Consider the following 57,671-nt stretch of genomic DNA (forward strand, 5'->3'; position numbering starts at 1 on the left):
CAGGCGTCGATTTTGTAGTTCAGTGCGTTGCACCGGGGGCGCTTCGACCTGGACGCGCAGGTCGGCGTGCAGGGTCTCGGAGGTATCGCTCGCCCCTTCGCCCTGGGTGACAAGGTCGAAATCGACCGGGGTGCCGGGGTCGATTCGCAGGTCGTTGCCTTGTCCGGGGTAGACCTCCTCGATGCGCAGTCCGATCCCTCCTTCCAATTCGCTGAGGCCGGCCACTTCGCGGAATGTGTTGGTGCTGTCGGGTGTCGTCAGGATCAGCCATTTGCCTGCGCTGTTGAGGGTCTGGTCGCTGCGGAAAAGGCTGTGGGCCAGGTAGTTCCTGGCCATTTGCTCGGTGCGCGCGAGGAGAGGGTCGGGGTATTTGTAGTGGGCGGCGCAGTCCAGGGCCTGGACGCGAATGCCATTGCTCCTGGCGGTTTTGATCAGTTGCAGTTCGTTGAATTGCCCGGCAGGGTCGGTGCTCATTGCGCTCAGGCTTTCTTGCAGGTCTTCGGACATTATGCCGCTCTGGAAATAGTGATTCAGGTCGTCCTGGGCAAAGTCGTTGAGCAAGCGTTGCATGTACAGGGTTCTGACGCCTTTGCGCGCGAGCAGCGGCAGGTTTTCCATGATCAGGCGCGTGCTGGTGATGCGGTCCAGGGTTTCGCCGATGACCAGGCCCGGCAGATGTTCTGGCAGGCGTTCGATCAAATCGGCGAACGAGGCGGACGGTTCAAGCGCCGGAATACTCGGTCGCTGCGGCAAGCGTGACCAGGACAGGTCGCGGTAGAACGTTCTTGCCGCTTGCAGTAATTGGTCATGGGTGCGGCTGAAGTAGTGCGCAAAGCGGTCGACGCTCAGGAAGCGGGCGTCGACATGGGTTTCCAGGATGTCCAGCGCCCATTTCTTGAGCTCTCGGCGTAGCGAGGGCGGCGTATCGAACGGTGTAATCGCCCGGCCAATGGCGTTCGATGTCGAAGGCCTTGCGGCAGTGCCTGTCGGGCGGGCGTTGGCCGCTTTGCTCGAGTTGCCGCCTCCACCCTTGAGGCCTCGACTGCCAGGCAGCGGCTCCCATTCCAGTTGTTCGTTCAGGCGAACCGGCCGGCTGCCGGAAAAGCCGTTGGGGTTGGCCGGATCGACGATGGCCCAGTGGCTCGGACCGTTGAGGTCGTTTTCATAGCGAACGTAGTAGGTCTGGCCATTCATCATGATTGCGTGCTGAGGCAAGCCGTTCGAGGTTTTCAGGGTATAGACCTGAAAGCCCTTTCCGGGCGTGGTATTGAGAGTTTCACCCTCAAGGATCAGGTTGGCCTCGTAATGAGCTGGCACGTCGGGTGGCTGCACGGGCTCCAGTGCAATCTTGTCTGGCGTTATCTCAGACGGCTTTGGGACGTTGGCGTAAATGTCGGCGATATTGTCCGAGGCCTCGGCGACATCCGCCAATACCCCATCGGCTTTCAGCACGCTCAGGTTGAACAGGGTGTCGATGGCGCTGAAGATTGCTCCCTGCACGCCCGCGCGGCGTTCAGCCGGGGTTTTGCCGTTGATGGCCTGGTCGATATTGAGTCCCAGGCTGGCCGCGTTGGCGCCGATCACCACCAGGGCAACCGGCCCGCCCACCACGGCCATCGGGCCGAAGACTTTACTGAACGCGTTCAGGTAGCCGATCCACAATTTCTTGCGCAGATCGCCGTTGCTGTGCAGGCAGAAGTCGGCGTCATCCTGCATGCGCGACTGGCTGGACCGGGCCAGCCAGCTGAATGCATCGCCGTCGATGGACTGATCCGCCTGATTGATCAGGTGGTGATCCCACTGGCCCCAGGTCACGAACAACTGATCGATACAGGCATTGAGCCCCTTGTCCACCCAGTCCGGCGGCAGCGTGCCGGTCAGGGCCTGGGCGGTGCGGTAGATCAATATCGGCGTCACCAACATCTGTTTCCAGGTCACGGCGTCGGTATCGTCCTGTTGGATTTGCGCCGAGAGGGGAAAGTGGGTCATGAACCGTGCACGGTTTTGCGCGTGGTTGGTTTGGCACAAGAGCCAGAAATGCAGGTCGGCCGGTGTGTCGAAGCAGTGGAAGGCTTGGGCGTCGCCGGGCACATAGAGGATTTGCCGACCGTCGCGGTCAATGATGCGCAGGATATCGCTGGCGATATGTCCACCGATGTCCAGCGCCGCCAACCTCAGGCCTGAGCCGGCGGGTGCTTTGGCTTGCAGGTTGGACAAGGTCGGCGGCCAGGTCAGGTCGCTGGCGACGGCTTTGATGACCGTCTGGAACTGCGCGGCGGTCAACTGTTCGGCCTGCCGGGCTTGCAGGGCGTTGGCGAGGAAATTGACTTTGCACAGTGTGCGAAAGTCGTCCTGATGGGTGCTCCAGAAACTGTGCATGCGCGTGGTATAGCGGTCGCTGAAGTTGATGTCCCAGAAGTCGTTGAGCACCGCTCTGGCGGACAGGCGCACCTCGTTGCTCTGATCGAAAAGCCGGGCTTCGGGGCCTACGCTGTAGAAACCGCCGTCACCGTCGAGCAGGTCGGCGTTGTCCTGATCGTGCACGCTGAAGCGGTGAATCACCAACTGCGGCAGGGTCATGGATTCCAGCGGTTTATCGTTATGAATCCAGCCGGTAAACGCGCGGCCATCGCTGGCGCCCGCCTTGAACCGGTGCCAGTACACCTGTTCCGGGTCCAGGTCAGCCAGACCATGTTTGGCGAGAATCTCGCGGGCCGTGTCGGCCGCCATCGCCTGCATGTTCGGGCACGTGTCGAGTACAGCGGGCGCCAGGGCTTTGAGCTGGCGTTGGGCGGCGGCGGATGTATCGGTAAGCGGCATGGGAATCTCCTGGAACTGGGGAGAAAAAAGCATGCCGGGGAGGGGAGGCGGCGTGGCGTTAGATAGTTATCGTCGGACGTGAGCATGACCCTGTGGCGGGTGTGATTTCTGGCAGGAACCTTCAGTGGCGCAGGTGAGGCGCGGGCTTGCAGCGTTTACAGTTGCGGGTTTTCTTCCGGCGGCTTGGTCTTGTTCACGCCCGGCACATGCAGCTTGCCTTCCACCACTTGGTTGCCTTCCAGCTGTGGCTGGGTCACCCAGGTGAGGATGTCGTAGTAGCGTCGGATGTTCGCCACAAAGTGCACCGGCTCGTTGCCCCGGGCGTAGCCATAACGGGTCTTGCTGTACCACTGCTTCTGCGCCAGGCGCGGCAGCATTTTCTTCACGTCCAGCCACTTGTTCGGGTTCAGGCCGTCCTTTTTTGCCAGGAGGCGCGCGTCGTCCAGATGCCCTGTACCCACGTTGTAGGCAGCCAGGGCAAACCAGGTACGATCCGGCTCGGCGATGTCGTCGTCCAGCTCATCCTTGATCTTGGCCAGGTACTTGGCGCCGCCCATGATGCTTTGCTTGGCGTCCAGGCGGTTGGACACGCCCATGGCCTGGGCGGTGTTCTGGGTCAGCATCATCAGGCCGCGCACGCCGGTCTTGGAGGTGACCGCCGGTTGCCAGAGCGATTCCTGGTAGCCAATGGCGGCCAGCAGGCGCCAGTCGACTTTTTCTTCCTTGGCGTAGGTCTTGAAGTGTTTCTCGTACTTGGGCAAGCGCTGCTGCAAATGCTGGGCGAAGGTGTAGGCGCCCATGTAGCCGAGCACATCGACATGCCCGTAGTAGCGATCTTTCAGACGCTGCAAGGTGCCGTTCTTGCCGACCTTGTCCAGGTAGCTGTTGACCTCGTTGAGCAGGCTGTTGTCTTCGCCGGCGGCGACGGCCCAGCTCTGGTGGCTGGCATTGCCAAGGTCGAACGCTACGCGCACGTTAGGGAAATACACCTGGTTCATCGCGACTTCGTTGGAGTCAACCAGGGTCAGGTCGATCTGGCCTTCATCGACCATGCGCAACAGATCGACCACCTCGACGGCGTCGGACTCTTCGTATTCGATCGCGGGATTCTGCTTTTTCAACTCCGCCAATTGTTCGGCGTGGGTGCTGCCCTTGAGCACCATGATCTTCTTGCCGGCCAGGTCGGCGGCGTTGGTGGGGCGCGACTGGCCGTTGCGGTAGATGATCTGCGGGGTCACTTCGAGGTACGGGTGGGAAAAACGTACCTGCTTGAGACGCTGCTCGCTGCTGACCAGGCCGGCGGCAGCCAGGACCGGGCCGTTGGGTTTGCCCAACTGGTCGAACAGGTCATCGAGGTTGTCGGCGGTCTCGATTTCCAGCTTCACGCCCAGGTCGTCGGCAAAACGCTTGACCAGTTCGTATTCGAAACCGGTTTCACCGTTGCGGTCCTGGAAATACGTGGCCGGGCTGTTCCGGGTAATCACCCGCAATACGCCATCCTCCTTGATTCGCTCGAGCGTGCTGGGTTTATCAACACAGGCGCTGAGCATCAGGAAGAGTCCGGTTGCGATGAGCCATCTGGCACATCGCGGGCGCAAAGCAGTTGGTGAGAACATCTGCGCAGTATACGCAAACGGCCCACGGCGCCATATCTCGACAGCGGCGGACTTGTCTGCTAGCGCCGGCAAAACGGGGCTGCAGCCCGCAGAAACGTGGCTTGGCGAACGATTGTGACGGTTAAAATATCTGCGTCCAATGCCTGGGATAACGCGTCGATACGGCGCAAACCGTGCCAACTGACGTCCGGCAGCGGCCACCGGTGCCGTTTCGGGTGCCGTTGACGACGGTTTACGCTAGAATGCACGGCCTCAAAGCACACCCCTTCCCGAGGCTGTCCCGAAGATGTTGATCCTGCGCGGCGCTCCTGCCCTTTCTGCCTTTCGCCACAGCAAACTCCTTGAGCAACTGAGCCAGAAGGTTCCAGCTGTTACAGGCTTGTATGCTGAATTTGCTCATTTCGCCGACGTGACCGGCGTCTTGACCGCCGACGAACAGCAAGTGCTGGCACGCCTTCTGAAGTACGGCCCAAGCGTTCCCGTTCAAGAGCCGACCGGCCGCTTGTTCCTGGTTCTGCCACGGTTCGGCACCATTTCGCCCTGGTCGAGCAAGGCCAGCGATATCGCCCGTAACTGCGGCCTGGAAAAAATCCAGCGCCTGGAACGCGGCATCGCCTTCTATGTCGCCGGGCAGTTCAGCGAGGCTGAGGCCGAGCTGATCGCCAGCAGCCTGCACGACCGCATGACCCAGATCATCGTCGGCCAGCTGGAACAGGCCGCCGGCCTGTTCAGCCACGCCGCGCCCAAGCCGCTCACCGCGATCGATGTGCTCGGCGGTGGCCGTGCCGCCCTCGAGAAGGCCAACACCGAACTGGGCCTGGCCCTGGCCGAAGACGAGATCGACTACCTGGTCAACGCCTTCATCGGCTTGAAGCGCAACCCCCACGACATCGAACTGATGATGTTCGCCCAGGCCAACTCCGAGCACTGCCGTCACAAGATCTTCAACGCCAGTTGGGATATCGACGGCGAAAGCCAGGAAAAAAGCCTGTTCGGCATGATCAAGAACACCTACGTGATGCACAGCGAAGGCGTTCTGTCGGCTTATAAGGACAACGCCTCGGTGATCGTCGGCAGCGTCGCCGGCCGTTTCTTCCCGGACCCCGAGACCCGCCAGTACGGCGCGGTGCAGGAGCCGGTGCACATCCTGATGAAAGTCGAGACCCACAACCACCCGACCGCGATTGCCCCGTTCCCGGGCGCAGCCACCGGTTCGGGCGGCGAGATCCGCGACGAAGGTGCCACCGGCCGTGGCGCCAAGCCCAAGGCGGGCCTGACCGGTTTCACCGTGTCCAACTTGCAGATCCCCGGCTTCGAACAGCCGTGGGAAGTGCCGTATGGCAAGCCTGAGCGCATCGTCACCGCGCTGGACATCATGATCGAAGGCCCCCTGGGCGGCGCCGCGTTCAACAACGAATTCGGCCGTCCGGCACTGACCGGTTACTTCCGTACGTTCGAGCAATCCATCACCACCCCACGCGGCGACGAAGTGCGCGGCTACCACAAGCCGATCATGTTGGCCGGCGGCATGGGCAACATCCGTGAAGAACACGTCAAGAAAGGCGAGATCCTGGTCGGCTCCAAGCTGATCGTGCTCGGCGGCCCGGCGATGCTGATCGGCCTCGGCGGCGGCGCGGCCTCGTCCATGGCCACCGGCACCAGCTCGGCCGACCTCGACTTCGCTTCCGTACAGCGCGAAAACCCAGAGATGGAGCGTCGCTGCCAGGAAGTCATCGACCGTTGCTGGCAGTTGGGTGACAAGAACCCCATCAGCTTCATCCATGACGTCGGCGCCGGCGGTCTGTCCAACGCCTTCCCGGAACTGGTCAACGACGGTGACCGTGGTGGCCGTTTCGAACTGCGCAACATTCCAAACGACGAGCCGGGCATGGCCCCGCACGAAATCTGGAGCAACGAATCCCAGGAACGTTACGTGCTGGCCGTCGGCGCCGACGACTTCGCGCGCTTCCAGGCCATCTGCGAACGCGAGCGTTGCCCGTTTGCCGTGGTCGGCGAAGCCACTGCCGAACCGCAACTGACCGTTACCGACAGCCACTTCGGCAACAGCCCGGTGGACATGCCCCTCGAAGTGCTGCTGGGCAAAGCCCCGCGCATGCACCGCTCGGCGGTACGCGAAGCCGAACTGGGCGATGATTTTGACCCAAGCGCGCTGGACCTGGCCGACAGCATCGAACGCGTGCTGCACCACCCGGCCGTGGCGAGCAAAAGCTTCCTGATCACCATCGGCGACCGCACCATCACCGGCCTGGTGGCCCGTGACCAAATGGTCGGTCCATGGCAGGTGCCGGTAGCCGACGTGGCCGTCACCGCCACCAGCTTCGACGTCTACACCGGCGAAGCCATGGCCATGGGCGAGCGCACGCCGCTGGCCCTGCTGGACGCCCCGGCGTCGGGCCGCATGGCCATCGGTGAAACCCTGACCAACATCGCTGCGTCGCGAATCGCCAAGCTGTCCGACATCAAACTGTCGGCCAACTGGATGTCCGCCGCCGGTCACCCCGGCGAAGACGCGCGCTTGTACGACACCGTCAAGGCTGTCGGCATGGAGCTGTGCCCGGAGCTGGGCATCACCATTCCGGTGGGCAAGGACTCGATGTCCATGGCCACCCGTTGGAACGATGAAGGCACCGACAAGAGCGTCACCTCGCCGCTGTCGCTGATCGTCACCGGTTTCGCGCCGGTCACCGACATCCGCCAGACCCTGACCCCGCAGCTGCGCATGGACAAGGGCACCACCGATCTGATCCTGATCGACCTGGGCCGTGGCCAGAACCGCATGGGCGCGTCGATCCTTGCGCAAACCCATGGCAAGCTCGGCAAACACGCGCCGGACGTCGATGACGCCGAAGACCTCAAAGCTTTCTTCGCGGTGATCCAGGGCCTCAACGCCGACGGTCACCTGCTGGCCTATCACGACCGTTCCGACGGCGGCCTGCTGACCAGCGTGGTCGAAATGGCCTTCGCCGGTCACTGCGGCCTGAACCTGGTGCTCGACAGCGTTGCCGAGGATGCGTCCGAGATCAACGGCATCCTGTTCAATGAAGAACTGGGCGCGGTGATCCAGGTGCGCCAGGACGCGACGCCTAACGTCCTCGCACAATTCAGCGCCGCTGGCCTGGGTGACTGCGTGGCGGTGATCGGCCAGCCGATCAACAACGGCCAGATCGACATCGTCTTCAACGGCGACACCGTGTTCGAAGGCCAGCGCCGCCTGCTGCAACGCCAGTGGGCCGAGACCAGCTACCAGATCCAGCGCCTGCGCGACAACGCCGACTGCGCGGAGCAGGAATTCGACGCGATCCTGGAAGAAGACAACCCGGGCCTGAGCATCAAGCTCAGCTTCGACGTCAACCAGGACATCGCCGCGCCGTACATCAAGAAAGGCATCCGCCCACAGGTTGCCGTACTGCGTGAGCAGGGCGTCAATGGCCAGGTGGAAATGGCGGCAGCGTTCGACCGCGCCGGCTTCAATGCGATCGACGTGCACATGAGCGACATCCTCGCCGGTCGCGTCGACCTCAACGAGTTCAAAGGCCTGGTGGCCTGCGGCGGTTTCTCCTACGGCGACGTGCTGGGTGCCGGTGAAGGCTGGGCCAAGTCGGCCCTGTTCAACAGCCGTGCCCGCGATGCGTTCCAAGGGTTCTTCGAGCGCAACGACAGCTTCACCCTGGGTGTGTGCAACGGTTGCCAGATGATGTCCAACCTCCACGAGCTGATCCCTGGCAGCGAATTCTGGCCGCACTTCGTGCGTAACCGTTCCGAGCAGTTCGAAGCCCGTGTGGCCATGGTGCAGGTGCAGGAATCCAACTCGATCTTCCTGCAAGGCATGGCCGGTTCGCGCATGCCGATCGCCATCGCTCACGGTGAAGGCCATGCCGAGTTCGCCAGCGAAGAAGCCCTGCTCGAAGCCGACCTGTCCGGCTGCGTGGCCATGCGTTTCGTCGACAACCACGGCAAGGTCACCGAGAGCTACCCGGCCAACCCGAACGGCTCGCCGCGCGGGATCACCGGCCTCACCAGCCGCGACGGTCGCGTCACCATCATGATGCCGCACCCGGAGCGTGTATTCCGTGGCGTGCAGAACTCGTGGCGCCCGGAAGAGTGGAGCGAAGACGGCGCCTGGATGCGCATGTTCCGCAACGCCCGCGTGTGGGTGAACTAAGGCCGTGTACAAGCTCGCCTTCTTTGTGCCCGGCAGCCATGTGGAGGCGGTGAAAACCGCCGTCTTCGCAGCCGGCGGCGGGCGCATCGGCGACTACGACAGCTGCGCCTGGCAAGTGCTGGGCCAGGGCCAATTCCGCGCATTGGACGGCAGCCAGCCGTTTATCGGGCAAGTGGGCCAGGTTGAAGTGGTTGAAGAATGGAAGGTTGAGCTGGTGGTGGCCGATGAGCTGATCGTGGCCGTCGTGGCGGCGTTGAAGCTGAGCCATCCCTATGAGACGCCGGCGTATGAAGTGTGGCAGTTGGCGAATTTCTGATCTGTTGGCCGCATAAACAAGAAACCCGCTGGGCCTGTTTGGTCAGCGGGTTTTTTGCTGCTCGCAAGCAAACCGAATTGCAAATCCCCCTGTAGGAGCGGGCTCGCCCGCGAAAAACGTCAACGATAACGCAGCGCTTTCAGATGGCCCGTGTCGTCTGTGAGTTTTTCGCGAGCAAGCTCGCTCCTACGGTTGTCGGGTGTTCGGAGATTTCTGATATGTCTCTCAGGTTGTCCCTCGGAACTCGTGTTGTAGGAGCGGGCTCGCCCGCGAAAAACGTCAACGATAACGCAGCGCCTTCAGGTGGCCCGTGTCGTCTGTGAGCTTTTCGCGAGCAAGCTCGCTCCTACGGTTGTTGGGTGTTCGAAGCTTGTGTCATTCGCCTTTGTGGGTCGCTGGCCATTCGCTTACGGCGCAGGGGTCAGTTGCACTTGGGCGCGAATGGCATCGATCAAGGTGTTCTGGTAGACAAAGCGCTGCGGCGCCATGCCCCAGCGATCAATGAAAAACAGGCCCTGATCGTCCACTTGGATCGGGGTCGAGACGATTTCGCCAGTGCGGGATTTGTGCAGCAGATGAGTCTGTGCCATCGACGGGCGCTCGATCAGAAAGTGTCCGGGTTCCTTCAGTCGGGTCCGGTCCAGGGGGACGAACGCGGTGGGTTCGCGCCTGCCGGGTACGCCGAGTTCCAGGGTGAAGTCACTGCGCAGCGCTGCCCAGCGGGTTTCCAGGTTCGTCTCCCAGCGGCCGGGACGGATGTTGCTCGACAGCGAGGGGGCGGTATCGCGGATGTGCAGGCTGACCGCGCCTTGCAGTTCGGCCAGGCCGGGCACTTGCAGGTGGGTGTTGGTGTGAGCGCTGCCGATGAACGCCACCCATTTGTGCGGGCCATGTGCCGCCTGGTCGGCGTTGATCACCTGGGAGGCAAAGTAGCTGAACATCTGGTGACGGGCCTCGGGGTTGGCGCCTTTGACGTAGTAGCTGGCGGTGCAGTCGAGTGCGCGAATCCGCAGGCCGTGTTTGTTGGCTTGCTGGATCACTTCAAAATAACTGTTGGCACCGCTGTAGAGCGGCATGTGCCCGGCGTCCTGGCGTTTGAGGTAGTCCTTGAGAGTGGGCGAAAGGCGTTTTGACTGTCGGAATAGATCCAAGTCTGCCTGGTGCATGTCCGTGAGCACATGTTCGACGTACAGCGTTTCAAACTTCAGCGCCTTGAGGGTTTTCATGTGGTTGATGAGAAACGCTTTGCTCGATTGCGCGCTGTGGGCTTCGCCGATGACCAGCCCCGCCAGTTGGCTGTCGCTGACGGTTTGCATGAACGGCTCCGGCAGGGTTTGCCCGTTGAGCCGCGCCAGTTCGGGCCGGGCCGGCAGTGTCTGCGCGCTCAAATGCTGCTGGGCGTCCAGAGTGAGGCGGTCCCGCGTGCTTTTGAAGGCATAAAACGCTTTGCGGTGCGCGGCTGAGGGCAAATAGCGGGTATCCAGGCCACGGTACTGGTTTGATTGGATGAAGATGCTCTCGCGCAGCTCCGGGGCGATGTCGTAGTCGCTGTAATGGGAAACCGTCGGGGTGGGCGCCGCCGTGGACGAACCTGGCAGGTCGGCGGGTTTGTAGGATGTTTGCACTGCCAGCACGTAATCGGCGGTCGTGGTGTTGTCGATACGCACCCCCACGGTCTGGCCGGCGCCGAGACCCTCTACGCGCACCGCGATGGCCGGGTGTAGATCGGCCAGCCCCGGTGTTTGATCGACGCTGGTCATGCGCGCCGGGTCGACCAGGGCGATCCAGCGTTCGTCGGGCACGGCTTCGCTGTCGGCTTCCAGCACCTTGTGGGAATAGAAGTTGCGCAGCCCGGCGTCGCGTGCTGTGGTCGGCGGGGTATCGCCCAGGTTCAGGGCGTCGTCCAGGTGGTAGGAGGTCGAGGCGTCCAGCGCTTTGATCTTGAGGCCTTTGGCCGAGGCTTTACGCACCAGGGCCAGGTAGGAAGCGTCGGCGTTTTCGGCGATGCCCAGGGCTTTGTCGACGATCTTCAGATGGCGCTCGATATGCTTCCAGGATTTGCCGCTGTTGAGCTTCTCCAGTTTCGCGCGGAAGACATCGCCGGGCAGGTACTCCACGTACAGGCGCTTGAAGCCTTTTGCGATCAACCCATCGAGGTGTTCGATCACAGCCTGCAGACCGGCGACCGCGCCGGGGGCGGCACCGACGATCAGGTTCGGCGCTTGGGTGAAGGCCGGGTTGTCCATGAGCGCGGCGAGGGATGTATCCGCCGCGACCGCCGGTACTTCGGCGCGGGGACGCGCAGCCTGTTGGCTGAAAAAGTCCCGGGCATCCTTGCTCAGTTGATCGACCTGCTGTTGGTACACCTCGCGCAGCGGTTGCAGATCCCTGGCGGCGACTGCAAGGCTGAGGTGCGGATTGTCGTAGAGCCCTTCCCCTTGTCTGCTCAGCAGCGCCTTGAGTTCGGGGTTGAGCACGTGTTCCAACTTCTCGGCGTATTTGGCCGGCATCTCGTAGTTTTTCAGGGCGTCGGGCGAGTCCGGGACTTTTTCGTACTTCGGCGCGCCGCCGCTCACGCCGGTGCGTCTCCAGATGCCCTGGGCATCCGGCGCGGCCAGGCGGGTGGTCGAGACCAGCCTGCCGGTGGCCGGGTCGAGGCGATAGAGCAAATAGCGACCGATCGGGTCCGGGGTGTGATGGGCCCAGAGGAATTCGCCGTTGAACAGTACCGACTGCATGTCCAGAGGCGCGGGCGACGTCGGTTCGAGGGGGCTGATCAGCTTCAGCGCCGGGCTCTGCACGAGGCGTCGCGGGGCCTGGCGCGCGGCGGGCCGTACCAGGTGGTGCAAGGCGCCGAGGGCCGGCCGCAGATCGGTGAACAGCCCGCCGGCACTGTTGAGCAGGTAACCGATGAAATGCTCCAGGGCCTGGGCATTGTCGCCTTGGTGGTAGGCGTGCAGGGCGAGCATGGCGTCCTTGAACGCCAGCGCCAGGCCAACGCTCAGGCTCAGCAACGGGAAGGGCGCGGTGGCGACGGCGGCAACCCACTCCACGCAGGTCCAGAAGATGCCGCTGATCATCGTGGTGCGGTTGACGGTGGTGGCGTGCACGTCATCCAGGCGGCGTTGCAGCTTCAGGTCGTAGACCTCGCGCCGCAGGTCCTGTATCTGGGTTTGCGGGCGGATAGGGTCATGGCGTGGCGGGCTGGCGCTGGTTTTGTTCAGGTCTTCGGGCAGTTGGCGCCGGGCGTCTTCCAGATACGCGCGCACCCGCGCCTGGGATTGCACCGCGACGCGCTGCACCAGGTACCCGAGCATGCCGGGGAGTTTTTTCAGCAGGTAGTTGAACTGCCGGGCTTCGCGCAGGCTGATGCCGTCCGGGGCGTTGGGGGTGTAGAGCAGGGTCGGGTGATCGTCGTGGGTGAAGAGGTAGCAGCCGATCACCCATTCGCCGTCGAGGCTCAAGCGATGGATCGCATGGTCGCGCCGGATCACCGGCGAGGTCTCGCCCATGCGCGAAATGCTGCGCTCCAGCCACTGCCGGTCGACCGAGGCGATATGCCCCTGCAGTTGGCACTCAAGGGCGGCGCTGCGCAGTTGCCCTTGGGTCAGGGCCAGGGTGGTGTCGCGCCGCAGGTCGTAGTCCGGGCTGCCGACGTTGAGCAGCCGGCTTTTGACCTCATTGATGTAGCGTTGGCCGATCCAGACCCCAGTGACCGAGCGCGCTACTTTTTCCGCCGTGAGTGCGCTCAGGTCCACGCCGTCGGGGCCTTTGAAGCGTGCCGAGCGTGAGAATTTCTCGTCGAGAAAGCCGATGCCGTCGGCATATCCGTCGCGGTACAGCTGGGTGTAGCTGATGGGCGCGGGCGTCGAGGAACCGATCAGCGCGGGGGGCGAATAGGCCCATACCGTGTCGGGGTCGACATCGTTGTGCGGTCGCCCCAACAAGCCGTTCAGGCGTTTGCGCGCCTGCTCGTGCAGGTAGGTGGTGAAGCTCGGTACGCGGGCTTCGGACAAGGGGTATTCAGTGTAGGCGCGCAAACCGCCCTCGGTGTCGTCGGCCAGCTTCATCAGGGTGCGTCGCGTGGCCAGCGGGGCCGAGCGGTACCAGCCGGGCGTGCTGAACTCATCGTCATCCAGGCGCGTGGCCAGCACATGGGTGGCCATGGCCTTGAGGCATTCGGCGTGGCTGACGGCCTGGCCGAAGCTGATTTCCCGATGTTCCAGGGCGTGAAACCTATAGCTCAGGCCGCTGAGCACTTGTTTCATCTTGTCGCGAAAGCGCAGGGCCACGCGGGTGATCAGGTAATCGGTCAGGGTACCGGGTGGCGAGGTGCGGCCGTCGTCCAGCGTCCAGCCGAGGATGTGGTTCTGGCAGGCGATTTCACTGTCGAACGCCTGGAACTGCTGCGCGCGTGGCGCCTCGGGCGTGCACAGCAACACGCGCTTGACCACTCCGTTGGCGTCGCGCTGGCGCAGCACCCAGAGGTCTTGCAACTGGGCTTCGTGCAGCGCCAGGGTCGAGGCGCTCAGGCGTGTATCGCTGCCTTGGCGCAGGCGCTGGATCAGCTCGAGATCCTGTTCGCTGAGATGCCCTTGCAGCATGGCGGCATAGGCCAGGGCGTTGATCCTGTGATCGAGCATCGCTTCAATCGCCTGGCAGGCCTCGGGTTTGGCTTGCAGTTGTTTTTGCAGAGCGTTGAAGTCCAGGCGCGGCTGCAAGGTCGCCAATTGCTGGACGAGCCAGGCGGGCGTCAGGGCTTGATAGACGTCGGGCAGGGGCGCGTCATCGTAGGTGAGGGTGGTCTTTTTCAGGAAGTCCGAGTCGGCGCGTTCATCGTCCGGGTGCAGGCCGCGCAGGGCCAGTTCGACCAGGCTGCGCTGGTGGGCATAGTCACCGATGGGGCTGACGAAGCGGCGGGTGGTGACCTGCAGTCGGTCCGGGTCCAGGTCGTGAATGTCCAGCTCATCGCTCAGGCGTTCCAGCCATTGGTGCCGGGCCAGGGCGTGCGGCGTGGTCAGGGGCACGAACACTTGCTCCAGGTTGTGCCGGGCCTGGTTGTAGTGATGCAGGTACTCGGCCAGCCGGGCGCGCCGAGTGGCGTTGGCGCTGCGGTACCAGTCGGGCGCGCTGTGTCGCAGCCAGCGGTCCAGCAGGGCCTGGGCGCGCCATTGCAGGCGTGGGCCGAGGTCGGGCACGGCGCTGGCGATGGCCTGGTCCAGTGCGCCGATCAGTGGTTGCGGGTCGTGGCCGGGATTGTCCACCAGGCTCAGGGCGCGGGCGATGTCTTCGCTGCGTTTGGCGATCAGCGCATTGTCGAGGTGTTTGAACAGCGGGTGGTCGCTGATCGGGGCCAACGCCAGCGGCCAGATCGCGTGCGGCGTCAGTGCGTGATAAGCGCTGGCGAGCAGGTTCATGAAGTGCTGGCGTTCGCTCGGCGCGCTGAGGCGCTGGAACAACTGGGTGTCGAGGTCGGCCAGTGCGTCGAAAAACTCGATCCCGCGTGACGGGGTGAACAGCGCCACACGGCCCACCGCCGGGGTCGATCGAAGGTCGGTCACCACCGGGCTGGCATGTTGGGTGAGCACAAACGCCCCGGCCAGTTCGACGGTTTGCCCCTGGTACTGGAAAGTCAGTGCATACAACCCGGGGCGTTGGGTGAGCCCCAGTGGGACGCGCTCGAGGATCGCCCGCTCCTCGGGATGCAACAGGCGATCCGCCGCGCCAAGTGCGGCCTCGTTGGCCAGGGCGGTGTAGCCGGCTTCAAAGGTCATGAAGGAGGCGCGCGCTTTGCCGTCGATCTGCTCGCGTCGATCCATTTCCAGCAATTGGTTGTTCAGGCTGCTCCTGAGCGCGGTCAGCAAGGTCTGGCCTTCGGCGCTATGCAGATCGTTTTGGGCCAGGTCCTGGTAGAGCGCACGGCTCTTGGCCAGGAAGTGTTGGCGGTACTGGCGCAGATGGGTGTCCAGGCGTTCCAGGTAGGCCAGTTCGGCGGACGCTGTGTGGCTGGGCAGCAGCGGCGTCTCGACGTTGAGCAGGTGCTGGCCGATCAGGTTGAGTGAGCCTTTGATCTCGTCAAAGGCCAGGGCTGGGGGGGAAGTGCTCACGGGCACGGGCTCCATGCTGAGGGAAAGAGCCTTCAGCATGGAGAGGGTCGCCGTGGTCCGGGCGGTAGATAGGTAGGGGGGATCAGGCGTCGGCGCGGATCGGGTTGCGAGGGGCCAAGGCTTTGAGTGCATCGCTCAAGCCTTGGGCCTGATCGCCCACCAGCAGGTGCCACACGCCATCTTCAAGTCGGCTGACCCCTTGGCAACCGAGAGCCGCGAGGTGTCGCTGCGACAGGGCTTTTTCGTCGGCCAGTTGCAGGCGAATGCGGGTCATGGCGACGCAGTCCAGTTGCACGATATTGTCCCGGCCACCCAGGGCCTCCAGCCATTGTTGCGCCTTGGTGCTGGCTTGAGGTGCGGCGGCAGCGGTGGCTGATGGCGCCTGGCTGGAGCCCTGCATCGCCAAGCGAATCTCATCGGCAATGCTGTCGGCCATCGGCCCCACTACCACCTGCAAGCTCCCACCATTGCCCGGCCGCACCACAGCCATGGCGCCGAGGGCCTTGAGGTCGGCGTCCACGGCCTTGTTGCGATCAACCATGTCCAGGCGCAGTCGAGTGGTGCAGGCGCCGACGCTCAGCAGGTTCTGCGCACCGCCCAAGGCGCGGATGTAGGCCGTGGCGCGCTGGTTGTCGCTCAGCGCTTCGGCCGGCGTCACCGGAATCTCTTCGCGGCCCGGGGTCTTGAGGTTGAAGTGGCGGATGCAGTAGCTGAACACGGTGTAGTAGATCGCCGCGTACGCCAGCCCCACCGGCACCACCAGCCAGCCGTTGGTGGACTTGCCCCAGCCCAGCACCATGTCGATGAAGCCACCGGAGAAGGTAAAGCCCAGGTGGATATTCAGCAGGTTGGTCACGGCCATCGACAGGCCGGTGAGCAGCGCGTGGATCAGGTACAGGAATGGCGCGAGGAACATGAAGGCGAATTCGATGGGTTCGGTCACCCCGGTGAGGAACGAGGTCAGCGCCATCGACAGGAAGATCCCGCCCATCACCTTGCGCCGCTCCGGCAGGGCATTGCGGTACATCGCCAGGCACGCGGCGGGCAGGCCGAACAGCATCACCGGGAACATGCCGGTCATGAATTGGCCGCCCTTCGGGTCGCCGGCAAAATAGCGGGTCAGGTCGCCGGTCACTACGGCGCCGGTGGTCGGGTCGGTGAAGGTGCCGAACACGAACCAGGCCATGTTGTTGAGGATGTGGTGCAGGCCGGTGACGATCAGCAGGCGGTTGAACACGCCGAACACGAAGGCACCCAGGCTGCCGCTTTCCATCAGCAGCACGCCGAAGCTGTTGATGCCATGCTGGATCGGCGGCCAGACCAGGCCAAAGATCACGCCCAGGCCCACCGCGCTGAACCCGGTGACAATCGGCACGAAGCGCCGCCCGCCGAAGAACGCCAGGTACTCCGGCAGCTTGATGTCCTTGAAACGGTTGTACAGCGCGCCGGCCATCAAGCCGCTGGCGATCCCGGCGAGCATGCCCATGTTGATGCTGGTATCCATCACCTTGAGGGTGGAGATCATCACCAGGTAGCCAATCGCGCCGGCCAGCCCGGCCGTGCCGTTGTTGTCGCGGGCAAAGCCCACGGCGATGCCGATGGCGAAGATCAGCGCCAGGTTGGCGAAGATCGCCTGGCCGGCGTCGTGCATCACCGCGATGTCGAGCAGGTCGGTGTCGCCCAGGCGCAATAGCAGGCCGGCGATCGGCAGGATGGCGATGGGCAGCATCAGCGCGCGGCCCAGGCGTTGCAGCCCTTCGATGAAGAGTGGGTACATGGCGGGACTCCTTTTTCTTGTTGTTGTCAGCTCAGCGGCCAGTGGTGGTGGCAGGCTTGGCGAACGGCCTTGGCGCTGCTCAGGTCGAGCAGGGCCTGGCTCAGTTGCTGGCATTGCGCCGCGTCGAGGTGACGGACGCGGTCCTTGATTTCACCGATCTGCGGCGGGCTGACGGACAGCTCGCTGACCCCCAGGCCGATCAGCACCGGCGTGGCCAGCGGGTCGGACGCCAGGGCGCCGCACACGCCGACCCAACGCCCGTGTTTGGCCGCGCCCGAGCAGGTCTGGGCGATCAGCCGCAACAGCGCCGGGTGCAGCGCATCGACCCGTGCGGCGAGGCCGGCGTGGTCGCGGTCCATGGCCAGGGTGTACTGGGACAGGTCATTGGTGCCGATGGACAGGAAGTCCGCATGTTGGGCCAGTTGTTCGGCCATCAGCGCGGCGGCGGGCACTTCGATCATTACCCCCAGTTCCGGGCGTTGGCTCAGCTGGAGTTCGGCGCACAACCCATCCAGGCGCCGGCGGATCTGCAGCAGTTCGTCCACTTCGCTGACCATCGGCAGCAGGATGCGGCAGCGATGCAGCGGGCTCACTTGCAGCAGCGCGCGCAGTTGCTGGTCGAGCAGATCGGGGCGCACTTGGGCCAGGCGAATGCCGCGCAGGCCCAGCACCGGGTTGGCTTCGACCGGCAGCGGCAGGTAGTCGAGCTGTTTGTCGCCGCCCACGTCGATGGTGCGGATGATCACCGACTTGTCGCCCATCGCATCCAGCACGGCCTGGTAGGCCTGGCGCTGTTCCTGTTCGTCCGGCGCGGTGTGGCGGTCGACGAAGAGGAATTCGGTGCGCAACAGGCCGACGCCATCGGCGCCATTGTCGAACGCCAGTTGGGCTTCGGCGCTGGAGGCGACATTGGCCGCCACTTCAATGCGTACCCCATCGGCGGTGATCGCCGGCCCTTGAGCCTGGGCGTGCTGTTGCTGGCGGTGCAGGGTTAGCGCGTCGCGAATCCGGTGCACTTCGGCGTGGCGCGCGTCGCTGGGCGCCAGTTCCAGGCGAGCGTGGGTGGCGTCCAGCACCACCCGTTGGCCTTGGGGCACAGCGAGTACGTCAGCACCCAGGGCGACCACGCAGGGCAGGCCTTTGCCCCGCGCCAGGATCGCCACATGGGAAGTGGCGCCGCCTTCGGCCATGCAGATCCCGGCGACCTGTTGCGCGCTCAGTTGCAGCAGATCCGAAGGGGTCAGTTCGTGGGCGCTGACGATCGCCCCGGCGGGCAACTCGACATGCCAGGCTTCACCGAGCAGCGCGCGCAGTACCCGTTGTTGCAGATCGCGCAGGTCGTTGGCGCGCTCGGCGAACAACGGCTTGCCCAGGGCCTGCAACACCGCGCATTGGGCCTGGATCGCATCGCGCCAGGCGTGGGTGGCGGCGCTGCCGTGTTCGATGGCGGTGGTGGCGGCGTCCAGCAGGGCCGGGTCTTCGAGCAGGGCGAGGTGGGCGGCGAAGATCTCTTCTTCTTCGACTTGCTGGCGTTGGCGGGCGTGTTCGAGGGTGGTGCGGATTTCGCCGCGCACTTGCTCCAGGGCGGCATCCAGGCGTTGCTGTTGTTCGTCGGCGCGGTGATTGCCGGGGTCGGCCGGCAGCTCGATGGCAGCCAGGCGCAACAGCGGCCCGCAGACCAGGCCTGGGGCGGCACACACGCCTTGCAGCACATCGGCTTCGGTGTTCGCCCGGCGTGGTGCGACGGCGACCGGTGCGGGGTGCGCCGCGTTGCCGGCGACCGAGAGCACGGCGACCAACGCGTGCAGCGCCGCTTCGGCGTCCTTGCCGCGACAGCTCACGCGCACCTCGTCGCCTTCGCCGATTCCCAGCCCCATCAGGCCGATCAGGCTGTCGCAGGCGGCCGACTTATCACCCAGGTGCACCTGCGACTCGCTGCTGAAACCCAGGGCCGTCTTGCGCACCAACGCCGCCGGCCGGGCGTGCAGGCCGCCGCGATGGTTGACGCGCACGCTGGTGCTGGCGTGCACCAGCGAGTTATCCACAGCCGTTTGCAGAGGCGCGACCGAACGCGGGGCAATCTGCAGCAACGGCTCGCCGACCTTGACCGTCTTCAGGTCCAGGACGCGCAGCTCGAAGTGTTCGCCATTGGTCAGGATGATCGGGCTGACCAGGCTCTTGCACTGGCGCGCAATGCAGTCCAGATCAAACTGCACCAGCACCTGGCCCTGGCTGACGCGCTCACCTTGCTTGACCCGCAGCGCGAACCCTTCGCCGTTGAGCGCTACGGTGTCGATGCCGATGTGCATCAGTAACTCGGCACCGTTCTCGGCGCGAATCGTCAGTGCATGCCCGGTGCGGGCGACATGGATGATCACTCCGTCGCAGGGCGCGTGCAGGCAATCGTTCAGCGGGTCGATGGCCACGCCGTCGCCCATGGCGCCGCTGGCGAACACTTCATCCGGGACGCTATCCAGGGTCAGCACCGGCCCGCTGAGGGGGGCGCCGAGGGTCAATTCATTATTGTTGTTGGACATGGGCACGGTACTCATCAGGGAATCGCGGCAATCGACTCAGTGGGTGCGGGTCACTTTGCTCAGGTGGCGGGGTTGGTCCGGGTCCATACCACGGGCAACCGCCAGGCCGGCGGCCATCACATAGAAACTCTGGATCGCCAGGATCGGGTCCAGGCTCGGGTGTTCGGCGCGGCTCAGGGTCAGGTCGCGCTCGGCGATATCGTCCGGCGCGGCCAGCAGCACGCGGGCGCCGCGCTGGCGCATGTCGGCGGCCAGGCTCAGCAGGCCGGCCTGCTCGGCACCACGTGGGGCGAAGACCAGCAGCGGGTAGTCAGCGCCGATCAAGGCCATCGGCCCGTGGCGCACTTCGGCGCTGCTGAAGGCTTCGGCCTGGATCGCCGAGGTTTCCTTGAGCTTGAGCGCGGCTTCCTGGGCAATGGCAAACCCGGCGCCACGGCCGATCACCATCAATTGCTGGCAGTCGCGCAGGGCGTCGATGGCGTTGCTCCAGTCCTGCCGGGCGGCTTCGCGCAGGCCATCGGGCAGGGCGCGGCACGCTTGCAGCAAGTCGGCCTCCTGGTTCCAGTGGCCGATCAGCAGCGCGCTGGCACTGAGGGTGGCGATGAAGCTTTTGGTCGCGGCCACGCTGAGTTCCGGCCCGGCGCACAGCGGCACGTGGTATTCGCAGGCCGCTTGCAGGGGCGAGTCTTCGGCATTGACCAGCGAAATGCCCAAGGCACCGCGTGTGCGCAGCAGGCGCAGGCTGTCGACCAGATCCGGGCTCTGCCCCGACTGCGAGAACCCGAACGCCACCTGGCCGCTGACTTTCAACGGGGCTTGCAGCAACGTCACCACGGACATCGGCAATGACGCCACCGGAATGCCCACGTGCTGCATGGCCAGGTAGGCGAAGTAACTGGCGGCGTGGTCCGAACTGCCGCGTGCGATGGTCATCGCCACGTGCGGTGGCTGGCGGCGCAGGCGCTCGGCGATGTGTTCGAGCGTCGGGCCCAGGCGTTGCAGTTGGGCCGCGACGGCGTCACGGGAGGCCAATGCCTCTTCAAGCATTTGGGAAGACAATGGTTTCTCCTTCGACCATGACGTCGGTGAGGTGCAGGGAGCGGTCCAGGCGCACGCAGTCGGCAAAGCTGCCAGGTTGCAGGCGGCCGCGTTCTTCCAGGCCGAGGTAGTCCGCCGCAAATTGCGACAGGCGTTGTGAGGCTTCGCTGATGGACAGGCCGATCTTCACCAGGTTGCGCAGTGCCTGATCCATGGTCAGGGTGCTGCCGGCCAAAGTGCCATCGGCCAGGCGCACGCCGCCCAGGCATTTGGTCACGGTGTGGCTGCCCAGCTTGTATTCGCCGTCGGGCATGCCGGCGGCGGCGGTGGAATCGGTGACGCAATACAGGCATGGGATCGCGCGCAAGGCCACGCGCATGGCGCCGGGGTGTACGTGGAGCAAATCCGGGATCAATTCCGCGTACTTGGCGTGGGCCAGCGCGGCGCCGACGATGCCCGGTTCGCGGTGATGCAGCGGGCTCATGGCGTTGTACAAATGGGTAAAGCTGCTGGCCCCGGCGGCGAGGGCGGCGACGCCTTCTTCGTAGCTGCCCAGTGTGTGGCCGATCTGCATGCGCACGCCGCGCTCGCTGAGGGCGCGGATCAGCGCATCGTGGCCAGCGATTTCCGGGGCGATGGTGATCACCCGGATCGGTGCCAGGCGCAGGTAGGCCTCCACTTCTTCCATTAATGCGGTGTGGGCGAAGTTGGGTTGTGCGCCGAGTTTTCCTGGATTGATGTAGGGGCCTTCCAAGTGCACGCCGAGCACCCGGGCGCTGCCGGCGGGACGCTGTGCGCAAAAGGTGCCGAGCTGGCCGAGCACACTGGAGATCTCGTCTACCGGCGCGGTCATGGTGGTGGCCAGCAGCGAAGTAGTGCCAAAGCGCACGTGGGTGCGGGTGATGGTCTCGAAAGCGCTGGCGCCTTCCATGATGTCCTTGCCGCCGCCGCCATGCACATGCAGGTCGATGAAGCCCGGCAGCAAATACGGCAGGTCATTGTCGGCCGGATCGCAGGGCGCGCCGTCGATGGCCGTCACCTTGCCATGGGCGTGCACCAGGCGGCCGCGCATCCAGCCGCGGGGCGTGAGGATATTGTCTTCGGACATGGGCAGTTCTCTAAAGCCGCGGTTGGGCGGCACGGTCTCAGCGGCGCAGTTCTGCGACGAAGTCGTAGTAGTCGTTGCGGCAGTAGGTGTCGGTGATTTCGATCGGCGTGTTGTCGGCGGTGTAGCCGACCCGGGTCATCAGCAACATGGCGGTGCCGGGGGCGATGCCCACCAGGGTGGCGAACTCGTCCGAGGCGTTGATCGCCTGGATATGCTGCAGGGCGCGCACGACGGGCTTGCCGATGCGTTCCAGGTATTCGTACAGCGAATGGCCGATGGCCTGCGGCTGTGGCAGCACCGAAGCGGGCAGGGTGGTCATCTCGATGGCCATCACCGTGTCGTCGGCTTTGCGCAGGCGCTTGAGGCGCGCCACCTTGTCGGTCGGCGACAGGCACAGGCGGATCAGCTCCTCGTGGGTCGGCGGGGTGATGTCGCGCTCCAGCCACTGGGAGCTGGGCACGAACCCCTTGAGGCGCAACATCTCGCTGAACCCCGACAAGCGCGACAGCGGCTGTTCCAGGCGGGGGGTGATAAAGGTGCCGGAGCCCTGACTGCGGCGGATCAGGCCTTGGGTAAGCAGGACTTCCAGGGCTTTACGGGCGGTGACCCGCGAGATGCTCAACTGCTCGCTGAGGGCGCGCTCGGAGGGCAGGGCCTGTTCGGATTTCCACTGGCCGGCGTGAATTGCCGCTTCCAGATTGCGTGCCAGTTGCAGGTACAGCGGCGTGGACTGTTTGTCGTCGGGACGCAGCGTCAGGATGGGGTTCATCTGTCAGGTTTCCGATGCGGTTATTGGTGTGTTGTCGCTCGGTAGTGATCGGAAACTAATACCACTTGAATACCATGTCAATGCAGCAAAAACCCTCGATCTCCTGGTTTATGGGCGCATTTATGCAGCCTGGCGGTAAGTGGTATTAGAGAGGTCTTGATGGGGCGCAGAAATGCGCCGCCCTGCCGGTGAACTGGTATTCACCGGCAGGGGCAGCCGTTGGCGGGCATGTTTTTTGATTTATTTTACGAACGGTCCGGGGTTACGGCCGAATCTCGATCAGGGTGCCGTCTTTGACCAGGTTCCAGACTTCGCGCATGTCGACGTTGCGCATGCCGATGCAGCCGTCGGTCCAGTCCAGGGTGTGGAACCACTGCTCCGGGTATTCGTCGGAGTCGGGTGTGCCGTGGATCATGATCATGCTGCCCGGGTTCACGCCTTCGCGGCGGGCGCGGGCCGAGTCGCTGATATTGGGGTAGGAGATGTGCATGGCCAGGTTGTAGTGCTCGCTGGTCTTGCGCCAGTCGATCCAGTAGAGGCCTTCGGGTGTGCGGCGGTCGCCTTCGATCAACTTTTGACCCTTGGGGTTTTTGCCCAGGGAAATGCGGTAGGTCTTGAACGGCTTGCCGTCGTTGATCAACTGCAATTGATGGGCGGATTTGAGGACCAGGACTTTCTCGACCGTTTTACCGTGCAGGGTGTGCAGGGTGGAGGCTGACGACAGCGTGGCGAACGACAGACAGAACAGAGCAAGCAACCAACGCATTAAAACGATTTCCCTTGGGCGACGATTTGCCGGGTGATTATTGGGCGGGTTTGGACAGCGGCGGGACGGCTTCGCTGCGCACCGGGAACGTCTGCTGGCGACGGTCGGCGAAGAAGTATTCTAGGGTACGCCCGACCGTGCGGAAAGCCAGCTCGGACCAGGGGATGTCGGCTTCGCCGAACAGCTTCACTTCGAGGCTTTCGGGGCCGGCGGCAAAGTTGAGGTCGACCAGTTCGGCGCGGTAGAACACATGCACCTGGCTGATATGCGGTACGTCGATCAGGGTATAGATGCTCAGGTTGCGCACGCGGGCGCAGGCTTCTTCCAGGGTTTCGCGCATGGCGGCCTGTTCCACGGTCTCGCCGTTCTCCATGAAGCCGGCCGGCAGGGTCCAGTAACCCATGCGCGGCTCGATGGCGCGGCGGCACAGCAGCACCTGATCGCCCCACACCGGCAGGGTGCCGGCGACGATATTGGGGTTCTGGTAGTGAATGGTGGAGCAGTGATCACACACAAAACGCAGGCGGGCGTCGCCTTCGGGAATGCGTTGGGTGACCGGTTTACCGCACTGGCTGCAGAAATTCATGCTGGGGTTCCTGGAAAGTGCGTCTATCTTGGCGTGGCCTGCCGGGCCCTGCAAGTTGTCGTTTCGCGACACCGCCCGGGTTTTGGGGTTGGGCGACCGCACGCTTTGGTGCATGATGCAAGGTAGCCAACAGATCGAGATGACTCATGCTGGACGAGCTACTTCGCCGGGTAAGCAATCACACGCCTCAATTGCTCGAGACTGACGGGCGTTTCCCCGAGGCCGCTGTGTTGGTGCCGATTACCCGCAGTGACGAACCTGAGCTGATCCTGACCCTGCGCGCCAGCGGCCTGTCGACCCATGGCGGCGAAGTGGCCTTTCCCGGCGGGCGTCGCGACCCCGAAGACCCGGACCTGATCTTCACCGCACTGCGCGAAGCCGAAGAAGAAATCGGCCTGCCGCCCGGCCTGGTGGAAGTCATCGGCCCGCTGAGTCCGCTGATTTCCCTGCACGGCATTCGCGTGACGCCCTATGTGGGCGTGATCCCCGATTACGTCGACTACCTGGCCAACGATGCCGAGATTGCCGCCGTCTTCAGCGTACCCCTGGAGTTTTTCCGACAGGACCCGCGCGAACATACCCACAGAATCGATTACCAGGGCCGCAGCTGGTACGTGCCCAGCTATCGGTTCGGCGAATACAAAATCTGGGGGCTGACGGCAATCATGATCGTCGAGTTGATCAATCTGCTCTATGACGACGCCAAGATCAGCCTGCATCACCCACCCAAGAGCTTCATCAATAGTCAAGCCATCGACTGAATGGCCCGCCGAGAGGGAACACCATGAAATACCGCCTGGGCGATGCCCGCGTCGAGACACACCCACACAGCTGGGTGGCGCCCAATGCCACGCTGGTGGGCAAGGTCAAGCTGGAGGAGGGCGCCAACGTCTGGTTCAACGCGGTGTTGCGTGGCGACAACGAACTGATCCTGATCGGCAAGAACAGCAACGTGCAGGACGGCAGCGTGATGCACACCGACATGGGCTACCCGCTGACCCTGGGCACCGGCGTGACCATCGGCCATAACGCCATGCTGCACGGTTGCACCGTCGACGATTACAGCCTGATCGGTATCAATGCGGTGATCCTCAACGGCGCCAAGATCGGCAAGCACTGCATCATCGGCGCCAACTCGCTGATCGGCGAAGGCAAGGAAATTCCCGATGGCTCCCTGGTGATGGGCTCGCCCGGCAAAGTGGTGCGGGAACTGACCGACGCGCAAAAGAAGATGCTCGAAGCCAGCGCCGCGCACTATGTGCATAACGCTCAGCGTTATGCGCGGGATCTGGTTGAGCAGGAAGAATGAGCCCGACAGAACGCCCCGTCGCCTCGCCGTGCGTGAGCATTTGCGCGCTGGACGATGACGATATCTGCACCGGCTGCCAGCGCACGGCGGATGAGATCACACGCTGGGGCCGCATGGACAATGCCGAGCGCCGAGCGGTGCTGGGGTTGTGCCATGAACGGGCGGTGGCGGATGGGTTGGTGTGGATGACGCCGGGGAAATCGAGCGCCTGAACCATTGCAATCGGGAGCAAGCCCCTTCCCACACTTTGAATGTATTCACACTTCAAAATGTGGGAGGGGCTTGCTCCCGATAGGTCCATCCCGGACGACATCCCTGTAATTGTGTACCCTGTGCAGCATTACCCACAGGTCCATCCCCCATGCTCTTCCTTATCGCCTATATCAGCAGCGTCGTGCTGATCAACTTCGCCTTCTCCACCGCCCCGCACCTGGATGTCATCTGGTCCGCCTGGGGTGGCCTGGTGTTTATCCTGCGCGACATGGTGCAAACCCGCTTCGGCCATGGGGCGATCATCGCCATGCTGGCGGCGTTGGCGCTGTCGTATATCACCTCCGACCCGTCCATCGCCCTGGCCAGTGCCACAGCGTTCGCGGTGTCCGAGTGCATCGACTGGCTGGTGTTCAGCATCACCAAGCGCCCGCTGCACGACCGTCTGTGGATCAGTTCGGCGCTGAGCATTCCCCTCGACACCTTCATCTTTTTCGGCCTGATCGGCGCGCTCACGCCTGCCGTGGTGGGCACTGCCCTGGCATCGAAATTCGCCGGGGTCACGGCGGTGTGGCTGATCATGGTCTGGCGTGTGCGCCGGCGAGCCGTCGCCAACTGAGGCCAATTTTTGCAGTTCATGTAAAATGCCGGCCTTTCTCCCCATGATCCGCTCCCCTGAGGACCTGAGATGACCCGAATCGGAACTCCATTGTCGCCAACCGCGACCCGCGTTTTGCTGTGTGGCTGCGGTGAACTGGGCAAGGAAGTGGTAATCGAACTGCAACGCCTGGGCGTTGAAGTGATTGCCGTGGATCGCTACGCCAACGCGCCGGCCATGCAGGTGGCGCATCGCAGCCACGTGATCAACATGCTCGACGGCGCCGCCCTGCGTGCGGTGATCGAAGCGGAAAAACCACACTTCATCGTGCCGGAAATCGAAGCCATCGCCACCGCCACCCTGGTGGAGCTGGAAGCCGAAGGCTTCACCGTGATCCCGACGGCCCGCGCCACCTTGCTGACCATGAACCGCGAAGGTATCCGTCGCCTGGCCGCCGAAGAGCTGGACCTGCCGACCTCGCCGTACCACTTCGCCGACACTTTCGAGGCCTACAGCAAGGCCGTCCAGGACCTGGGCTTCCCGTGTGTGGTCAAGCCGGTGATGAGTTCGTCGGGCAAGGGCCAGAGCCTCTTGCGCAGCGTCGATGACGTGCAGAAAGCCTGGGATTACGCCCAGGAAGGCGGGCGTGCCGGCAAGGGCCGCGTGATCATCGAAGGCTTTATCGACTTCGACTACGAAATCACCCTGCTGACCGTGCGCCACATCGGCGGCACTACCTTCTGCGCGCCGGTTGGCCATCGTCAGGAGAAGGGCGATTACCAGGAATCCTGGCAGCCCCAGGCCATGAGCCCGATTGCTCTGGCCGAGTCCGAGCGCGTGGCCAAGGCGGTGACGGATTCCCTGGGTGGTCGCGGCCTGTTTGGCGTGGAGTTGTTCATCAAGGGCGACCAGGTGTGGTTCAGCGAAGTCTCGCCGCGTCCCCACGACACTGGCCTGGTGACCCTGATTTCCCAGGATCTGTCGCAGTTTGCCCTGCACGCCCGCGCCATTCTCGGCTTGCCGATCCCGTTGATCCGTCAGTTCGGCCCTTCGGCCTCGGCGGTGATCCTGGTGGAAGGCCAATCGACCCAGACTGCCTTCGCTAACCTCGGCGCAGCCTTGAGCGAGCCTGATACGGCGCTGCGACTGTTCGGCAAGCCGGAAGTGAATGGTCAGCGCCGCATGGGCGTGGCGTTGGCGCGGGATGAGTCGATCGAAGCGGCTCGGGCCAAAGCGACCCGCGCTTCCAAGTCGGTCGTCATAGAACTGTAACCCCAACCTGTAGGAGCGAGCTTGCTCGCGAAGATCGTCAACGATAACGCGCACATTCTGGATGCATGCGTTGTCCTTGAGTTTTTCGCGAGTAAGCTCGCTCCTGCATGAGGTGGGCTGTCAGGTGACTTTGTTCAAATCGTTATTGCGCGTCTCTTTCAGGCACAGCACGGCAATCAAGCTAAGTAACGCTGCCGCCGACACATACCCGCCGACATAACTCAGCCCGCCCATCGCCACCAGCTTGGTCGCGAAGAACGGTGCGGCCGAAGCACCGACAATTCCCCCCAGGTTATACGCCGCCGAAGCACCGGTATAACGCACGCGGGTTGGGAACAGTTCCGGCAGCAGCGCGCCCATCGGTGCAAACGTCACCCCCATCAGGAACAACTCCAAGGCCAGGAACAGCGCAACGGCCCACGTGGAGCCGTGGGTCAGCAGTGGCTCCATGGTAAAGCCCGACAGGATCGCCAGTACCGCGCCGACAATCAGCACCGGTTTACGCCCATACCGATCACTGGCCAGGGCTGCCAGTGGCGTAGCCAGGCCCATGAACAGCACCGCAAAGCACAAAAGGCCCAGGAACGTCTCACGGCTGTAGCCCAGGGTCGAAACCCCGTAGCTCAGGGAAAACGCCGTGGTGATGTAAAACAGCGCATAGCACACCACCATCGACGCGGCGCCCAGCAACACCGGCAGCCAATGCTGGCTGAAGAGTTCCACCAGCGGCACTTTCACCGGCGCCTGTTTGGCCACGGCATCGGCGAACACCGGGGTTTCATGCAGCTTCAGGCGCGCATACAGGCCGACCATCACCAGCACAGCACTGAGGATGAACGGGATACGCCAGCCCCAACTGCGGAACTGCTCGTCGTTCAGGCTCATGGCCAGGATCAGGAACAAGCCGTTGGCCGCCAGGAAACCGATGGACGGGCCCAACTGCGGAAACATGCCAAACCAGGCGCGCTTGCCCTTCGGGGCATTCTCGGTGGCCAGCAACGCCGCGCCGCCCCATTCCCCACCCAGGCCCAAGCCTTGGCCGAAACGCAGCACGCACAACAGGATCGGCGCCCATGCCCCGATGCTGTCGTAGCCGGGCAGCAAGCCGATCAGCGTGGTGCACACGCCCATCAGCAACAGCGAGGCCACCAGGGTGGATTTGCGGCCGATACGGTCGCCAAAGTGGCCGAATAGCGCCGAACCCAACGGGCGAGCGATAAAGGCGATGCCAAAGGTCAGGAACGACGCGAGCATCTGCGCCGTACCGGAGCTCTGGGGAAAGAACACCGGGCCGATCACCAGCGCGGCTGCGGTGGCATAGATGTAGAAGTCGTAGAACTCGATGGCGGTGCCGACGATGCTCGCGGTGGCGACGCGTGCAGTCGAGTTGGTCGGGGCGGCGGTCGCGGCCTCGTTATAGGTGGTGCTCATGGCGTTATCCCTGACGGTCAGTGCGCGTTTGGACGCGGATTATTATTGGTCGAACACCCATGGATCAGGGTTGTGAGCGGAGCGGCTCGGGATGGGAGCGAACACCGGTCAGACACGAAAAGGCGGTGCCTGGACGCGCTCAGTGCGGATAGCACGCGGTCGGGCGCGGCTCTGGTAAGCCGCAGGGATTATAGGAAGGGGGTTGGCGATACAACAAGGGGGATGACCTGCCCATCGCAGCAGATCCAATCTGGGAGTCAGGGGGCGCTATACGGCGACCGGCACGCGGCTGGTATGCCAGATCAGCACCTTGCTGACGCGGTTGTCCTCGGTCTCGAGGATTTCCAGGCGATAGCGACCGATCTTCAGGCATACCGCACAATCCGGGATGGTCTCCAGTGCTTCGGTCACCAGGCCGTTGAGGGTCTTGGGGCCGTCGCTGGGCAGGTGCCAGCCCAGGCTCTTGTTCAATTCGCGGATCGACGCAGCGCCGTCGATGATATAGCGGCCATCGGGTTGTGCCTGGATATGTGGGTTGTCGCCAACCTGGTCGCTTTCGAATTCGCCGACGATTTCTTCGAGAATATCTTCCAGGGTGACAATGCCCAGCACTTCGCCGTACTCATCCACCACCATGCCCAGGCGCCGCTGTTGCTTGTGGAAATTCAGCAGTTGCAGCTGCAGGGCGGTGCTTTCCGGAACGAAATAGGGTTCGTAGGCGGCCGCGAGCAGCGCTTCTTTGGTCAGGCTGGCATCCGGCAGCAGGTGCTGGATCAGCCGGGTGTTGAGCACCGCTTCGACCTGGTTGATGTCGCTGTGGAACACCGGCAATCGCGTGCGCTGGGAGTTGCGCAGTTGTTCGATGATCGCTTCGATCGAATCATCCAGGTTGATGCCGTCCACTTCGCTGCGGGGCACCAGGATGTCGTTGACGGTGATGTTGTCCAGGGCGTGGATGCCGGGCATGCCGGGGGTGCGGTCTTCGTCGGCTGCGGATTCGGGTTCGTCGTCATGCTCGGGCAGCGGGTCGTCGCTCTTTTTCACCACGCTGGCCTTGCGGGCGAACGGGCGCAGTAGCAACAGGCTGATGCCATTGAGCAGCCAGGCCAGTGGGTAGAGAATTTTCAGCGGCACGCCCAGCAGCGCATTGCCAAAGCCCAGTATCGCTTGCGGATGGCGAGTGGCGAGGGCGCGGGGCAGGTAGTCGGCAAGTATCAGCAGCACGGCGCAGGAGATCAGCCAGCCGAGCCACGGGCCGTTCTGCGCCCAGGCATAGATCGCCAGCAAGGTGCAGAGAATCACCACTGCGGCACGACACAGGCTGTTGCACAGGATCAGGCTATGGCGCGGGAAGCTCAGGCGGGTCGCGGCCTTGTCGCCCTGGCGCGTGCCGGGGCGCAGGGCCAGCAGATGTTGCTGCGCCGCTTCGATGGCAGTGAACAGTGCCGCCCATAACACCAGCAAGGCGATTACGGCGAGCATCGGCCCCAGGGGCAAGTTGTCCATGATTGCCGCCCGTCAGATATGCAAGATGTATTCGCGGACCAGCTTGCTGCCGAAATAGGCCAGCATCAGCAGGCAGAAACCGGCCAGGGTCCAGCGGATCGCTTTGTGCCCACGCCAGCCGAGGCGGTTGCGGCCCCACAACAATACGCTGAACACCACCCAGGCCAGGCACGCCAGCAGGGTCTTGTGCACCAGGTGCTGGGCGAACAGGTTCTCGACGAACAGCCAGCCGGAAATCAGCGACAGCGACAACAATGTCCAACCGGCCCACAGGAAGCCGAACAGCAGGCTTTCCATGGTTTGCAGCGGCGGGAAGTTCTTGATCAGCCCCAACGGGTGCTTGTGCTTGAGCTGGTGGTCCTGCAGCAGCAGGAGCAGGGCCTGGAACACGGCGATGGTGAACATGCCATAGGCCAGGATCGAGAGCAGGATATGGGCGAGGATTCCCGGTTCTTCGTCAATCACCTGCACCGTGCCGGTGGGGGCGAATTGCGCCAGCAGCACCGTCAGCATGCCCAGGGGGAAGAGTAGGACCAGCAGGTTTTCCACCGGGATACGCGCGCAGGCGACCAGCGTCAGGGCGATCACGGCGGCGGCGATCAGGCTGGCGGCACTGAAAAAATCCAGGCCCAGGCCGACCGGCGTCATCAGGTGGGTGAACAGGCTCGCGGCATGGGCCAGCAGCGCAAGAACGCCAAGGCCGGTCAGCAGGCGTTTGTCGGCCTTGGCACATTTGGCCAGGCGGATGCCCTGATAGAGGGTCGCAGCGGCATACAGCAGGGCGGCGGCGAGACTGGGTAGCAAGCTGGGTGACAAAGGGAGCATAAATCCTGTTAGGCAAGCCCGAAAGGCGCTGAGTTTGGCATACACCTGCGTTCCACGAAAGACTCCCGGACCAGACAGCGGGTGTGCATGGGCGCAGTCTTCGCTATAATCCGCGACCTGCCCACGCCGCAGGCTCGCCGAGCGCTGTTTTTAATAGCGATTTACCACAGCCTGGGCCGCCATTACCTCGGTCTACCATAGGGCCTGAAAGGATCGCGCATGTTTGAAAACTTGACTGACCGTCTCTCGCAGACGCTGCGCCACGTTACCGGCAAGGCCAAGCTGACCGAGGACAACATTAAAGACACCCTGCGTGAAGTACGCATGGCGTTGCTGGAAGCCGACGTGGCTTTGCCGGTGGTGAAGGACTTCGTCAACTCGGTCAAGGAGCGCGCGGTCGGCACCGAAGTGTCCCGTAGCCTGACTCCGGGCCAGGCCTTTGTGAAGATCGTCCAGGCCGAACTCGAAAGCCTGATGGGCGCGGCCAACGAAGACCTGAACCTCAGCGCCGTGCCACCAGCCGTCGTGCTGATGGCCGGTCTGCAAGGTGCGGGTAAAACCACCACCGCCGGCAAGCTGGCGCGCTTCCTTAAAGAGCGCAAGAAGAAGTCCGTGATGGTAGTGTCGGCCGACGTGTACCGTCCGGCGGCCATCAAGCAGTTGGAAATGCTCGCGGGCGAAGTGGGCGTGACCTTCTTCCCGTCCGACCTGAGCCAGAAGCCGGTCGACATCGCCAGGGCGGCTATTAAAGAAGCCAAGCTGAAATTCATCGACGTGGTCATCGTCGATACCGCCGGTCGCCTGCACATCGACGAAGAGATGATGGGCGAGATCAAGGCGCTGCATGCCGCGATCAACCCGGTCGAGACTCTGTTCGTGGTCGACGCCATGACCGGCCAGGATGCGGCCAACACCGCCAAGGCCTTTGGCGACGCACTGCCGCTGACCGGCGTGATCCTCACCAAGGTCGACGGCGATGCCCGTGGCGGTGCCGCGCTGTCGGTGCGCGCCATCACCGGCAAACCGATCAAGTTCATCGGTATGGGCGAGAAGAGCGACGCGCTCGAGCCGTTCCACCCTGAACGTATCGCCTCGCGCATCCTCGGCATGGGCGACGTGCTCAGCCTGATCGAGCAGGCCGAAGCGACGCTCGACAAGGACAAAGCCGATAAACTGGCCAAGAAGCTGAAGAAGGGCAAGGGCTTCGACCTCGAAGACTTCCGTGATCAGCTGCAACAAATGAAGAACATGGGCGGCCTCGGCGGCCTGATGGACAAGCTGCCGAATATCGGCGGTGTGAACCTGGCGCAGATGGGCAATGCCCAGGGCGCGGCAGAGAAACAGTTCAAGCAGATGGAAGCCATCATCAACTCCATGACCCCGGCCGAGCGCCGCGACCCTGAGCTGATCAGCGGTTCGCGCAAGCGTCGGATCGCCATGGGTTCCGGCACCCAGGTGCAGGACATCGGTCGCTTGATCAAGCAGCACAAGCAGATGCAGAAGATGATGAAGAAATTCTCCGCGAAAGGCGGAATGGCCAAGATGATGCGCGGCATGGGCGGTATGTTGCCCGGCGGCGGCATGCCGAAAATGTAAAGTATTCGAGCGGGAGCCTGGCTCCCGCTCCGACCCACAGGGATGTGGGATCTCCAGCAAACCCGCCGTCTGGCGGGAGCTGACTTGCCGTTTTAACCGACGGCTCTATAGCAGATCTGAATGGCGAGCCGATAGGCGCCAGAAAAAGACATTTGCAAAAGTCCGGATATTCCTTAGAATATGCGGCCTTTCGGGCACCTATGCCCGCTGTGCATTTAGATTTGCAGCACCGACTACAGGAACGATGTTCACATGCTAACAATCCGTCTTGCCCTTGGCGGCTCCAAAAAGCGCCCGTTTTACCACTTGACCGTAACCGACAGCCGCAACCCGCGCGACGGTTCGCACAAGGAACAGGTTGGTTTCTTCAACCCTGTTGCCCGTGGTCAAGAAATTCGTCTGTCCGTGAACCAAGAGCGCGTAGCCTACTGGCTGAGCGTTGGTGCACAGCCATCCGAGCGTGTTGCCAAGTTGTTGAAGGACTCGGCTAAGGCCGCAGCCTGAGCAATATGAACGCGACGCCAGCTGTTGCTGATGATTTGATCGTTATCGGCAAGATTTATTCTGTTCATGGCGTTCGCGGCGAAGTGAAGGTGTATTCCTTTACTGATCCGACTGAAAACCTGTTGCAGTACAAAACCTGGACGCTCAAGCGCGAGGGGAGTGTGAAACAGGTCGAGCTGGTCAGTGGACGCGGGAACGACAAGTTCCTGGTCGCAAAGCTCAAGGGTCTTGATGATCGTGAAGAAGCTCGTCTTCTGGCCGGTTACGAGATCTGCGTGCCGCGCAACCTGTTCCCTGAATTGACCGACGGCGAGTACTACTGGTACCAGCTGGAAGGTCTGAAGGTTATCGATCAACTCGGGCAATTGCTCGGGAAAATCGACCATCTTCTGGAAACCGGCGCCAATGATGTAATGGTGGTCAAGCCTTGCGCTGGCAGCCTGGATGATCGCGAACGCCTGTTGCCCTATACCGAGCAATGCGTGTTGGCCGTCGACCTGGCCGCGGGCGAGATGAAGGTGGAATGGGACGCGGACTTCTAAGCGTGGCTAATTTGCGCATTGAAGTGATCAGTTTGTTTCCCGAGATGTTTTCCGCCATCAGCGAGTACGGCATCACCAGTCGGGCGGTGAAACAGGGGCTGTTGCAGCTTACCTGTTGGAACCCGCGAGACTACACGACGGATCGACATCACACTGTGGACGATCGCCCCTTTGGCGGTGGCCCGGGCATGGTGATGAAGATCAAGCCCCTGGAAGACGCATTGGCTCAGGCCAAGGCTGCAGCAGGGGAGAAGGCGAAGGTCATTTACCTGTCCCCTCAAGGCCGTCAGCTGAAACAGGCGGCGGTACGCGAACTGGCGAATGAGGAAGCACTGATCCTGATTGCCGGTCGCTATGAAGGCATTGACGAGCGTTTTATTGAAGCTCATGTCGATGAAGAGTGGTCGATTGGGGACTATGTTCTGTCTGGCGGCGAGCTGCCGGCGATGGTCCTGATAGATGCGGTTACACGACTGCTGCCTGGAGCTTTAGGGCATGCGGACTCCGCGGAGGAAGATTCCTTCACGGATGGTTTGCTGGATTGCCCGCACTACACCCGACCGGAGGTGTATGCGGATCAGCGTGTTCCCGACGTATTGCTAAGTGGCAATCACGCACACATCCGGCGTTGGCGTTTACAGCAGTCCCTTGGTCGGACCTATGAACGACGCGCCGATCTTCTGGAAAGCCGCTCGCTTTCTGGAGAAGAGAAGAAGCTGCTCGAGGAATACATCCTCGCGCGGGACGATAGTTAACAACGTATCGATGGTAGGTCCATTGACTTACCTTAGGAGCACAGCATGACTAACAAAATCATCCTTGCACTCGAAGCAGAGCAGATGACCAAAGAGATCCCTACCTTTGCCCCGGGCGACACCATTGTCGTTCAGGTGAAAGTGAAGGAAGGCGACCGTTCGCGTCTGCAAGCGTTCGAAGGCGTGGTAATCGCCAAGCGTAACCGTGGTGTGAACAGTGCTTTCACTGTTCGTAAAATCTCCAACGGTGTTGGCGTAGAGCGTACTTTCCAGACCTACAGCCCGCAAATCGACAGCATGGCCGTCAAGCGTCGCGGTGACGTACGTAAAGCCAAGCTGTACTACCTGCGTGACCTGTCCGGTAAAGCAGCTCGCATCAAGGAAAAACTGGCTTAAGTCCAGCTTCCCGATGCAGAAAAAAGCAGCCTACGGGCTGCTTTTTTGTGCCTGGAATTTGTTGGCTGATCCGGGTCGCAGGCAAGCCAGCGCCTGCACTTGATCATCAGTGGTCATAAAATCGATGCACGACACAAATCCAATGTAGGAGCAGGCTTGCCTGCGATAGGATCTACCAGACACCACCTTCACCTGCCTGAGCCCCCATGCCCGCCATCGACCACCCTCTGATCGACCGCTTTCTCGACGCCCTCTGGCTGGAAAAAGGCCTGTCTGACAACACTCGCCAGGCTTACCGCAGCGACCTGGCCCTGTTCAATGGCTGGTTGCAGGAAAAGAATCTCGAATTGATCAATGCCGGTCGCGAGCTGATCCTTGATCACCTGGCCTGGCGCCTGGAGCAGAACTACAAGCCGCGCTCCACTGCGCGCTTCCTTTCCGGCGTGCGTGGTTTTTATCGCTACCTGCTGCGGGAAAAACTCATCGCCCTCGACCCGACGTTACAGATCGACATGCCGCAGTTGGGCAGGCCACTGCCCAAATCCCTGTCGGAAGCTGACGTCGATGCATTGCTCGCCGCCCCCGACCTGAGCGAAGCCATCGGTCAGCGCGATCGCGCCATGCTGGAGGTGCTGTACGCCTGTGGCCTGCGGGTGACTGAGTTGATTAGCCTGACCCTGGAGCAAGTCAATCTGCGCCAGGGCGTGCTGCGGGTGATGGGCAAGGGCAGCAAGGAGCGGCTGGTGCCCATGGGGGAGGAGGCGATTGTGTGGGTCGAGCGCTACATGCGCGAGGCCCGTGGCGAACTGCTTGGCGGGCGCCCCAGCGACGTGCTGTTCCCCAGTCAGCGCGGCGAGCAGATGACCCGCCAGACCTTCTGGCACCGCATCAAGCACCAGGCCAAGGTGGCCGGGATCGGCAAGGCGCTTTCGCCCCATACGTTGCGCCATGCATTCGCCACCCATTTGCTCAACCACGGCGCGGATCTGCGCGTGGTGCAAATGTTGCTCGGGCACAGCGACTTATCCACAACCCAAATCTACACCCACGTGGCGCGGGCGCGCTTGCAGGATCTGCATGCCAAGCACCATCCTCGGGGGTGAAAAGCGCCAATTTATCCCGCCACGGGCTGCCCTGCGGCCCAACTGTGGTAGGCTTTGCCGGTTCGCAAAGGGGACGGCTCAGACCCGTGTTTCCAAGCGGTGTTACTTCCCGTCCCTGCATCTGCCTTCAGGAGTTCCCATGCGCTTGACCCAGATTATTGCCGCCGCAGCCATTGCGTTGGTTTCCACCTTTGCCGTCGCCGATGACGCTGCCGAGCAGACCATTCGCAAGAGCCTGGCCAACCTGCAGCTCGACACGCCGATCGAAAGCATCAGTGCCAGCCCGATGGCCGGCCTGTACGAAGTCAAGCTCAAGGGCAGCCGCGTGCTGTATGCCAGTGCCGACGGCCAGTACATCGTCCAGGGCTACCTGTTCCAGTTGAAGGACGGCAAGCCGGTCAACCTGACCGAGAAAGCCGAACGCCTGGGTGTGTCCAAGTTGATCAATGGCATTCCGGTGGCTGAAACCGTGGTGTATCCGGCCATCGGCGAGACCAAGACCCACATCACCGTGTTCACCGACACCACCTGCCCTTACTGCCACAAGCTGCATGCCGAAGTGCCTGCGCTGAACAAGATGGGCGTGGAAGTGCGCTATGTAGCGTTCCCGCGCCAGGGCCTCGGTTCGCCGGGTGATGAGCAGTTGCAGGCGGTCTGGTGCTCGGCCGACAAGAAAGCGGCGATGGACAAGATGGTCGACGGCAAGGAAATCACGGCGGCCAAGTGCGCCAATCCGGTTTCGAAACAGTTCGCCCTGGGCCAGTCCATCGGTGTGAACGGTACGCCGGCCATCGTTTTGGCTGACGGTCAGGTGATCCCGGGCTACCAGCCGGCGCCGCAAGTTGCCAAACTGGCGCTCAGTGCCAAATAAACCAGCGTCGTCGAATTTTCGACGATCAAGACCCTTCGGGCAGTCGACGGGTCATTAATTGAAAGCCGCAAGTTGTGCGGCTGTTTTCCACGGCCGACCTCGCGTCGGCCGTTTCATGGGGAGTTCTTCAGTGAAACCGGTCAAAGTAGGCATCTGTGGGTTAGGGACCGTCGGTGGCGGCACCTTCAACGTACTTCAGCGTAATGCTGAAGAAATTTCCCGCCGTGCAGGGCGCGAAATTGAAGTGGCGCAAATTGCCACGCGTTCGCCAAAGCCTCAGTTCCAAACGACCGGTATTGCGATGACCAACGACGTCTTCGCCGTGGCCACCAACCCTGAAATCGATATCGTCATCGAGCTGGTAGGCGGCTACACGATTGCCCGCGAGCTGGTGCTCAAGGCCATCGAAAACGGCAAGCACGTGGTCACCGCCAACAAGGCGCTGATCGCAGTGCACGGTAACGAGATCTTCGCCAAGGCCCGCGAGAAGGGCGTGATCGTGGCCTTCGAAGCTGCCGTGGCCGGTGGTATCCCGGTGATCAAGGCGATCCGTGAAGGCCTGTCCGCCAACCGCATCAATTGGGTGGCCGGCATCATCAACGGCACCGGTAATTTCATCCTCACCGAAATGCGCGAGAAGGGCCGCACCTTCGAAGACGTGCTGGCCGAAGCCCAGGCCCTGGGTTACGCCGAAGCCGACCCGACCTTCGACGTGGAAGGCATCGACGCGGCGCACAAGCTAACCATCCTGGCGTCCATCGCCTTTGGTATCCCGCTGCAGTTCGACAAGGCCTACACCGAAGGCATCACCCAGCTGACCACTGCCGACGTGAATTACGCCGAAGCCCTGGGCTATCGCATCAAGCACCTGGGCGTGGCGCGCTGCACCGCAGCCGGTATCGAGTTGCGTGTACACCCGACGCTGATCCCGGCCGACCGCCTGATCGCCAACGTCAATGGCGTGATGAACGCGGTGATGGTCAACGGTGACGCCGCGGGCTCGACCCTGTTCTACGGTGCCGGCGCCGGTATGGAGCCGACCGCTTCGTCGGTGATCGCCGACCTGGTGGACGTGGTTCGCGCCATGACCAGCGACCCGGAAAACCGTGTGCCACACCTGGCCTTCCAGCCCGATTCGCTGTCGGCTCACCCGATCCTGCCGATCGAGGCGTGCGAAAGCGCCTACTACCTGCGCATCCAGGCAAAGGATCATCCGGGTGTGTTGGCCCAGGTTGCCAGCATCCTGTCCGAGCGTGGCATCAACATCGAGTCGATCATGCAGAAGGAAGTCGAGGAGCAGAACGGCCAGGTGCCGATGATCCTGCTGACTCACCGCGTGCTCGAGCAGCATATCAACGATGCCATCACCGCCCTGGAAGCCTTGCAAGGCGTAGTGGGCCCGGTGGTACGGATTCGCGTCGAACACCTGAACTAACCGATTTGTGCCAGGGGCCCCGTACATTCGGCGGCCTCTGTTCGAGAATGATTTAGAGGAGCCAGTCATGCGTTACATCAGCACCCGCGGCCAGGCACCGGCCCTGAATTTCGAAGACGTTCTGCTGGCAGGCCTTGCCACCGACGGCGGCCTGTACGTGCCGGAAAACCTGCCCCGTTTCACCCAGGAAGAAATCGCGTCCTGGGCGGGCCTGCCGTATCACGAACTGGCCTTCCGGGTGATGCGCCCGTTCGTCACCGGCAGCATTCCGGATGCGGACTTCAAGAAGATCCTGGAAGAGACATACGGCGTGTTTTCCCACAGCGCCATCGCGCCTTTGCGCCAACTGAATGGGAACGAGTGGGTCCTCGAGCTGTTCCATGGCCCGACCCTGGCGTTCAAGGACTTCGCCTTGCAACTGCTGGGTCGCTTGCTCGATTACGTGCTGGAGAAGCGCGGCGAGCGCGTGGTGATCATCGGCGCGACCTCCGGTGATACCGGCTCGGCGGCCATCGAAGGTTGCAAGCACTGCGAAAACGTCGACATCTTCATCCTGCACCCGCACAAGCGCGTGTCGGAAGTACAGCGTCGCCAGATGACCACCATCTTCGGTGAGAACATCCATAACATTGCCATCGAAGGCAACTTCGATGACTGCCAGGAAATGGTCAAGAACAGCTTCGCTGACCAGAGTTTCCTCAAAGGCACGCGCCTGGTGGCGGTGAACTCGATCAACTGGGCGCGGATCATGGCCCAGATCGTCTACTACTTCCACGCAGCCCTGCAGCTGGGCGGGCCGGCGCGTTCGGTGTCGTTCTCGGTGCCCACCGGCAACTTCGGCGACATCTTCGCCGGTTACCTGGCGCGCAACATGGGCCTGCCGATCAACCAGTTGATCGTCGCCACCAACCGCAACGACATCCTGCACCGCTTCATGAGCGGCAACCAGTACGTCAAGGAAACCCTGCACGCCACGTTGTCGCCGTCCATGGACATCATGGTGTCGTCGAACTTCGAACGCCTGCTGTTCGACATGCACGGTCGCAATGGTGCGGCGATTGCCGGCTTGATGGACACCTTCAAAAGCGGTGGCGGTTTCAGTGTCGATCAAGAGCGCTGGACCGAAACCCGCAAGCTGTTCGATTCCTTGGCCGTGGACGATGCACAGACCTGCGAAACCATCGCCGAAGTCTATGCCCAGACCGGCGAACTGCTGGACCCGCACACTGCCATCGGTGTGAAGGCCGCCCGCGAATGCCGCCGCAGCCTGGACATCCCGATGGTGATCCTTGGTACCGCACACCCGGTCAAATTCCCGGAAGCGGTGGAGAAGGCGGGCGTTGGCAAGGCGCTGGAGTTGCCGGCGCACTTGGCTGACCTGTTCGAGCGTGAAGAGCGTTGCACCGTGCTGCCGAATGACTTGAAGGCGATGCAGGCGTTTGTCAGCCAGCATGGCAATCGGGGCAAGCCGTTGTAAGGCAAAAGGTTGGCGCCTTGGCGCAGACAAAACGCCGCTTTCCCCTCCTGGGGTCAGCGGCGTTTTTCGTTTCTGGCAGCTTCGACAGCATCCTGATTACAACAGCAATTTAATTGCCATCCCGGTGATTGAAGCAATCGTTGCGACAACGGCCATCGCTACACCCATGGGGTACCAAAACGTCTTACAGGTTATCTTCAGGGATTCTGCGTTGAGCTTGCCTTGCTCTGCATGCATGCGTGATATCTCTGCATAGATGCGTAATACGTCGGCATGCATCTTTGCCATCGACGCCTGTTGTTCGTTGTGTTCCACCATCCTGTTCGTCCTTCGCAATAAGGGCCTTTGACATGCACTTTTATCTGCGTGGCAGAGTGATCAGCGCTTACCGAGTATAGGATTTGCCCCCAGTCTCGCTGGACGGCACTCCCCAAACGGTCGCCCATTGCGTAAGCAGTTATGTGCGTCCGTTTTTTGGTTGTCATGTTGCAAGCGCATGCTGGAGCAAGTCACGCCCTGGCGGCCCCATAAAGATGAAAAAGCGAACTTTCCTACGTGACAATCCGTCCATTAGGATAGATGCAGCACCCGTTGAAACGATTGTTCCCGAACTATTGAGTGGTGATCGAGATGGAAAGTATCAGCCTATTGCTCGAAGAAGCACTGAGCCCCTATCAGGTTACGCTGACTCCCTCTGGTGTGCAGGGCGAGTGCCTGGTGACTGTGAAGAATCCTGCTGGCGCTATCGTGGTCGAGCGTGATGTCGACCGGGCGCAGTTGATGGATAAACGTTTATTGGTAGACGTTGTGGACTGCCTGCTGCGCGACCTCAAAATCGCCGAAGGACGTCTGGAACCCTCGGTGATCGCCGCCCTGCGTAGCGCAGCACAAACCCGTGGCGGCGCCGTGGCATGAAGAATTGTTTACCTGTTGAAACTTCCTATGGCATGGCCTGTCAGATTTTGTAACAGCAAGAGCGAACATTGTGCTCCGGTGTTTGTGCCTTGTTGTACTGGTCTTTGTAGGCCACGTTTAACCCCGAAGTGTTTCCCCACGCTTCGGGGTTTCTTTTGCCTTGGATTTGTCACGGCGTTGGAACTTCCTGGAAAAAATTCGGGTTGTCGCGCAGGTAGTGTTCGCGCATGACCGGGTCCAGCCATGCGGCGTAGGACTTTTGCACCTGCTCCACTGGGATGTCATGTAGCGCTTGATCGATCCGTTCGATGGCCTCGCGGCCCTGGGGGGTGTCCGAACAACCGATATGGGTACGTTGGTAGGGCGCCGAGCCTTTGATGGGGTAGAAGCTCAGGTCGTCGACGGCGATCCCCTGCCGCAGCGCGTGATAGCGGATTTCCGGCCAGTAACCCAACACCGCTTCCAGTCGTCCCAGGCGTTGCATCTGCAACAAGCTGCCCAGGGCGTCGTTGCCATAGTGAAGCGCCAGGCTTTGTGCATCGGCCTGCCTCAATCGTTCATCGATGACCGGGCCGTAGCTGCGTTCTGCAATCGCGCCCACCCGGGCTTTATGGGCGTCGAGAAAGGCTTGCAGATCGAACTGGCCGTCCACGATAAACGCTGTCACGGCCTCCTGTTGACTGCGCCGGATCGTGATCCCATTGCTGACGGAAATAAACGCCTGGCGGGAAAACACGATGTATTTGGCGCGCTCTGGTGTCCACAGTAACGAGGGGTCGCAGGTGAACGTGGATTCGCGCAACATCTGCATGCCCCGTGCGCGATTGACGTGCAACACCTGATGTCGATACTGCGGCAAGTGCTCGATCAGCATCGGTAACAGTTGGTCCAGCGCACCCTGGTCTTTGCCCGGGCCATCAAAAATGGTCAGTGGAGGCAGGTCGCGCAGCAACCAGATCAGTGTGTCCTCGGCCTGCGCCGACAATGACCAGCCGCCCGCCATCATGGCGGTGAGGCACAACTGAATCAGCCAGCGTTTGTATCGATCGATCATCAGATCGCGCCTTCCTCGCGCAAGCGGACAATGGCGGCGGTGTCGTAGCCCAATTCACCGAGCACCACGTTGTTGTGTTCGCCCAGTTGGGGCCCGACCCATTCGCAGCTGCCTGGGGTCTGCGATAACTTAGGCACGATGCCCGGCATCTTGAAGTCTTTGCCGTCGGGCAATTGGGCCTTGAGGAACATTTCGCGGGCGAGGAATTGCGGATCACCCAGCATGTCTTCGGCGCTGTAGATGCGACTGGCGGGCACCTCGGCCTTGTTGAGCTGTTCCACCACTTGCTCCAGCGGCAGCGAGTTGACCCAGCGATCGATCACGCCATACAGCTCATCGCGGCGGCTGTCGCGTCCGTCATTGCTGGCCAGCACAGGGTCGTTGGCCAGGTCTTCACGCCCGATGGCCGACATGAAGCGCTTGAAGATCGCATCACCGTTGGCGCCGATCTGCACATGTTTGCCATCCGCGCTGGTGTGGATCGAGGACGGGGTGATGCCGGGCATGATGTTGCCGGTGCGTTCGCGAATGAATCCAAACACGTCGAACTCGGGGATCATGCTTTCCATCATGGCGAAAATGGCTTCGTACAGGGCCACGTCCACGACCTGGCCCAGACCGCCATTGACCTCGCGATGACGCAGTGCCATCAAGGCGCCGATCACCGCCCACAATGCGGCGATGGAGTCGCCGATGGAGATCCCGGTGCGTACCGGCGGGCGGTCCTCGAAACCGGTGATATAGCGCAGCCCGCCCATGGACTCGCCCACTGCACCAAACCCCGGCTGGTCCTTCATCGGCCCGGTCTGACCAAAACCGGAGAGGCGTACCATCACCAGCTTGGGGTTGAGCGCATGCAGGGTTTCCCAGCTCAGGCCGAGCTTTTCCAGGACGCCGGGGCGGAAATTCTCGATCAGGATGTCGGCGTCCGCCAGCAATTGCTTGAGGATCGCCAGGCCGTCCGGGTGCTTGAGGTTGAGTGTCAGCGACTTTTTGTTACGCGCCTGCACAAACCACCACAGCGAAGTGCCTTCATACAGCTTGCGCCATTTGCGCAGCGGGTCGCCGCCATCGGGCGATTCCACCTTGATCACCTCGGCGCCGAATTCGGCGCAGATGCGTGAGGCGAACGGGCCGGCGATCAGGGTGCCGAGTTCGATGACTTTCAAGCCGGCAAGCGGTTTGGCATTAAACGACATGATGATCCTTGTCTGCGCAGGGCGGTGATGTGAAGCCTTTTAACATAGGCGAGTGGCCCAGGGATAAGGATGATGCAGAGCATGATTCGTTGAATGGCTTCGCCATCGGTTAGACTGGCCGCCTTTTCCTGTCTCTAGAAGTCCGTTCATGGCCCAGCCGTCCACGACCTACAAGTTCGAACTCAACCTCACTGACCTCGATCGCTCGGTGTACGAGAGCGTCAAACAGACCATCGCCCGCCATCCTTCGGAAACCGAAGAGCGCATGACTGTGCGCCTGTTGGCCTACGCCCTCTGGTACAACGAGCAAGTGTCGTTCGGCCGTGGCCTGTCAGATGTCGACGAGCCAGCCCTGTGGGAAAAAAGCCTGGATGACCGCGTCTTGCATTGGATCGAAGTCGGCCAGCCCGATGTCGACCGCCTGACCTGGTGCTCGCGCCGCGCCGAACGTACCAGCTTGCTCGCTTACGGCAGCCTGCGTGTGTGGGAGGGCAAGGTGGTGCCAGCGGCGAAAAGCATGAAAAACGTGCACATCGCGGCGGTTCCGCAGGAAGTCCTCGAGACGTTGGCCAAGGACATGCCGCGCGTGATCAAGTGGGACGTGATGATCAGCGAAGGCACGATCTTCGTCACCGATGATCGCGGCCAGCACGAAGTGCAGTTGCAGTGGCTGGTCGGCGAGCGCGGTTGAGCTGGCGCTTGAAGCTTGCCGCTAACATTTCCCCTACAGAGAATTCCCCACCGTCCCATGCGTATCGATCCCCGTCCGTTACCCGCTGTCCTGCCGTTTCTCGGTGAATTGCCACCGCTGTTGACCCGTCTCTATGCCGCGCGCGGGGTACGGTCAGAGGCTGAGCTGGACAAGAGCCTGGCGCGGTTGATTCCCTACCAGCAGCTCAAGGGCATCGACGCGGCGGTAGACCTGCTGGTGACGGCCCTGGAGCAGCGCCAGCGCATCCTGATCGTCGGCGACTTCGATGCCGACGGCGCCACCGCCAGCACGGTGGGCACCTTGGGCCTGCGCTTGCTCGGTGCGGCCCACGTCGATTACCTGGTGCCCAACCGCTTCGAATACGGCTACGGCCTGACCCCGGAAATCGTCGCCGTGGCCTTGCAGCGCGAGCCGCAGTTGCTGATTACCGTGGACAACGGCATCTCCAGTGTCGAAGGTGTGGCGGCGGCGAAGGCCGCTGGGCTCAAAGTGCTGGTGACCGACCACCACTTGCCGGGGGATGAATTGCCGGCGGCGGATGCCATCGTCAACCCGAACCAGCCGGGCTGTGAGTTTCCCAGCAAGGCGTTGGCCGGGGTCGGGGTGATCTTTTATGTGTTGCTGGCCTTGCGTGCCCGCTTGCGCAGCCTGGGCTGGTACGAGAATAAGCAGCAGCCGAACCTTGGCGAGTTGCTCGACCTCGTCGCCCTGGGCAGCGTCGCCGACGTGGTGCCGTTGGACGCCAATAACCGCATCCTTGTGCATCAAGGCCTGGAACGCATCCGCGCCGGTCGCGCGCGGCCAGGGATCAAGGCGATCCTCGAAGTGGCCAAGCGTGACCACGCCCGTATCACCTCCACCGACCTGGGGTTTATCCTCGGGCCTCGCCTGAACGCCGCCGGGCGCCTGGATGACATGAGCCTGGGCATTGAATGCCTGCTCACCACCGACGTTGCCGCCGCCCGGGAAATGGCCGCGCAACTGGATGGCATGAACCAGGATCGCAAATCCATCGAGCAAGGCATGCAGCGCGAGGCCCTGGCCCAGCTCAAGGATTTGCCGGTGGAGTCGATGCCCTACGGTTTGTGCCTGTTCGATCCGGAGTGGCACCAAGGGGTGATCGGCATTCTGGCGTCGCGCATGAAAGAGCGCTACTTCCGTCCGACCATCGCTTTTGCCGACGCGGGCGATGGCTTGCTCAAGGGCTCGGGCCGTTCCGTGCAGGGCTTTCACATCCGTGATGCGCTGGCGGTGGTGGCGAGCCAGCATCCCAACCTGATCACCAAATACGGTGGCCACGCCATGGCGGCGGGGCTGACCTTGCCCGAGGAACATTTCCCACTGTTTGCCGAAGCCTTTGATGCCGAGGTGCGTCGGCAATTGCGCGAAGAAGACCTCACCGGCCGGCTGTTGTCCGATGGCACCCTGGCGGTGGAAGAGTTTCACTTGGAACTGGCCCGCGCCCTTCGCCACGCCGGGCCTTGGGGGCAGCACTTTCCCGAACCGCTGTTTCACGGGGTGTTTCAGTTGGTGGAGCAACGGGTGGTAGGGGAGCGGCACCTGAAGGTGGTGCTCAAGAGCGAGTGCGGCTCAGTGAAGCTCGATGGCATTGCGTTTGGGGTGGACCGTGAAGTCTGGCCGAACCCGACCGTGCGTTGGGTGGAGTTGGCCTACAAGCTGGACGTGAACGAATTCCGGGGACAGGAAACCGTGCAGTTGATGATTGCGCATATCGAACCGCGCTAGCCCAACCAACCCATGTGGGAGGGAGCAAGCCCCCTCCCACATTGGGTTTTGCGTACAGCCCGGAATTACTCGGATTTGGCCTGGTGCTTGACGATGATATCCACCAAGCGCTTGGCCAGTGCCGGGTAGTTCTCGTCGAAGTGATGCCCGCCAGGCAGTTTCACCGCCTCGCCTACCGCCGTCTTGTCGGTACAGCCACTCTCGTCGACTTCTTCGGCACCGTAGATGCACACCACCTTGTCCGCCGGCAGCTTGGCCATTTCCGGGCCGGTCGCGGCTTCTTTGCCGGCGTTGCCCAGCCAGCCTTCCACTTCGATTTCAAAGCTGCCGGTGCGGGCGAAGGCCAGCAGGATGATGGCGTCGACCCGCTGCTGTTCGTTTTCCGGCATGCGGTTGTAGATCGCTGGCAGTACGTCGGCGCCGAACGAGTAACCGGTCAGCACGAAGCGTTTGGTGCCCCACTTTTGCCGGTAGTGCTGCATCAGTTCGGTGAGGTCCTTGGCGCTCTGTTCCGGAGTCTTGTGCTGCCAGTAGTAGCGCAGGGTGTCGATGCCGACCACCGGGTAGCCGATCTTGGCCATTTCGCCGGCCACGTCGCGGTCCAGGTCACGCCAGCCGCCATCGCCGGAGAGGAACAGGGTCACGGTGTCCTTGGCCTGGCCGGCGGGGACTTCCACCACGGGAATCGCCAGGCCGCCGTTGTCCGAACCGACCAGCTGTTTGCGCAGTTCGTTGTTCAGCACTTGCGGGTAGTGAATGTCGTAGTCGCTGATGCTGGTGGTGGCGCGCGGTGTGTCGCGTACGAAACTGGCGCTTTCATCGTCAGGGTTGTCGTTCCACGCCACCAGCCAATTGCCATGGGCGGCGGTCTTCGGCAGCGGGTCCTTGCAGCCTTCCTGTACCAGGGTGAAGCCAACGGAGATCGCGTTGGCTTTGTCATCGTTCTGTGTGGCCAGCCAGCGCCAGGCAAGGGCGGCGCCAGGGCCGATGCCGCTCACCAGCGTCGGTGCGCCCTTGAGCTGGGCCAGGGCGCCTTGTAGCGCCTGTTCCTGCAGCGTGCAGTCGTCTTTGGGCAGGATCACCTGAACGATTTGTGCCTTGCCGCCCTGGCTGAGGGCGATCAGTTGACTGTCGGTCAGGACTTCATCCGCCATCACCGCTACGGCCACGCGGGCTTTTGCTGTTCCGGCTGGCGTCACGCGGGTCATCACCGAACCGTCGGCCTGGGGCAGTTGCTCCAGGGTCGGTTGCGGGGCAGGGCGGTTCCAGTACCAATAGCCACCCCCCAGGATCAGGGCCAGCAGCACTACAACGGCCAATACATACCGCCAGGAGCGTCGAATCATCAGCGTTTCACCAATCCAGTCAGGCCACCCGCGATCAGGGCGGCGGTATCGGCCAGTGCCACCAGCGGATCAAGTCCTGCGGGCACGGCCATGTAACGGGGTTCCCAGTCAGGCTGGAATTTGTCTTTGAAGCGGCGCAAACCTTGGAAGTTATACAGCTGTTCGCCACGACGGAACACCATCGAGCCCAGGCGTTGGGTCAGCGGCGCGCCACGGCGGGGTTGCAGGCCCGACAATGGCACCATGCCGAGGCTGAAGCGAGCATAGCCATGACTCTTATAGTGTTGAATCAGGCCGACCATCATGAACTCCATGGTCAGCTTGGGCGCATCGGGGTGGGCGCGCATCAGGTCGAGGCTGGCCAGGTCGTGGTTGTAGGTTTCAAGCAGGTTGGCGAAGGCCACCGGGTGCCCTTCGAAGCGAACGATCGCGATACGGAAGTGCCTGAGGTAGTCGTTGCTGAAGCGGCCCAGGGAAAAGCCCTTCTCGCGCACATTCTTGCCGGTCAGCCAGGCGTCGGAAATGACCTTGAGCTCGTCCATCGGCGCGGTGCCCGGTTCGTGGATTTCCAGGGACAGGCCGTCCCGGGTGCCACGGTTCCAGGTGTAGCGCAAATCCTTCATCTCTTTGCCCTTGGCTTCCAGGTCAAAGCGTTTGAGGTCGACGCGGGCTTCTTCGCCCAGCTTGATCGCGGTCAGGCCGATGTCCATGTAGTACGGCAGGTTCTCCGCACGCACCTGATAGAACACCGGGCGCGCATGGTGGATGTCGCACAGGTCGCGGAACTGCCAGATCATCTCGGCGCGGGGCTGGGTCGGGCCGATCGGATCATACAAGGCCACCAGGCTGCGACCGCGACGGGCATACATCAGGAAGGCTTCGTCGTTGGGGTGGAACAGCAGCGCCTTGTCGCCGGTGAGCGCCAGGCCGCCGTCGGGTTGCGACGAGGCCATCAGGATCTTGGTGGCGCGTTCCAGTTCTTCCGGCGTTGGCAGGTGAATCACCGGGCGCGCGGTACGCAGCAGCCAGGTCAGCGACACGATCACCAGCAATACCGCAGCCCCAGCAGCGAGCGCAGGCCGCGCGGGGCGTTGGCGTCGAGGGTGAACTGCCACCACAGTTGATGGCTATAAGGGACGTCTTGATAGGCGAACAGCAGCAGCCAGATCGAAGCCCCGAGCACGCAGACGCTGGCCACCAGGTACAGCGGCGAGAACGGCAGTTCGGTCAAGCGGCTGGCGCGATAGAACGAGCGCCGGAAGATGGCCAGCAACACTGCGGTCATGGTCATCAGGCTGGCTTCTTCCCAGTCGAAGCCCTTGAGCAGGGACAACAGGGCGCCGGCCAGCAGCAACACCATGGTCAACATCCAGGCCGCCGACAAGCGTCGACGCAGGCCCTGGGCCAACAGCAGGCACAGTACGCCGATCAGGCTGGCGCCAAAGTGCGAAGCATCAATCAGGCGGTGGGGAATCAGAAAGCCGATGTTTTCCAGGCGTGAGTCGATTTCTGGCGTGGCGCCGGAAAACAGCAGGACCACGCCGGACAAAAAAACCAGCACGGCCAGTACCGGCGCCGCCAGGCCCGAGGCGACCCGCAGGCTCTGCTGGGTCTGGAACAGGCGTTGGGCTTCGTTGATCAACAGGAACACGCAGGCGATCAACAGCGGCAGCACCACATAGATCATGCGATACAGCAGCAGGGCGGCGGCCAATGGCGCGGCACCCAGCTTGTCGGCGAAGGCGGCGAGCAGGATGGCTTCGAAGACACCCACGCCACCGGGCACATGGCTGAGCACGCCAGCGGCCAGGGCCAACAGGTACACCAGCAGGAACGGCCCGAAGGGCGGCGCTTCCGGCAACAGCATATAAAGGACCGTGGCCGCCGCCGCGACGTCCAGGGCCGTGATGATCAACTGCAGGAAGGTCAGGCGACGACCGGGCAGACGCAGGGTGCGACGGCCGGCCTTGACCATCAGGTTGTCCGGGTAGGGTTGTTCCGGCAGGCGACGGCGATAGATGCCGATGCACAGCATCGCCGACAGCAACAGCACGGCGCCGGCCACACCGCCGAGCAGCATTTGCGGGAGATGCAGGTAGGTCGAGGCTGCCGGCAGGTTACTCAGCGTGGCTAGCGCCGCCAACGGTGGCAGGGCACAGCCCAGGGCCAGGCTGGCGAACACGGTCATGTGCGCGACTTCCGAAGCGCCGAGGCCATGGCGTGCATATAAACGGTAGCGAACCGAGCCGCCCGAGAGCATCGATAAGCCGATGGCGTTGCCGATGGCGAACGCGGTGAACCCACCCAGGGCGAGGGTCTTGGCGGGCAGTTTCACCCCGGCGTAGCGTGCGCCGGAAAACTCATAGCCCAACAGAACGACGAAACCCGCGACTGCAGCGGCAAATGCACCGAGCAACGCTGGCTTGGGCACTTCCAGGATCGAGTCATGGAGGGCGTAGAGGTCCAGCTCGAGCAGCAGGTGGCGGCAGGCGACGAGGGCGATTGCAAACAGCAGCAACGTAACCGCCAGCCCGATGGGCTGGCGGTACTTGCTTAACAGATCCAGCCAGCGCAAGCGGGTGGGAGCGATCGGTTGTTCTGCTGTGACGGTGTCTTGTGGTTCAGACGAGTTGGCGCGCATCAATCACCTCGTGGATTGTGCGCGACAGGATGGAGGTATCCAGCCAAGTTACCAATCCCTATGGACAAAATAATTACAAATATTAACGCGTATCACCGGGGTCGGCGACTGCGGCCATTGGTCGTAGAGGATTAAGCATAGCGTGCAATGACATGGACTCTATAAAACCCGTACGGTTTCATGAAAGATGCCATGCCATTGTTTCAGAAGAACTTTTTTATCAGATACAAAAAAGGCCACTCTTTCGAGCAGCCTTTTTTGATGTTTGGTTGCGGGAGCCGGATTTGAACCGACGACCTTCGGGTTATGAGCCCGACGAGCTACCAGACTGCTCCATCCCGCGTCTGTGGGCGGCATTCTACAGCCAAGCGGCAGGCTGTCAACCGTTAATGGGCCAATGGGGCAAATAAGTGTGAATTAGCCGCTGGATTGCGACGATGTGCGGTAAGTGCACGCAAGGAAAAGGTTTTTTGTCGGACAATCGTCCAAGGCGAAAACCTGCGGTCGCAAAAATGCCTTACCGCAAGGTCGCAACGGACTGGCGGAACAGCAGCAAGCTCATCACCAGAAAGGTCACGCCCATCACCAGGACCGTCACGAACTCTTTCCAGACGATGTCGAGGCCCGCGCCGCGATACACGATCGCCTGCATGAAGCCCACATAGTGCCGCGACGGGAAAAACCACGTCACGTACTGGACCCATTGCGGCTGGCTCTCGATGGGCGACATGCCGCCCGACAGCATCATCATCGGCATCACGGCCATCATCATCAGCAGGGCAAATTGCGCCATGGTGCGGGCGAGGGTGCCGAGGAAGATGCCGATCGCCGCCGTGGCGAAGATGTAGATGAGGGTGCCGAGCAGCAGCACACCGCGCGAACCGGCAATCGGCACGTCGAGGACGCCCTGGACCACGAATAGAAGAGAACAGATGAAACCGATCATGATCACCAGCCCGCTCGACCAGACTTTGGCGAGCGCAATCTCGAAGGCGGTCAGCGGCATCACCAGCAGGTGTTCAATCGTACCGTGCTCGCGCTCGCGCAACAGCGCCGCGCCGGTCAGGATAATGATCAGCATCGACAGCTGATCGGCAAGGCCGACGACCGCGCGGAACCAGGATTGTGTGCCGTTGGGATTGAACGCGCGGCGGATGACGAGATCGGACGAGAGCCCGGCGGTTCGCTGCATTTGCTGGCGGTAGCGCGTGACCTCGTCGGTCACCATGTTCTGGATATAGCCCCCACCCAAGGACGCCTGCTGGACGGCGGTGGCGTCTGCGTTGACCTGAACCTCGATATCGCGTCCCTTGCGTACATCCGCTTCAAAGCGTGGAGGAATGACGACGACAAGGGTGTACAGACCCTTGTCCATGGTGCGATCGATATCGGCGGCGCTGATCATTTTGGCCGCCTGGAAGTATGGGGGATAAAAAAGCCCGGCGATCGATCGCGAGAGGGCGGAATTGTCCTCGTCGACGATCGCCACGGAGGCATTGTGGACGGTCTCGCCGGCGCCGGTCGATTGCATATAGATGCTGATGCCGAAGGAATAGAAGATGAAGAGGATCATCATCAAGTCCTTCGACAGGGCCCGCAGATCCTTGATACCGAGCCAGAATATGTTGGCGAGGCTGTTCACCTTATTTCTCCTGTTTGCGCAAGAGCAACGCCGACAGCAACAGGAAGGCCGGACCGAACAGGGTCAGCGCCAGCAGATCGGTCGCCATGTCGGTGAAGCCAAGTCCCTTGGTGAACGCGCCGACACTCATATGCAGGTAGTAGCTCGTCGGCCACAGGTACCCCATGAAGCGTGCGCCGCCCTCCAGCGTCGAAACGGGCTGCATCATGCCGGAGAACTGCATGGTCGGTAGCATCGACAGCACCGCTCCGGCGAACACCGCTGCGACCTGGCTCGACGTGAAGGTCGAGATGAACAGCCCGTAGCCGGTGGCCGCCGCCACATAGAAAAGCGCGCCCAGGGTCAGCGTGAGACCGTCACCCTTCAGCGGGACATCGAAGAGGAGCAGCACAGTCGTGGTCATGATGAAAAAATTGATCATGCCGACACCGATGTAGGGCAGTTGCTTGCCGATCAGGAACTCCAGGCGCGTGGTGGGGGTGGCGTAGAAGTTCGTGATCGTGCCGATCTCCTTTTCGCGGGCGACGCTGACAGCGGTCAGGATGGCAAGAAACATCATCAGCAGCATCGCCGGCACCGCAGGCCCGATCGCGTAGATGCTCTCGGCGGTTGGGTTGTAACGGTTGCGGATCACGATGCTGGTCGTCGGTTTCGTGCTCGTTGCGGCGCTGGACTGCCGCGTTCTCTGTTCGGAGAAGAGATTGTGCGCCGACTGCACGTAACCCTCGATGGTGGCGGCGCGCGAGGTGTTGGCGCCGTCGATCCAGGCCGATACCTGCCAATCCGCACCGCGCTTTACCAAGCGTCCGAAGCCGGGTGGGATTTCGATCGCCAGCGTGATGTCGTTCGACTTCAGGCGTCGCTGCATTTCTTCCACGCTGTGGAGCGGCGCCTTTTCAGTGAAATAGCGAGAACTCGAGAAATTGGCCAGATAGTCTCTGCTCTCCGGCGTCTCGTCGTGGTCGAACGCCGCATAGGTGAGGTTGGTCACATCGCTGGAAACACCGAAGCCGAAGATCAACAGCATGATGAACGAGCCGAGAAAGGCGAAGGCAAGCCGCACCGGATCGCGCATCAGCGACAACGTCTCGCACTTGGCAAAGGCCAGGAGGCGGCGCAGCGGCATGAAGGCCCAGCGCCTGGACGACAAGGCCACTCCATCCGGCTGTGTCTGCATAGTGATCGCTGCCGCAGGGGGCGCGGGCGAAGACGGTTCGGCGTCTTCGATATAGGCGATGAACGCCTCTTCGAGATTTGTGCTGCCCTTGGACGCGATGACGTTCTGCGGTGTGTCGCAGACGAGGACGCGACCGGCATGCATCAAGGAGATGCGGTCGCAGCGCATGGCCTCGCTCATGAAATGCGTGGAGACGAAGATCGTGACGTTACGGGAGCGTGAGAGATCGCCGAGCAAACGCCAGAACTCATCGCGCGCCAACGGGTCGACGCCTGACGTGGGCTCGTCGAGGATCAGCAACTCGGGATCGTGCACGATCCCCACGGCCAGCGAGAGACGCTGCCGCACACCGAGCGGCAGCGAACTCGCTTCGGTGTCGGCGTAGTCGACAAGGCCGACATCGATCATGAGCTGGGCGATACGTTCGTCAGCGCGGTCCGCGGCCAGATGAAAAAGCCGCGCATGCAGACGCAGGTTCTGCCGCACGGTCAGTTCGCCATAGAGCGAGAACGATTGCGACATGAAACCCACGCGCCGGCGGACCGACAGGTCGTTGGCATCGACCGGCTTTCCGCAGACGTCGGCCTCTCCCTCGCTGGGCGCCAGCAACCCGGTCAGCATCTTCATGGTCGTGGTCTTGCCGCTGCCGTTCGAACCGAGGAAGCCGAAGATTTCCCCGCGTTCGATGGCGAAGCTGACGCGATCGACCGCAGTAAAGCTGCCGAAACGGCGGGTCAGGTTCCTTGCGACAATCACCGGCGCCTCTGTGCCTGGCTGGCGTGGCGCAATGACCAGCCGCGGCGGTGCCGATTTCTGTCCCGGTTGCAGGGCGGCGAACACTGCTTCCATGTCTTGTTGGCCCGTCTTTGCGCGCAGCTCGTCCGCGGTGCCGCAGGCCAGCACGCGTGCGTGATCCATCGCGATAAGCCAATCGCATTGGCCCGCCTCATCCATATAGGCGGTGGAAATGACCACGCTCATGGTCGGACGCTCGCGCCGCAAGTCGCCAATCAGATCCCAGAACTGTCGGCGCGACAGCGGATCCACGCCGGTCGTCGGTTCATCGAGAATGAGCAGGTCGGGGTCGTGGATGAGTGCGCAGCACAACCCGAGTTTTTGCTTCATGCCGCCCGACAGCTTTCCGGCAGGCCGGTCGAGAAAGGGCAGCAAACCGATGGCGGCCGCCAGGCGCTGTGTGCGTGCGTCGCGTTCCGATGCGGACAGACCGAAGAGGGTCGCGAAGAAGGCCAGGTTCTCGCGGACGCTGATCTCCTGATAGAGATTTTTGCCGAGTCCTTGCGGCATATAGGCAATGCGCGTGCACACGGAGCGCCGATGCCGGGCATTGTCCATGCTACCGCCGAGGACCGTGACCGATCCGGCCTGTATCTTTCGTGCTCCGGCGATCAGGCCGAGCAGCGTGGACTTTCCCGCAGCGTCAGGGCCGATGATGCCCGTCATCTGGCCGCTCGGCAGTGCGAGCGATACAGCGTCGAGCGCTCGGACCTTGCCATACAGATGGGTTGCGTTGGACACCTCGGCGATCAGCGGCGCGCGAGTCACCATGGTCAGTCCTCGGCATCGGCAGGGTCGCCCTCAACGCGTTTTTGCAGGTTATCCGGCCAATCTGGCGGGTTCGGATCGAGGCGCACATAGCCGATGCCGCGGGTCCCGGTTTTCACTTGGTTGAGATGGCGCGCGATGAGGCTCGGCGGAATGCGCAGCTTGATCCGGAACATGAGCTTGTCGCGCTCGCTGCGGGTTTCGACCTGTTTGGGCGTGAACTGAGCGTCGGGCGAGACGAAACTCACTTTGGCCGGGACGGCGAAGTCGGCACCGTCGAAGACAATTCGTGCGGCCGACCCAATCGTCACGCGCATGGCCTGTTCGGAGGGGAGATAGATCTCCATGTAGATCTCTGACAGGTCGATGATCGTCAGCACCTTTCCGCCTGCCGCAACCACTTCTCCTGGGTTGGCGAGACGATAGAGCACGCGGCCCTGCACCGGCGCCAAAAGAATGGTATCGACGATCTGGGCGTCGGTCTGATTGACCAGGGCTTGCGCGGCCACGACCGAGCGCTCGCGTGCGGTCACGGTCTTCTGTGCGGCTTCGAGCACGGCGCGGGCAGAATCGCGTTCGCCCAGAGCCTCGTCGCGGTTGTCCTCACTGATCGCTCCGGTCACGATCAACTTGAGGGCGCGGCGAAGCTTTGCTTCCTTGAGGGTCAGTTCCGCCTGGCGTTGCACGACGGTTGCCTTTGCCTCGAGCATCGAGGCCTCCTCGGACGCCACGTCGGCGGCATATTTGGCGCGTTGCGCTTGCAACTCCGTGGTATCGAGGCGGGCGAGCACCTGGCCTTCGGTGACGAGATCGCCTTCCCGGGCCAGCACCTCGCGCACGCGTCCGGCGGACTTCGCGGCGATGTCGATTTGGTCGGATTCGATACGGCCGTTGCCTGATACCAGCCCCTGGGGCAGCTTGCCTTGCTGGCTATGCCACCAATACCAGGCGCCGCCGGTACCGGCGGCCAACACTATGGCAAGGATCAGAAGAATTCTTGCGGCGCGCCGCCAAGACCACGTTGCATCGGTACTCGGGATGGGCGTCATGATCCGATCCTTGAGCGTGGGTGGGACGTTAAGCGTTGACTGGGGCAGGGGCGTGGCGCTGTGGTAGCGCGAGACGGAAGCGAGATCACGTTATTTCATCGACCGTGTCTGGCGAATACCGGTGTTCGCCCATCTCGGTAAATGCTACCAATCGAGTGCAGTGCATAACGTTGATCTTTATCAAGCAATCGAGTTGGAGCCGCGCGCGGCCCTTGCCCTCAGTCGCCAATCGTTAAAACCGACACAAACAAAAACACCGCCTCGACGGTTAGGTCGAGGCGGTGTTTTCGTTTGTGTTGGTTGCGGGAGCCGGATTTGAACCGACGACCTTCGGGTTATGAGCCCGACGAGCTACCAGACTGCTCCATCCCGCGTCTGTGTGTCGGCATTCTACAGAGGAACGCTGGTGTGTCAACCTGTGACCGGAAGAAAAGCGCTTGTGGTTCAATCGGTTAGCTCTCCAAGACCGCGCTTGAAAGCTCTGGGAGCCAGTCTGGCCGAGGCTTTCAGCTCTATTGGGAGGCTAAATTCGATTGAAAAAATAAATTCATCTGAGAATTTTCCTACCGCTCAGAGGGAAGATTCAAACTACTGGTGCTATATACAGGGGTGGATGCGATACTGGCCACCCGTTGAACTGCCTTCTTATCTATGACGCAGCGCAAAATCATCCACGTCGACTGTGATTGCTTCTACGCCGCCATCGAGATGCGCGATGACCCGAGCCTGGCGCAAAAGCCACTGGCCGTCGGCGGCTCGGCGGATCGACGCGGAGTCATCGCCACCTGCAATTACGAAGCGCGGGCCTATGGCGTGCGTTCGGCCATGTCATCGCGCCATGCCCTGAAGCTGTGTCCGGACCTGACCATCGTCAAGCCGCGCATGGATGCCTATAAAGAAGCATCGAAAGAAATCCAGACGATTTTTCGCGACTACACCGACCTGATCGAGCCGCTGTCGCTGGATGAAGCCTACCTGGACGTGTCCGACAGCCCGCACTTTGGCGGCAGTGCCACGCGCATCGCCCAGGACATCCGGCGCCGGGTCTCCAATCAACTGCATATCACCGTGTCGGCAGGCGTGGCCCCGAACAAATTCCTGGCCAAGATCGCCAGTGACTGGAAAAAGCCCAATGGCTTGTTTGTGATCACACCGGACCAGGTCGAGGACTTTGTCTCCCAATTGCGCGTGAGCAAGTTGCACGGGGTGGGCAAGGTCACGGCCGACAAACTGGCGCGCCTGGGCATCGAGGACTGCCTGCAGTTGCGCGAGTGGAACAAGTTGGCGCTGGTGCGTGAATTCGGCAGTTTTGGTGAGCGGCTGTGGAGCCTGGCCCGTGGGATTGATGATCGCGCGGTGCAGAACGACAACCGGCGCCAATCCATCAGTGTGGAAAATACTTACGATGTGGATCTGCCTGATCTCTCAAGTTGCCTGGCGAAACTGCCCGAACTGATGGAAACCCTGGCCGGGCGCATGGCGCGTATCGACAGCAGTTATCGCGCGGGCAAACCCTTCGTCAAAGTGAAGTTTCATGACTTTACCCAGACAACGCTGGAGCAGGCGGGGGCGGGGCGGGACCTGGAGAGTTATCAACAGCTGCTGACCCAGGCGTTCAATCGCGGCGGCAAACCGGTGCGGTTGCTGGGGATTGGGGTGCGGTTGCTCGACCTGAGTGGTGGCAATGAACAGCTCGAGTTCTCCTGGTAGAACCCGCAAACCAGATGCGGGAGGGAGCAAGTCCCTCCCGCATTTGGATCTACAGCGTTTTCGAGGGCTCAGCGTGCGCCAGGATCCGCGACGAGTCGTCCCGCATCCTTGGTCAGCGCTTGCAGGAATTCCTGCTGCAACTCTGGATCATTACGGGTCAGTTCAATCAGGCTTTGTTCCAGTTCGCTGGCTTCTTCCTCCAGGCCCAGTTCCGACAGGCGCTTGACCCGGTGCACCCACTGGTTGACTTCATCGTCTTCCAGATCGTCGTAGATCAGGCTGTGGGCTTCGAGCAACTTGCCGCGCAGGGTGTTGCTGATCGCCAGGGTCGAGTCCGAGTGGGCATCGTCCTGGCCATCTTCCACGCTGATCTTCAAGGTTGTGACACGATTCAGGTCCTGCTCGGCGAACGGGCTGTCCAACAGGTTCAAGCGCAGTACACCGTTGCGGTCGGTGGTCAGCTCATGGGTCTGCTTGCCGGCCGTCACCTGTACCGGGCGTTCGCTCCAGGGCAGGCTCGAATACTCCACACGCTTGTCGCGCTGGACTTCATCGATACCCGCCAGGTTCTGTTGCGCACGGCCATGGGATTGTACGTTCATGAACGGGTTGAGGCCGTCGATGCCGTAGATCAGCCAGTCGTGGGTCATGCTGGTCGGCAGGTTGCCGAGGGCGAAGACATTCGCCACGTTGGCGCCCGCGCCGGCCACCAGGGCGACCGCGCCCAAGGGCATTTCGTAGAGTTTGCGCCAGGGTTGGTAGGGGGTGTAGCGATCGTAACGACGGGTGACTTCGAATTCGGTGACCTCGAAGGTCTTCTGCTCGTGAATGCGAACCCGGCGTTGCGGCAGTTCCAGCACTTTGGGTTCGCCGACATCGATCTGCAGGCTGTGGTCGAGCAATTTACGCTCGACCCGCTCCTCGTGCTCACTGCGTTGCGACATCTGGTTGGCGCAGCCGCTGACCAGCAGGGCGCCGCACAAGGCGGCGCCCCCCAGGGCTCTGGTGTTTCGCTTGAACATGACTTCTCTTGATCTGGTTTTCAGCGACGAATACGCGCCTGAAGGAAAGACAGCACGTCAGCCACCGGCAACGGTTGGGCTTCGGCTTCGGTCCGGCTCTTGTATTCCAGATTGCCATCGGCCAGGCCACGGTCACTGACCACGATCCGGTGGGGGATGCCAATCAGCTCCATGTCGGCGAACTTGATGCCGGGGCTGGTTTTCTTGTCGCGGTCATCCAGCAGCACTTCAAAACCGGCGGCCGTCAGTTCGGCATACAGTTTGTCGGTGGCTTCACGGACTTGCTCGGTTTCATAGCGCAGCGGCACCAGGGCCACCTGGAACGGCGCCAGGGCGTCACTCCAGATAATGCCTTTCTCGTCGTTGTTCTGCTCGATGGCAGCGGCAACCACGCGGGAGACGCCAATGCCGTAGCAACCCATTTCCAGGGTGATCGGCTTGC

The 57,671-nt window shown here is 62.2% G+C and carries 42 protein-coding genes, 2 tRNA genes and 1 pseudogene (2 of these 45 running past the window's edge); 20 read left to right on the top strand and 25 right to left on the bottom strand.

Going from position 1 to position 57,671, the window contains the following annotated elements; genetic code table 11:
• Both BLR63_RS29040 and mltF read right to left on the bottom strand, forming a co-directional pair.
• Positions 1-2,820 carry the 5' portion of a membrane-targeted effector domain-containing toxin gene (locus BLR63_RS29040; RefSeq protein WP_010565254.1) on the bottom strand. It extends 237 nt beyond the left edge of the window, so the window shows 2,820 of its 3,057 coding nt (coding positions 1-2,820); it begins with the start codon at positions 2,818-2,820; its stop codon lies off the left edge, out of view.
• A 155-nt stretch (positions 2,821-2,975) separates the two neighbouring features.
• Positions 2,976-4,436, bottom strand: a complete 1,461-nt coding sequence (gene mltF, locus BLR63_RS29045) for a membrane-bound lytic murein transglycosylase MltF (protein ID WP_010565255.1) — start codon at positions 4,434-4,436, stop codon at positions 2,976-2,978.
• 286 nt (positions 4,437-4,722) lie between these two features.
• Here mltF and purL point away from each other — a divergent pair, with 286 nt between their 5' ends.
• Entirely contained in the window at positions 4,723-8,619 is a 3,897-nt protein-coding gene (gene purL, locus BLR63_RS29050) for a phosphoribosylformylglycinamidine synthase (RefSeq protein ID WP_010565256.1), read from the top strand.
• A gap of 4 nt (positions 8,620-8,623) precedes the next feature.
• Positions 8,624-8,935 carry an NIF3 1 gene (locus BLR63_RS29055; RefSeq protein WP_010565257.1) on the top strand — a complete coding sequence of 104 codons (312 nt, stop codon included), beginning with the start codon at positions 8,624-8,626 and terminating at the stop codon, positions 8,933-8,935.
• A gap of 407 nt (positions 8,936-9,342) precedes the next feature.
• Here BLR63_RS29055 and BLR63_RS29060 read toward each other — a convergent pair whose 3' ends face one another.
• From BLR63_RS29060 to BLR63_RS29095, 8 genes are all read right to left on the bottom strand, one after another.
• Positions 9,343-15,042, bottom strand: coding sequence for a membrane-targeted effector domain-containing toxin (locus BLR63_RS29060; protein WP_010565258.1), 5,700 nt, complete (start codon positions 15,040-15,042; stop codon positions 9,343-9,345).
• An 82-nt stretch (positions 15,043-15,124) separates the two neighbouring features.
• The gene (nagE, locus tag BLR63_RS29065) at positions 15,125-16,819 is read right to left on the bottom strand and encodes an N-acetylglucosamine-specific PTS transporter subunit IIBC (protein ID WP_010565259.1); all 1,695 of its coding nucleotides are present in this window, start codon (positions 16,817-16,819) and stop codon (positions 15,125-15,127) included.
• Between the two features lie 26 nt (positions 16,820-16,845).
• The gene (gene ptsP / locus BLR63_RS29070; protein ID WP_010565260.1) at positions 16,846-19,356 is read right to left on the bottom strand and encodes a phosphoenolpyruvate--protein phosphotransferase; all 2,511 of its coding nucleotides are present in this window, start codon (positions 19,354-19,356) and stop codon (positions 16,846-16,848) included.
• A gap of 36 nt (positions 19,357-19,392) precedes the next feature.
• On the bottom strand, positions 19,393-20,403 hold the full coding sequence (locus tag BLR63_RS29075; RefSeq protein WP_010565261.1) for an SIS domain-containing protein: 1,011 nt from the start codon (positions 20,401-20,403) through the stop codon (positions 19,393-19,395).
• Entirely contained in the window at positions 20,396-21,502 is a 1,107-nt protein-coding gene (gene nagA / locus BLR63_RS29080; RefSeq protein ID WP_010565262.1) for an N-acetylglucosamine-6-phosphate deacetylase, read from the bottom strand. Before nagA ends, BLR63_RS29075 begins: the two co-directional genes overlap by 8 nt.
• Before the next feature lie 37 nt (positions 21,503-21,539).
• On the bottom strand, positions 21,540-22,271 hold the full coding sequence (locus BLR63_RS29085; RefSeq protein ID WP_010565263.1) for a GntR family transcriptional regulator: 732 nt from the start codon (positions 22,269-22,271) through the stop codon (positions 21,540-21,542).
• Positions 22,272-22,533: 262 nt separating this feature from the next.
• Positions 22,534-23,037 carry a L,D-transpeptidase family protein gene (locus tag BLR63_RS29090; RefSeq protein WP_010565264.1) on the bottom strand — a complete coding sequence of 168 codons (504 nt, stop codon included), beginning with the start codon at positions 23,035-23,037 and terminating at the stop codon, positions 22,534-22,536.
• Between the two features lie 37 nt (positions 23,038-23,074).
• Positions 23,075-23,623, bottom strand: a complete 549-nt coding sequence (locus tag BLR63_RS29095; RefSeq protein ID WP_010565265.1) for an NUDIX hydrolase — start codon at positions 23,621-23,623, stop codon at positions 23,075-23,077.
• Between the two features lie 146 nt (positions 23,624-23,769).
• Here BLR63_RS29095 and BLR63_RS29100 point away from each other — a divergent pair, with 146 nt between their 5' ends.
• The 5 genes from BLR63_RS29100 to purT all read left to right on the top strand — a co-directional run bounded on the left by BLR63_RS29100 (position 23,770) and on the right by purT (position 27,012).
• A complete protein-coding gene (locus tag BLR63_RS29100; RefSeq protein WP_010565266.1) occupies positions 23,770-24,384 on the top strand; it encodes a CoA pyrophosphatase in 615 nt (204 codons plus the stop codon).
• Between the two features lie 23 nt (positions 24,385-24,407).
• On the top strand, positions 24,408-24,932 hold the full coding sequence (locus tag BLR63_RS29105) for a gamma carbonic anhydrase family protein (protein ID WP_010565267.1): 525 nt from the start codon (positions 24,408-24,410) through the stop codon (positions 24,930-24,932).
• A complete protein-coding gene (locus BLR63_RS29110) occupies positions 24,929-25,144 on the top strand; it encodes a DUF1289 domain-containing protein (protein ID WP_010565268.1) in 216 nt (71 codons plus the stop codon). Before BLR63_RS29105 ends, BLR63_RS29110 begins: the two co-directional genes overlap by 4 nt.
• A 149-nt stretch (positions 25,145-25,293) precedes the next feature.
• The gene (locus BLR63_RS29115; RefSeq protein WP_010565269.1) at positions 25,294-25,761 is read left to right on the top strand and encodes a VUT family protein; all 468 of its coding nucleotides are present in this window, start codon (positions 25,294-25,296) and stop codon (positions 25,759-25,761) included.
• Between the two features lie 69 nt (positions 25,762-25,830).
• Complete coding sequence (purT, locus tag BLR63_RS29120; RefSeq protein WP_010565270.1) at positions 25,831-27,012, top strand: formate-dependent phosphoribosylglycinamide formyltransferase; 1,182 nt, start codon at positions 25,831-25,833, stop codon at positions 27,010-27,012.
• A gap of 120 nt (positions 27,013-27,132) precedes the next feature.
• Here the strand turns inward: purT and BLR63_RS29125 are convergent, their stop codons facing one another.
• From BLR63_RS29125 to BLR63_RS29135, 3 genes are all read right to left on the bottom strand, one after another.
• On the bottom strand, positions 27,133-28,443 hold the full coding sequence (locus tag BLR63_RS29125) for an MFS transporter (RefSeq protein WP_010565271.1): 1,311 nt from the start codon (positions 28,441-28,443) through the stop codon (positions 27,133-27,135).
• A 267-nt stretch (positions 28,444-28,710) separates the two neighbouring features.
• Entirely contained in the window at positions 28,711-29,949 is a 1,239-nt protein-coding gene (locus tag BLR63_RS29130; RefSeq protein WP_010565272.1) for a transporter associated domain-containing protein, read from the bottom strand.
• A gap of 12 nt (positions 29,950-29,961) precedes the next feature.
• Positions 29,962-30,774, bottom strand: coding sequence for a cytochrome C assembly family protein (locus BLR63_RS29135; RefSeq protein WP_010565273.1), 813 nt, complete (start codon positions 30,772-30,774; stop codon positions 29,962-29,964).
• A gap of 219 nt (positions 30,775-30,993) precedes the next feature.
• Here BLR63_RS29135 and ffh point away from each other — a divergent pair, with 219 nt between their 5' ends.
• The 9 genes from ffh to thrC all read left to right on the top strand — a co-directional run bounded on the left by ffh (position 30,994) and on the right by thrC (position 39,453).
• On the top strand, positions 30,994-32,370 hold the full coding sequence (gene ffh / locus BLR63_RS29140) for a signal recognition particle protein (RefSeq protein ID WP_010565274.1): 1,377 nt from the start codon (positions 30,994-30,996) through the stop codon (positions 32,368-32,370).
• A 252-nt stretch (positions 32,371-32,622) separates the two neighbouring features.
• Positions 32,623-32,874 carry a 30S ribosomal protein S16 gene (rpsP, locus tag BLR63_RS29145; RefSeq protein ID WP_010565275.1) on the top strand — a complete coding sequence of 84 codons (252 nt, stop codon included), beginning with the start codon at positions 32,623-32,625 and terminating at the stop codon, positions 32,872-32,874.
• 5 nt (positions 32,875-32,879) lie between these two features.
• Positions 32,880-33,416: a ribosome maturation factor RimM gene (rimM, locus tag BLR63_RS29150; protein ID WP_010565276.1), complete on the top strand. Its 537-nt coding sequence runs from the start codon at positions 32,880-32,882 to the stop codon at positions 33,414-33,416.
• Positions 33,398-34,171, top strand: a complete 774-nt coding sequence (gene trmD / locus BLR63_RS29155) for a tRNA (guanosine(37)-N1)-methyltransferase TrmD (RefSeq protein WP_169864091.1) — start codon at positions 33,398-33,400, stop codon at positions 34,169-34,171. Before rimM ends, trmD begins: the two co-directional genes overlap by 19 nt.
• 45 nt (positions 34,172-34,216) lie before the next feature.
• Positions 34,217-34,567 (top strand): 50S ribosomal protein L19, encoded by a 351-nt coding sequence (gene rplS, locus BLR63_RS29160; RefSeq protein ID WP_003175895.1) that lies wholly within the window; start codon positions 34,217-34,219, stop codon positions 34,565-34,567.
• A gap of 206 nt (positions 34,568-34,773) precedes the next feature.
• Entirely contained in the window at positions 34,774-35,670 is an 897-nt protein-coding gene (xerD, locus tag BLR63_RS29165) for a site-specific tyrosine recombinase XerD (protein WP_010565278.1), read from the top strand.
• 139 nt (positions 35,671-35,809) lie between these two features.
• Positions 35,810-36,541: a thioredoxin fold domain-containing protein gene (locus BLR63_RS29170; protein WP_010565279.1), complete on the top strand. Its 732-nt coding sequence runs from the start codon at positions 35,810-35,812 to the stop codon at positions 36,539-36,541.
• Positions 36,542-36,671: 130 nt separating this feature from the next.
• Complete coding sequence (locus BLR63_RS29175; protein ID WP_010565280.1) at positions 36,672-37,976, top strand: homoserine dehydrogenase; 1,305 nt, start codon at positions 36,672-36,674, stop codon at positions 37,974-37,976.
• Between the two features lie 67 nt (positions 37,977-38,043).
• On the top strand, positions 38,044-39,453 hold the full coding sequence (thrC, locus tag BLR63_RS29180) for a threonine synthase (protein ID WP_010565281.1): 1,410 nt from the start codon (positions 38,044-38,046) through the stop codon (positions 39,451-39,453).
• 96 nt (positions 39,454-39,549) lie between these two features.
• Here the strand turns inward: thrC and BLR63_RS29185 are convergent, their stop codons facing one another.
• Positions 39,550-39,771, bottom strand: coding sequence for a hypothetical protein (locus tag BLR63_RS29185; RefSeq protein ID WP_010565282.1), 222 nt, complete (start codon positions 39,769-39,771; stop codon positions 39,550-39,552).
• 312 nt (positions 39,772-40,083) lie between these two features.
• Here BLR63_RS29185 and BLR63_RS29190 point away from each other — a divergent pair, with 312 nt between their 5' ends.
• On the top strand, positions 40,084-40,368 hold the full coding sequence (locus BLR63_RS29190) for a DUF3509 domain-containing protein (protein WP_010565283.1): 285 nt from the start codon (positions 40,084-40,086) through the stop codon (positions 40,366-40,368).
• Between the two features lie 169 nt (positions 40,369-40,537).
• On the opposite strand, the gene BLR63_RS29195 is transcribed toward BLR63_RS29190, so the two are convergent.
• Complete coding sequence (locus BLR63_RS29195) at positions 40,538-41,422, bottom strand: TIGR02285 family protein (protein WP_010565284.1); 885 nt, start codon at positions 41,420-41,422, stop codon at positions 40,538-40,540.
• Positions 41,422-42,621 carry a CaiB/BaiF CoA transferase family protein gene (locus BLR63_RS29200; protein ID WP_010565285.1) on the bottom strand — a complete coding sequence of 400 codons (1,200 nt, stop codon included), beginning with the start codon at positions 42,619-42,621 and terminating at the stop codon, positions 41,422-41,424. The genes BLR63_RS29195 and BLR63_RS29200 overlap by 1 nt, the downstream gene beginning before the upstream one ends.
• 148 nt (positions 42,622-42,769) lie before the next feature.
• On the opposite strand from BLR63_RS29200, the gene BLR63_RS29205 reads away from it, so the two are divergent.
• Both BLR63_RS29205 and recJ read left to right on the top strand, forming a co-directional pair.
• The gene (locus BLR63_RS29205; RefSeq protein ID WP_010565286.1) at positions 42,770-43,312 is read left to right on the top strand and encodes a YaeQ family protein; all 543 of its coding nucleotides are present in this window, start codon (positions 42,770-42,772) and stop codon (positions 43,310-43,312) included.
• Positions 43,313-43,369: 57 nt separating this feature from the next.
• Positions 43,370-45,079: a single-stranded-DNA-specific exonuclease RecJ gene (recJ, locus tag BLR63_RS29210; protein WP_010565287.1), complete on the top strand. Its 1,710-nt coding sequence runs from the start codon at positions 43,370-43,372 to the stop codon at positions 45,077-45,079.
• Between the two features lie 65 nt (positions 45,080-45,144).
• Here the strand turns inward: recJ and BLR63_RS29215 are convergent, their stop codons facing one another.
• The 7 genes and pseudogenes from BLR63_RS29215 to BLR63_RS29245 all read right to left on the bottom strand — a co-directional run bounded on the left by BLR63_RS29215 (position 45,145) and on the right by BLR63_RS29245 (position 54,871).
• Positions 45,145-46,425, bottom strand: coding sequence for a virulence factor family protein (locus tag BLR63_RS29215; RefSeq protein ID WP_010565288.1), 1,281 nt, complete (start codon positions 46,423-46,425; stop codon positions 45,145-45,147).
• Positions 46,425-49,066: pseudogene (gene mprF / locus BLR63_RS29220) on the bottom strand (bifunctional lysylphosphatidylglycerol flippase/synthetase MprF). Before mprF ends, BLR63_RS29215 begins: the two are co-directional and overlap by 1 nt.
• Before the next feature lie 266 nt (positions 49,067-49,332).
• A tRNA-Met gene (locus BLR63_RS29225) sits at positions 49,333-49,409 on the bottom strand.
• A 174-nt stretch (positions 49,410-49,583) separates the two neighbouring features.
• A complete protein-coding gene (locus BLR63_RS29230; protein WP_010565290.1) occupies positions 49,584-50,708 on the bottom strand; it encodes an ABC transporter permease in 1,125 nt (374 codons plus the stop codon).
• A 1-nt stretch (position 50,709) separates the two neighbouring features.
• Entirely contained in the window at positions 50,710-53,451 is a 2,742-nt protein-coding gene (rbbA, locus tag BLR63_RS29235) for a ribosome-associated ATPase/putative transporter RbbA (protein WP_010565291.1), read from the bottom strand.
• A gap of 2 nt (positions 53,452-53,453) precedes the next feature.
• Positions 53,454-54,497, bottom strand: coding sequence for an HlyD family secretion protein (locus tag BLR63_RS29240; RefSeq protein ID WP_050901334.1), 1,044 nt, complete (start codon positions 54,495-54,497; stop codon positions 53,454-53,456).
• Between the two features lie 297 nt (positions 54,498-54,794).
• Positions 54,795-54,871 (bottom strand) — tRNA-Met (locus BLR63_RS29245).
• Between the two features lie 277 nt (positions 54,872-55,148).
• On the opposite strand from BLR63_RS29245, the gene dinB reads away from it, so the two are divergent.
• A complete protein-coding gene (gene dinB / locus BLR63_RS29250; protein WP_010565293.1) occupies positions 55,149-56,207 on the top strand; it encodes a DNA polymerase IV in 1,059 nt (352 codons plus the stop codon).
• A gap of 68 nt (positions 56,208-56,275) precedes the next feature.
• On the opposite strand, the gene BLR63_RS29255 is transcribed toward dinB, so the two are convergent.
• Positions 56,276-57,229 carry a hypothetical protein gene (locus BLR63_RS29255; RefSeq protein ID WP_010565294.1) on the bottom strand — a complete coding sequence of 318 codons (954 nt, stop codon included), beginning with the start codon at positions 57,227-57,229 and terminating at the stop codon, positions 56,276-56,278.
• A gap of 20 nt (positions 57,230-57,249) precedes the next feature.
• A protein-coding gene (locus BLR63_RS29260; RefSeq protein ID WP_010565295.1) for a proline--tRNA ligase crosses the window boundary here: on the bottom strand, positions 57,250-57,671 show its end. It continues 1,294 nt past the right edge of the window; only the last 422 of its 1,716 coding nucleotides appear in the window; its start codon lies beyond the right edge, outside the window; it ends in the stop codon at positions 57,250-57,252.

It is taken from the genome of Pseudomonas extremaustralis (genome assembly GCF_900102035.1).
In the GTDB taxonomy this organism is placed as follows: domain Bacteria; phylum Pseudomonadota; class Gammaproteobacteria; order Pseudomonadales; family Pseudomonadaceae; genus Aquipseudomonas; species Aquipseudomonas extremaustralis.

Excerpts from the sequence above, each read along its gene's own strand:
- nagE (WP_010565259.1), bottom strand. The coding sequence starts at position 16,819 with ATGTACCCACTCTTCATCGAAGGGCTGCAACGCCTGGGCCGCGCGCTG.
- BLR63_RS29105 (WP_010565267.1), top strand. The coding sequence starts at position 24,408 with ATGAAATACCGCCTGGGCGATGCCCGCGTCGAGACACACCCACACAGC.
- ptsP (WP_010565260.1), bottom strand. The coding sequence starts at position 19,356 with ATGTCCAACAACAATAATGAATTGACCCTCGGCGCCCCCCTCAGCGGG.
- rpsP (WP_010565275.1), top strand. The coding sequence starts at position 32,623 with ATGCTAACAATCCGTCTTGCCCTTGGCGGCTCCAAAAAGCGCCCGTTT.
- BLR63_RS29185 (WP_010565282.1), bottom strand. The coding sequence starts at position 39,771 with ATGGTGGAACACAACGAACAACAGGCGTCGATGGCAAAGATGCATGCC.
- BLR63_RS29110 (WP_010565268.1), top strand. The coding sequence starts at position 24,929 with ATGAGCCCGACAGAACGCCCCGTCGCCTCGCCGTGCGTGAGCATTTGC.
- recJ (WP_010565287.1), top strand. The coding sequence starts at position 43,370 with ATGCGTATCGATCCCCGTCCGTTACCCGCTGTCCTGCCGTTTCTCGGT.
- BLR63_RS29135 (WP_010565273.1), bottom strand. The coding sequence starts at position 30,774 with ATGCTCCCTTTGTCACCCAGCTTGCTACCCAGTCTCGCCGCCGCCCTG.
- BLR63_RS29170 (WP_010565279.1), top strand. The coding sequence starts at position 35,810 with ATGCGCTTGACCCAGATTATTGCCGCCGCAGCCATTGCGTTGGTTTCC.
- BLR63_RS29255 (WP_010565294.1), bottom strand. The coding sequence starts at position 57,229 with ATGTTCAAGCGAAACACCAGAGCCCTGGGGGGCGCCGCCTTGTGCGGC.
- BLR63_RS29130 (WP_010565272.1), bottom strand. The coding sequence starts at position 29,949 with ATGGACAACTTGCCCCTGGGGCCGATGCTCGCCGTAATCGCCTTGCTG.
- thrC (WP_010565281.1), top strand. The coding sequence starts at position 38,044 with ATGCGTTACATCAGCACCCGCGGCCAGGCACCGGCCCTGAATTTCGAA.
- BLR63_RS29095 (WP_010565265.1), bottom strand. The coding sequence starts at position 23,623 with ATGAATTTCTGCAGCCAGTGCGGTAAACCGGTCACCCAACGCATTCCC.
- BLR63_RS29085 (WP_010565263.1), bottom strand. The coding sequence starts at position 22,271 with ATGAACCCCATCCTGACGCTGCGTCCCGACGACAAACAGTCCACGCCG.
- purL (WP_010565256.1), top strand. The coding sequence starts at position 4,723 with ATGTTGATCCTGCGCGGCGCTCCTGCCCTTTCTGCCTTTCGCCACAGC.
- BLR63_RS29190 (WP_010565283.1), top strand. The coding sequence starts at position 40,084 with ATGGAAAGTATCAGCCTATTGCTCGAAGAAGCACTGAGCCCCTATCAG.
- BLR63_RS29205 (WP_010565286.1), top strand. The coding sequence starts at position 42,770 with ATGGCCCAGCCGTCCACGACCTACAAGTTCGAACTCAACCTCACTGAC.
- rplS (WP_003175895.1), top strand. The coding sequence starts at position 34,217 with ATGACTAACAAAATCATCCTTGCACTCGAAGCAGAGCAGATGACCAAA.
- nagA (WP_010565262.1), bottom strand. The coding sequence starts at position 21,502 with ATGTCCGAAGACAATATCCTCACGCCCCGCGGCTGGATGCGCGGCCGC.
- rimM (WP_010565276.1), top strand. The coding sequence starts at position 32,880 with ATGAACGCGACGCCAGCTGTTGCTGATGATTTGATCGTTATCGGCAAG.
- mltF (WP_010565255.1), bottom strand. The coding sequence starts at position 4,436 with ATGTTCTCACCAACTGCTTTGCGCCCGCGATGTGCCAGATGGCTCATC.
- BLR63_RS29200 (WP_010565285.1), bottom strand. The coding sequence starts at position 42,621 with ATGTCGTTTAATGCCAAACCGCTTGCCGGCTTGAAAGTCATCGAACTC.
- purT (WP_010565270.1), top strand. The coding sequence starts at position 25,831 with ATGACCCGAATCGGAACTCCATTGTCGCCAACCGCGACCCGCGTTTTG.
- trmD (WP_169864091.1), top strand. The coding sequence starts at position 33,398 with ATGGGACGCGGACTTCTAAGCGTGGCTAATTTGCGCATTGAAGTGATC.
- xerD (WP_010565278.1), top strand. The coding sequence starts at position 34,774 with ATGCCCGCCATCGACCACCCTCTGATCGACCGCTTTCTCGACGCCCTC.
- BLR63_RS29075 (WP_010565261.1), bottom strand. The coding sequence starts at position 20,403 with ATGCTTGAAGAGGCATTGGCCTCCCGTGACGCCGTCGCGGCCCAACTG.
- BLR63_RS29240 (WP_050901334.1), bottom strand. The coding sequence starts at position 54,497 with ATGACGCCCATCCCGAGTACCGATGCAACGTGGTCTTGGCGGCGCGCC.
- dinB (WP_010565293.1), top strand. The coding sequence starts at position 55,149 with ATGACGCAGCGCAAAATCATCCACGTCGACTGTGATTGCTTCTACGCC.
- BLR63_RS29100 (WP_010565266.1), top strand. The coding sequence starts at position 23,770 with ATGCTGGACGAGCTACTTCGCCGGGTAAGCAATCACACGCCTCAATTG.
- BLR63_RS29115 (WP_010565269.1), top strand. The coding sequence starts at position 25,294 with ATGCTCTTCCTTATCGCCTATATCAGCAGCGTCGTGCTGATCAACTTC.
- BLR63_RS29125 (WP_010565271.1), bottom strand. The coding sequence starts at position 28,443 with ATGAGCACCACCTATAACGAGGCCGCGACCGCCGCCCCGACCAACTCG.
- BLR63_RS29215 (WP_010565288.1), bottom strand. The coding sequence starts at position 46,425 with ATGATTCGACGCTCCTGGCGGTATGTATTGGCCGTTGTAGTGCTGCTG.
- BLR63_RS29195 (WP_010565284.1), bottom strand. The coding sequence starts at position 41,422 with ATGATCGATCGATACAAACGCTGGCTGATTCAGTTGTGCCTCACCGCC.
- rbbA (WP_010565291.1), bottom strand. The coding sequence starts at position 53,451 with ATGGTGACTCGCGCGCCGCTGATCGCCGAGGTGTCCAACGCAACCCAT.
- ffh (WP_010565274.1), top strand. The coding sequence starts at position 30,994 with ATGTTTGAAAACTTGACTGACCGTCTCTCGCAGACGCTGCGCCACGTT.
- BLR63_RS29090 (WP_010565264.1), bottom strand. The coding sequence starts at position 23,037 with ATGCGTTGGTTGCTTGCTCTGTTCTGTCTGTCGTTCGCCACGCTGTCG.